Origin of the sequence: Candidatus Mycolicibacterium alkanivorans (assembly GCF_022760805.1) — a bacterium.
GTDB classification, from domain to species: Bacteria; Actinomycetota; Actinomycetes; order Mycobacteriales; family Mycobacteriaceae; genus Mycobacterium; species Mycobacterium alkanivorans.
In genome coordinates this window covers 2,684,189-2,741,859 of sequence record NZ_JAIVFL010000001.1, presented here as the reverse complement: position 1 = coordinate 2,741,859, position 57,671 = coordinate 2,684,189, and the positions used below count along the sequence as shown (strand labels likewise).

The 57,671-nt window shown below is 65.6% G+C and carries 45 protein-coding genes, 2 pseudogenes and 3 riboswitches (2 of these 50 running past the window's edge); of the genes and pseudogenes, 22 read left to right on the top strand and 25 right to left on the bottom strand.

Annotation, left to right across the window (positions count from 1 at the left end; all coding sequences use genetic code 11):
* The 3 genes from K9U37_RS13520 to K9U37_RS13510 all read right to left on the bottom strand — a co-directional run.
* A protein-coding gene (locus K9U37_RS13520; protein ID WP_243073371.1) for an IS1380 family transposase crosses the window boundary here: on the bottom strand, positions 1–1,163 show its 5' portion. The gene continues 274 nt to the left of window position 1, outside the view; the window shows 1,163 of its 1,437 coding nt (coding positions 1–1,163); it begins with the start codon at positions 1,161–1,163; the stop codon falls past the left edge of the window.
* A 56-nt stretch (positions 1,164–1,219) separates the two neighbouring features.
* Positions 1,220–2,980: a group II intron reverse transcriptase/maturase gene (gene ltrA / locus K9U37_RS13515; RefSeq protein ID WP_243072120.1), complete on the bottom strand. Its 1,761-nt coding sequence runs from the start codon at positions 2,978–2,980 to the stop codon at positions 1,220–1,222.
* Positions 2,981–3,672: 692 nt separating this feature from the next.
* A complete protein-coding gene (locus tag K9U37_RS13510) occupies positions 3,673–4,179 on the bottom strand; it encodes a hypothetical protein (protein WP_243072119.1) in 507 nt (168 codons plus the stop codon).
* 487 nt (positions 4,180–4,666) lie between these two features.
* Between K9U37_RS13510 and K9U37_RS13505 the strand changes: the two genes are divergently transcribed.
* Together K9U37_RS13505 and K9U37_RS13500 are read left to right on the top strand one after the other, a co-directional pair.
* Positions 4,667–4,972: a hypothetical protein gene (locus tag K9U37_RS13505; RefSeq protein WP_243072118.1), complete on the top strand. Its 306-nt coding sequence runs from the start codon at positions 4,667–4,669 to the stop codon at positions 4,970–4,972.
* Positions 4,973–5,552: 580 nt separating this feature from the next.
* A pseudogene (locus K9U37_RS13500) lies at positions 5,553–6,922 on the top strand (ISL3 family transposase).
* Here K9U37_RS13500 and K9U37_RS13495 read toward each other — a convergent pair.
* The gene (locus K9U37_RS13495) at positions 6,828–7,835 is read right to left on the bottom strand and encodes an oxygenase MpaB family protein (protein ID WP_243072117.1); all 1,008 of its coding nucleotides are present in this window, start codon (positions 7,833–7,835) and stop codon (positions 6,828–6,830) included. The pseudogene K9U37_RS13500 and the gene K9U37_RS13495 overlap by 95 nt on opposite strands.
* A gap of 578 nt (positions 7,836–8,413) precedes the next feature.
* A complete protein-coding gene (locus K9U37_RS13490; protein ID WP_243072116.1) occupies positions 8,414–8,662 on the bottom strand; it encodes a hypothetical protein in 249 nt (82 codons plus the stop codon).
* A 151-nt stretch (positions 8,663–8,813) separates the two neighbouring features.
* On the opposite strand from K9U37_RS13490, the gene K9U37_RS13485 reads away from it, so the two are divergent.
* From K9U37_RS13485 to K9U37_RS13470, 4 genes and pseudogenes are all read left to right on the top strand, one after another.
* Entirely contained in the window at positions 8,814–10,073 is a 1,260-nt protein-coding gene (locus tag K9U37_RS13485) for an ISL3 family transposase (protein WP_243072115.1), read from the top strand.
* Positions 10,074–10,083: 10 nt separating this feature from the next.
* A complete protein-coding gene (locus K9U37_RS13480; protein WP_243072114.1) occupies positions 10,084–10,686 on the top strand; it encodes a GntR family transcriptional regulator in 603 nt (200 codons plus the stop codon).
* A gap of 162 nt (positions 10,687–10,848) precedes the next feature.
* Positions 10,849–11,964 carry an MFS transporter gene (locus K9U37_RS13475; RefSeq protein ID WP_243072113.1) on the top strand — a complete coding sequence of 372 codons (1,116 nt, stop codon included), beginning with the start codon at positions 10,849–10,851 and terminating at the stop codon, positions 11,962–11,964.
* Positions 11,961–12,221: pseudogene (locus K9U37_RS13470) on the top strand (ABC transporter substrate-binding protein); the annotation flags it as partial. The gene K9U37_RS13475 and the pseudogene K9U37_RS13470, both read left to right, overlap by 4 nt.
* A 307-nt stretch (positions 12,222–12,528) precedes the next feature.
* Here the strand turns inward: K9U37_RS13470 and K9U37_RS13465 are convergent.
* The 7 genes from K9U37_RS13465 to K9U37_RS13435 all read right to left on the bottom strand — a co-directional run bounded on the left by K9U37_RS13465 (position 12,529) and on the right by K9U37_RS13435 (position 21,270).
* The gene (locus tag K9U37_RS13465) at positions 12,529–13,122 is read right to left on the bottom strand and encodes a hypothetical protein (RefSeq protein ID WP_372489516.1); all 594 of its coding nucleotides are present in this window, start codon (positions 13,120–13,122) and stop codon (positions 12,529–12,531) included.
* Positions 13,119–14,516, bottom strand: coding sequence for an IS1380 family transposase (locus tag K9U37_RS13460; RefSeq protein WP_243069986.1), 1,398 nt, complete (start codon positions 14,514–14,516; stop codon positions 13,119–13,121). Before K9U37_RS13460 ends, K9U37_RS13465 begins: the two co-directional genes overlap by 4 nt.
* 48 nt (positions 14,517–14,564) lie before the next feature.
* Positions 14,565–15,281 carry a hypothetical protein gene (locus K9U37_RS13455; RefSeq protein WP_372489515.1) on the bottom strand — a complete coding sequence of 239 codons (717 nt, stop codon included), beginning with the start codon at positions 15,279–15,281 and terminating at the stop codon, positions 14,565–14,567.
* 232 nt (positions 15,282–15,513) lie between these two features.
* Positions 15,514–17,169 carry a GMC family oxidoreductase gene (locus K9U37_RS13450; protein ID WP_243072112.1) on the bottom strand — a complete coding sequence of 552 codons (1,656 nt, stop codon included), beginning with the start codon at positions 17,167–17,169 and terminating at the stop codon, positions 15,514–15,516.
* Positions 17,166–17,831, bottom strand: a complete 666-nt coding sequence (locus K9U37_RS13445; protein WP_243072111.1) for a gluconate 2-dehydrogenase subunit 3 family protein — start codon at positions 17,829–17,831, stop codon at positions 17,166–17,168. The genes K9U37_RS13450 and K9U37_RS13445 overlap by 4 nt, the downstream gene beginning before the upstream one ends.
* Positions 17,832–17,910: 79 nt before the next feature.
* Positions 17,911–19,371: an aldehyde dehydrogenase family protein gene (locus K9U37_RS13440; RefSeq protein WP_252393994.1), complete on the bottom strand. Its 1,461-nt coding sequence runs from the start codon at positions 19,369–19,371 to the stop codon at positions 17,911–17,913.
* 639 nt (positions 19,372–20,010) lie between these two features.
* Complete coding sequence (locus tag K9U37_RS13435; RefSeq protein WP_243072109.1) at positions 20,011–21,270, bottom strand: ISL3 family transposase; 1,260 nt, start codon at positions 21,268–21,270, stop codon at positions 20,011–20,013.
* 228 nt (positions 21,271–21,498) lie between these two features.
* On the opposite strand from K9U37_RS13435, the gene K9U37_RS13430 reads away from it, so the two are divergent.
* Entirely contained in the window at positions 21,499–22,800 is a 1,302-nt protein-coding gene (locus K9U37_RS13430; RefSeq protein WP_243073370.1) for a GAF domain-containing protein, read from the top strand.
* Positions 22,801–22,843: 43 nt separating this feature from the next.
* Here K9U37_RS13430 and K9U37_RS13425 read toward each other — a convergent pair whose 3' ends face one another.
* The gene (locus tag K9U37_RS13425) at positions 22,844–23,941 is read right to left on the bottom strand and encodes a nicotinate-nucleotide--dimethylbenzimidazole phosphoribosyltransferase (protein WP_243073369.1); all 1,098 of its coding nucleotides are present in this window, start codon (positions 23,939–23,941) and stop codon (positions 22,844–22,846) included.
* Between the two features lie 407 nt (positions 23,942–24,348).
* Positions 24,349–24,485, top strand: a riboswitch (cobalamin riboswitch).
* A gap of 31 nt (positions 24,486–24,516) precedes the next feature.
* On the opposite strand from K9U37_RS13425, the gene cobN reads away from it, so the two are divergent.
* Genes cobN through K9U37_RS13405 form a run of 4 tightly spaced genes read left to right on the top strand, consistent with a single transcriptional unit; the run spans position 24,517 to position 31,193 of the window.
* Positions 24,517–28,128 carry a cobaltochelatase subunit CobN gene (gene cobN, locus K9U37_RS13420; RefSeq protein ID WP_243072108.1) on the top strand — a complete coding sequence of 1,204 codons (3,612 nt, stop codon included), beginning with the start codon at positions 24,517–24,519 and terminating at the stop codon, positions 28,126–28,128.
* 1 nt (position 28,129) lies between these two features.
* Positions 28,130–28,894 (top strand): precorrin-6A synthase (deacetylating), encoded by a 765-nt coding sequence (gene cobF / locus K9U37_RS13415; protein WP_243072107.1) that lies wholly within the window; start codon positions 28,130–28,132, stop codon positions 28,892–28,894.
* Positions 28,894–30,408 carry a cobyric acid synthase gene (locus tag K9U37_RS13410; protein ID WP_243072106.1) on the top strand — a complete coding sequence of 505 codons (1,515 nt, stop codon included), beginning with the start codon at positions 28,894–28,896 and terminating at the stop codon, positions 30,406–30,408. Before cobF ends, K9U37_RS13410 begins: the two co-directional genes overlap by 1 nt.
* Positions 30,408–31,193, top strand: coding sequence for a cobalt-precorrin-6A reductase (locus K9U37_RS13405; RefSeq protein ID WP_243072105.1), 786 nt, complete (start codon positions 30,408–30,410; stop codon positions 31,191–31,193). The genes K9U37_RS13410 and K9U37_RS13405 overlap by 1 nt, the downstream gene beginning before the upstream one ends.
* On the opposite strand, the gene K9U37_RS13400 is transcribed toward K9U37_RS13405, so the two are convergent.
* Positions 31,150–32,076 (bottom strand): cobalamin biosynthesis protein CobD/CbiB, encoded by a 927-nt coding sequence (locus tag K9U37_RS13400; protein WP_308197376.1) that lies wholly within the window; start codon positions 32,074–32,076, stop codon positions 31,150–31,152. The two genes, K9U37_RS13405 and K9U37_RS13400, sit on opposite strands and share 44 nt — an antisense overlap.
* Before the next feature lie 35 nt (positions 32,077–32,111).
* On the opposite strand from K9U37_RS13400, the gene K9U37_RS13395 reads away from it, so the two are divergent.
* Positions 32,112–32,636, top strand: a complete 525-nt coding sequence (locus K9U37_RS13395; RefSeq protein ID WP_243072103.1) for a bifunctional adenosylcobinamide kinase/adenosylcobinamide-phosphate guanylyltransferase — start codon at positions 32,112–32,114, stop codon at positions 32,634–32,636.
* 23 nt (positions 32,637–32,659) lie between these two features.
* Here K9U37_RS13395 and K9U37_RS13390 read toward each other — a convergent pair whose 3' ends face one another.
* The 5 genes from K9U37_RS13390 to K9U37_RS13370 all read right to left on the bottom strand — a co-directional run bounded on the left by K9U37_RS13390 (position 32,660) and on the right by K9U37_RS13370 (position 39,735).
* Positions 32,660–33,445 (bottom strand): adenosylcobinamide-GDP ribazoletransferase, encoded by a 786-nt coding sequence (locus tag K9U37_RS13390; RefSeq protein WP_243072102.1) that lies wholly within the window; start codon positions 33,443–33,445, stop codon positions 32,660–32,662.
* Positions 33,442–34,530, bottom strand: a complete 1,089-nt coding sequence (cobT, locus tag K9U37_RS13385; RefSeq protein ID WP_243072101.1) for a nicotinate-nucleotide--dimethylbenzimidazole phosphoribosyltransferase — start codon at positions 34,528–34,530, stop codon at positions 33,442–33,444. Before cobT ends, K9U37_RS13390 begins: the two co-directional genes overlap by 4 nt.
* Before the next feature lies 1 nt (position 34,531).
* Positions 34,532–34,684, bottom strand: a riboswitch (adenosylcobalamin (AdoCbl) riboswitch).
* Positions 34,668–37,136, bottom strand: a complete 2,469-nt coding sequence (cobBC, locus tag K9U37_RS13380) for a bifunctional hydrogenobyrinic acid a,c-diamide synthase/histidinol phosphate aminotransferase CobBC (RefSeq protein WP_243072100.1) — start codon at positions 37,134–37,136, stop codon at positions 34,668–34,670. (Overlaps the previous riboswitch by 17 nt.)
* On the bottom strand, positions 37,130–37,744 hold the full coding sequence (gene cobO, locus K9U37_RS13375) for a cob(I)yrinic acid a,c-diamide adenosyltransferase (RefSeq protein WP_243072099.1): 615 nt from the start codon (positions 37,742–37,744) through the stop codon (positions 37,130–37,132). The genes cobBC and cobO overlap by 7 nt, the downstream gene beginning before the upstream one ends.
* Positions 37,744–39,735: a VWA domain-containing protein gene (locus K9U37_RS13370; RefSeq protein ID WP_243072098.1), complete on the bottom strand. Its 1,992-nt coding sequence runs from the start codon at positions 39,733–39,735 to the stop codon at positions 37,744–37,746. Before K9U37_RS13370 ends, cobO begins: the two co-directional genes overlap by 1 nt.
* Before the next feature lie 41 nt (positions 39,736–39,776).
* Positions 39,777–39,940, bottom strand: a riboswitch (cobalamin riboswitch).
* Positions 39,941–39,962: 22 nt separating this feature from the next.
* Here K9U37_RS13370 and cbiE point away from each other — a divergent pair.
* Positions 39,963–41,171 (top strand): precorrin-6y C5,15-methyltransferase (decarboxylating) subunit CbiE, encoded by a 1,209-nt coding sequence (gene cbiE / locus K9U37_RS13365; RefSeq protein WP_243072097.1) that lies wholly within the window; start codon positions 39,963–39,965, stop codon positions 41,169–41,171.
* An 18-nt stretch (positions 41,172–41,189) separates the two neighbouring features.
* On the opposite strand, the gene bluB is transcribed toward cbiE, so the two are convergent.
* The 5 genes from bluB to K9U37_RS13340 are packed head-to-tail and all read right to left on the bottom strand — an operon-like array spanning position 41,190 to position 45,790.
* The gene (bluB, locus tag K9U37_RS13360) at positions 41,190–41,855 is read right to left on the bottom strand and encodes a 5,6-dimethylbenzimidazole synthase (protein WP_243072096.1); all 666 of its coding nucleotides are present in this window, start codon (positions 41,853–41,855) and stop codon (positions 41,190–41,192) included.
* On the bottom strand, positions 41,852–42,652 hold the full coding sequence (locus K9U37_RS13355; RefSeq protein ID WP_243072095.1) for a cobalt-precorrin-4/precorrin-4 C(11)-methyltransferase: 801 nt from the start codon (positions 42,650–42,652) through the stop codon (positions 41,852–41,854). Before K9U37_RS13355 ends, bluB begins: the two co-directional genes overlap by 4 nt.
* Positions 42,649–44,175: a precorrin-2 C(20)-methyltransferase gene (locus K9U37_RS13350; RefSeq protein WP_243072094.1), complete on the bottom strand. Its 1,527-nt coding sequence runs from the start codon at positions 44,173–44,175 to the stop codon at positions 42,649–42,651. Before K9U37_RS13350 ends, K9U37_RS13355 begins: the two co-directional genes overlap by 4 nt.
* On the bottom strand, positions 44,172–44,852 hold the full coding sequence (locus K9U37_RS13345) for a precorrin-8X methylmutase (protein ID WP_243072093.1): 681 nt from the start codon (positions 44,850–44,852) through the stop codon (positions 44,172–44,174). Before K9U37_RS13345 ends, K9U37_RS13350 begins: the two co-directional genes overlap by 4 nt.
* On the bottom strand, positions 44,849–45,790 hold the full coding sequence (locus tag K9U37_RS13340) for a ferredoxin-like domain-containing protein (RefSeq protein ID WP_243072092.1): 942 nt from the start codon (positions 45,788–45,790) through the stop codon (positions 44,849–44,851). Before K9U37_RS13340 ends, K9U37_RS13345 begins: the two co-directional genes overlap by 4 nt.
* Positions 45,791–45,997: 207 nt before the next feature.
* On the opposite strand from K9U37_RS13340, the gene K9U37_RS13335 reads away from it, so the two are divergent.
* From K9U37_RS13335 to cobA, 3 genes are read left to right on the top strand one after another with little or no spacing between them, the layout of a single operon-like run.
* Positions 45,998–47,179 carry an acetyl-CoA C-acetyltransferase gene (locus K9U37_RS13335; RefSeq protein ID WP_243072091.1) on the top strand — a complete coding sequence of 394 codons (1,182 nt, stop codon included), beginning with the start codon at positions 45,998–46,000 and terminating at the stop codon, positions 47,177–47,179.
* Positions 47,176–47,760, top strand: a complete 585-nt coding sequence (locus tag K9U37_RS13330; RefSeq protein WP_243072090.1) for a cob(I)yrinic acid a,c-diamide adenosyltransferase — start codon at positions 47,176–47,178, stop codon at positions 47,758–47,760. Before K9U37_RS13335 ends, K9U37_RS13330 begins: the two co-directional genes overlap by 4 nt.
* A 56-nt stretch (positions 47,761–47,816) precedes the next feature.
* Positions 47,817–49,022, top strand: a complete 1,206-nt coding sequence (gene cobA / locus K9U37_RS13325; RefSeq protein WP_243072089.1) for a uroporphyrinogen-III C-methyltransferase — start codon at positions 47,817–47,819, stop codon at positions 49,020–49,022.
* On the opposite strand, the gene K9U37_RS13320 is transcribed toward cobA, so the two are convergent.
* Positions 49,009–50,079, bottom strand: coding sequence for a 3-hydroxyisobutyryl-CoA hydrolase (locus K9U37_RS13320; protein WP_243072088.1), 1,071 nt, complete (start codon positions 50,077–50,079; stop codon positions 49,009–49,011). The two genes, cobA and K9U37_RS13320, sit on opposite strands and share 14 nt — an antisense overlap.
* A 335-nt stretch (positions 50,080–50,414) precedes the next feature.
* On the opposite strand from K9U37_RS13320, the gene K9U37_RS13315 reads away from it, so the two are divergent.
* The 6 genes from K9U37_RS13315 to K9U37_RS13290 form a co-directional block, all read left to right on the top strand.
* Positions 50,415–51,656: an IS110 family RNA-guided transposase gene (locus K9U37_RS13315; RefSeq protein WP_243071834.1), complete on the top strand. Its 1,242-nt coding sequence runs from the start codon at positions 50,415–50,417 to the stop codon at positions 51,654–51,656.
* A 374-nt stretch (positions 51,657–52,030) separates the two neighbouring features.
* A complete protein-coding gene (locus K9U37_RS13310) occupies positions 52,031–53,272 on the top strand; it encodes an IS110 family RNA-guided transposase (RefSeq protein ID WP_243070569.1) in 1,242 nt (413 codons plus the stop codon).
* Positions 53,273–53,524: 252 nt separating this feature from the next.
* Positions 53,525–53,947, top strand: coding sequence for a cobalamin B12-binding domain-containing protein (locus K9U37_RS13305; RefSeq protein ID WP_243072087.1), 423 nt, complete (start codon positions 53,525–53,527; stop codon positions 53,945–53,947).
* Positions 53,947–55,368 (top strand): phenylacetate--CoA ligase family protein, encoded by a 1,422-nt coding sequence (locus K9U37_RS13300; protein WP_243072086.1) that lies wholly within the window; start codon positions 53,947–53,949, stop codon positions 55,366–55,368. The genes K9U37_RS13305 and K9U37_RS13300 overlap by 1 nt, the downstream gene beginning before the upstream one ends.
* The gene (meaB, locus tag K9U37_RS13295) at positions 55,365–56,360 is read left to right on the top strand and encodes a methylmalonyl Co-A mutase-associated GTPase MeaB (RefSeq protein WP_243072085.1); all 996 of its coding nucleotides are present in this window, start codon (positions 55,365–55,367) and stop codon (positions 56,358–56,360) included. Before K9U37_RS13300 ends, meaB begins: the two co-directional genes overlap by 4 nt.
* A protein-coding gene (locus K9U37_RS13290; protein ID WP_243072084.1) for a methylmalonyl-CoA mutase family protein crosses the window boundary here: on the top strand, positions 56,357–57,671 show its 5' portion. The gene runs 404 nt beyond the window's last position; only the first 1,315 of its 1,719 coding nucleotides appear in the window; it begins with the start codon at positions 56,357–56,359; its stop codon lies off the right edge, out of view. Before meaB ends, K9U37_RS13290 begins: the two co-directional genes overlap by 4 nt.

The following is a 57,671-nucleotide window of genomic DNA, read 5'->3' as shown; positions in this document are numbered from 1 at the left end:
CGCAGCCCGGTGGTTTTGGCCTCGCGGATGCGGTCCTCGACGCGGGCGTGTTGGCGATGCCGCAGCTCCAGGCCGGCGAGTTGCCCGTCGACGACGCCGTTGGGTGTGTCGGTGATGAAGGCGGTGACCCGCATCCCGTCGGCGTCGGTGAACCGCAGCTGCGCGCCGGGGTGGGGGCGTTCCCTGCGCAGGATCAGCCGGGTGCCCTCGGGCCAGCTGCTCATCTCGACCAGGCCGGTGGCCTCGGCGACCCAGGCGCCGTCGCGGATCGCGCCGCTGGAGTCGATCGCCGGATACCAGGCCTCGGCGAGGTTGAGGGTGTCGACCGCGTCGCGCACGCGGGCGTCGACGGCGAACCCGAACGAGAACCCCACCCCTTGCCTGCGGCATTCGGCGGCGAACTTGTGCGTGGCACCGGCGGAATCCGACCGCACCAGGATCTTGTGGGCGGTGGGATCGTGCGGGTCGGGTCGGTAGGCGGCCGGCAGCGATTCCAGCGCCCAGCCCAACACGGTGATGTGATCGGCGGCGGTGTTGCTGCCGGCGTTGCCCGCTCGCAGCAGCCCGGCCAGCGCTTCGCCGCCGGCGACCTCGGGGCGGTCCAGGAACGCCAGCAGCGGGTGGTGACCGTAGGTCTTCTTCCAGGTCGCGGCCGCGTTCTCCTTGTTGTCGGAATGGTCGATGGTGATGGTGGCGTCGAGGTCGATGTGCAGCCACCTGCCAGCGGCCGGCGCAGCCCCGGCAGCCCACGCCGCCGCCCGCGCATCGCAGCGCGCCGCCCGGATCGCCGGCAGGTGCGCGGCGTCGATCCGCTCGTCGACCAGCCGCCACATCGTGGTCGTCGAGGCGGCCGGACCGAACACGTGCTCACGGTCCCCGCACAACTGCCCGACCCCGTCGATGCAGGTCGCGCCGTCAGCGACCGCCGCGGCGAGATCGGCGAACACCGCCCCCGGCGGGTAGATCCACGGGCCCCGATAGGTGTCGGCCAACGCCGCGGTGACCCCCGCCGACAGCCCGGACAGATCCGCCAGTTCCCGCAGCATCCCCACCCCGGCGTGAGACACGACGCCATGACCATCCGCGGACACTTTCACTCGGGAAACCGCTGCGCTACTCTTGTCGGGTAGCCCGAGCGCATTGCTGCGCCCGGGCCCCCTCAGAACCGGACGTGCGACTTTCACCGCATCCGGCTCAAGCAAGCCCCGAGGGCGTCTGTCTACTGAATTGGCTGGACCCGCTGCCTATTTCGTTGTTCACGTTGTCGGCAGTGGGCGTGCATGAGGCGGTGCGCGGTCGGATCGTCGCCCTGGGCTGCATCCATCACAACGGCGTTGCTGCGGAGTGCTCGCGTGAGTGTGCTGGTCCACTGGCCCCACTCGTGTGGGCTTTGCGGACCGTGGTCGGCATGCAGCAGGAACGTGTTGCAACCGGGGCAGCGTCCGTGCTGCCGCAGCAGCAGGGACGCGGTGATTCCACCCAGGAGCGAGTACGTTTTGCGGCGCCGATCTGCCCAGTACTGGTCCAGGGCCGGGTCGTCTGGCGACGCGGTTCCCATGACCAGCCGGTGGCGGACGATCTTGGTCCAGACGAACTGGCGCAGGTAGATGCCGCTGTCGCGGTCACCGAAAACCCACCGGTCCTGTCTGGACGGGTTGAACTTACCGAAATACCTGTTGACGACCCAGTGTCTCGGCTTGTTCGGGTGGGAGCGCAGCGCCCACCGGTAGAGATGCTGCCACAGGTGATGATCGAGCGTGGCGAACGCCTCTTTGGAGACCGCGTTCCGGTAGTAGGCGGACCAGCCCCGGATGATCGGGGTGAGCCGCCGGATCACCGCTTCGGCGTTGGCTCCCCGAAGGGAGCGCACTTCTGCAGCGAGTCGCTGCCGGATCCGCTTCATCGCCGCCGGGCTGGGTTTGATGAGCAGCTTGCCGCGGTAGCGGCGGATGTTGAATCCCAGAAAGTCGAAGCCCTGGTCAGCGTGGACGATCTGCGTTTTGTCCTCGTTGAACGCAAGGCCTCGCGGGAGCAGCCACTCACCGAGCCGGCGCCAGACCTGCTCGGCCTGGTCGCTGGTGTGACACATGACGACGAAGTCGTCGGCGTAGCGCACCAGTACCGGCGAGTCCGCCCTGGTCTCGACCCCGTAGGTATCGCGACGCAGATAGCGGACACCGGCGGCTTCTTCCATCCCGTGCAGCGCAATGTTGAGCAGCATCGGGCTGATCACCCCACCTTGTGGGGTTCCCTGCTCGGTCGGGGCGAATCGGCCCCGCTCGACCACACCGGCGGCCAGCCACCCGGCGATCATCGCCCTGCCGGGGAAGGTGCCCAGGTGAGCAAGGAGACGGTCGTGATCGATGCGGTCGAACGCCGCTGACAGGTCGGCGTCGAGGATCCATTGACGCTTGGCCCGCCGGCCTTTGAGCGTCCAGTAGATCGCCTCGATCGCGTCGTGACAGCCACGTCCAGGCCGAAACCCATACGAGCGCGGCTCAAACCGCGCCTCCCACTCGGGTTCCAGCGCGTTGGCGACCCGGGCTTGTTGCACCCGGTCGCGCAGTACCGGAATCCCCAGGGGCCGTTGCTTCCCATTCGCTTTCGGGATGTAGACCCGCTTGACCGGGCGGGCCTGCCAAGGCGTCGTATGTCGGTGTAGATCCACCGCCAACGCCGCCCTGTCCGGTGCGGTCACCGCGACCTCACCGTCAATGCCCGCAGTCTTGCGGCCAGCATTGTGCTGTGTCACCCGCCGCACGCTGTGCAGCGTGTTCGACCGGCTCCGCAGCATCAGCTTCTGCAGGTTGCGAACCCGTTTAAGGTCCCCATCCTGCGACGCCTTGAAGATCCGTCGCCGCAGCCGCCGTACGTCATCCTCGACCGGGCGCCACAAGATCGCGTCCCAGTCCAGGTTGTCGTCTTGCGGTCCGTTCACCAGGTCGGTGTCTAACTTGTCCACAAGTGCAGGCGTTGTCATCGTCGCTTCTCCAAAGGCTCACCTGGCCCACGTCAGCGCCACTTGCAAGGCCCGGGGCAGTACCCGGTATCCGGCCAGTTATCCGGGCCGACCGCTGAAGGAGACGGTATGCACGGCACGGTTTCCTGTTGCCTTTCGGCCACCGGCGTTGGCTTCTTGGGCCATCCTGTTCCCGCCACAGGAGTTCGGTCTTCCTCACGGTCGACTCACCGAGACACTGCCCGGACCGGGGCGGGGTTTCCACGTTCCACATGCGCAAGACTCGGCCGGGGAGGGTGCCGCCTATATCCCGGGAGCGGCGGTGTTCATGCGACCGATCAAGTGCCCTGGGTCGCCGCCTGCCGCTTCCCAGCGGCCAGCTCCTGCACCCCGGTACCGCAATCCATCTATCCGGGGCTCACTTTGACGAGACGTCCTCAGCGGTTCACTCACGTTCACCCGTCCGGCCTTCCCCTCACCCGCAACCCTCGGATGGATCAAGGACCGCTTCGGCTTTCCCCTGAGCTTCGCACCTCACCGTTACCAGCGACGCACGTCAGGGGTGGGGACAGGGCAACGAACACATACCCGGGCTACGTCATCGACAACACCGCCGACCTCCACTCAACGCGCCACTTAACACATGCGACCTCGTGTCGCACCACCTGCGAAGTGCCTTCCAGCCAGGCTAATGGAACCGTTAAGAAGTCCTATTATTCCTTGCAGGACAGGCACTTTCGCGTATCAACACACTCCACCCGGGGCATTGCGCGAAAAATCGAGGCTAGGCCAAGGTTGGCCGCGGCGAAGCCGGCCCACTGTCGGGCGCTGAACACGGTGGCGGTCACCGCGAGCGCGGCCGCACAGATCACCACGACGGCCGCGGCGACCACACTCAGTCGGGCGGCCACAGCCATGCTGATGCGATAGCCGGCGACGCTGAGCCGCCGGTCTCCGGCCGCCGAGTCGATCACGACGAACATGCCGGCCAGGGCAGCCAGCGACCCGACCGCGATTGGGGCCATGGTTCCGGCGTGCACCTCGGGGAACCAGAATGGCTGGTTGGTGCTGATGCCGTTTTCGGTCACCGCCACGATCAGGGTGCGCGCCGGGGTGGTGGCCTTGGCCAGCAGGAGGAACACCGAGGGCACGATGACCAGCAGAACCAGCAGCACAGGGTTGCGCCGAAGATCGACCAGGCCGAGCCGTACCGCGGTCACGAACTGCCCCGAGGGACGAAGTTTGCGGCCAGCGGTAGCCCCGCAATGGGGCGCCCGACCTCGCCAAACGCCATCCCTTCGACGGGACGGGGCCGTGTCAGTTCTCACGCGAAGTGGCGAATTCTCAGGGATCTGGCGAAACGGTGGCGAGTTCTCACCGAAGCGGCGAAAGATGGACGGGTGCTGGAGGCTTTTGAGCTCAACGGGGTTTCGCTTGCCGTAGGTGAGGACGGGTTCGATGCGGTGTTGTGACCGCGTCCGGGGACGGGCGGCGGGTGCCGTGGCGGTGGCTACCACAGGTGGTCGATGAGATTGGGGGACCGGTGCGGGCGTTGCGGTCCCACCACGGTCAACGCAATTTCCCGGGCTGGTATTGGTCTTCGACGTTGGGCCGGCGGGTCGGGTTCGAGTCGTGGGTGGCGCGGGATCATTTGTTGGCGCTGGATTTCGACCCGGACGTGGTGGACATCGTGTCGCAGCGTTTTGGTTGGTCTGGCGAGATGGGCAGGGCAAGCAGCGGCGCCATGCGCCGGACTTCCTGGTGCGGCGAACCACGGGCGGGTGCACGCTGGTACTGGATTCGCGCCCGCGGGAGTCGATCGGGGATCGGGCCGCGTTCGCGGCGATGTCGCAGGCCAGCAGCATGGTCAGCTGGGAGTACGCGCTGTGGGATTGCCTGGATCCGGTGGTGGCGGCCAATCATCGCTGGCTGGGCGGCTATCGGCACCCGCGTTGCTTCGACGAGGCGGTTTTGTCGCGGATCGGCCTACCGCCACGTCGGATGCTGCGGTGACTATGAGCTGGGTTTTCTTGGCCTGCGGGCTGTTGTCGCGTGTCGGTGCCGGGCTCCACGAGCCGCGGCCGCCTGCTACATTCCCCGCTGTGAAGATCCTGTACGTCGCCCTCGCCGCATCCGTGACGCTGACGCTCACAGCCTGCGGCGGAGCACATGACAGCTCAACGGTCCATTGACGGTGCACGAGTGCGGATTCCGGGCAGAGCTCGAGCGGCGAGGCTACGGGCCAGATGCAGTCCAGTGGCGGATCCGTCACTTGAGGGCATTGAACCGCTGGCACTCGCAGTAGTTAACTGGTAACCTGCCGTATCGCTTTGTGGCGAGTAGCACGTTTCCGTCATATCTCTCGCAATATCGGCTCTCGCGACCGTTCTCGGGGTTCGGTCACGAACACTGACCTTCGCTCGCTCGCTCGCTCGCCGTCCGTCCAGTTGATCGGCGAGTTCACTGACTTTGGGCATACCCACCCCTTGATGGCGCTATTGGGGACCGAGGTTTGGCGGCTCTTCCGAGTTAGTGGGGGTCTGGTGTGACCGATTGGGATCGTGTCGGTGACTGATTGGGGGCTCGCGCCCTTGTGAACTGGGTGTTCTCTACGCATCCAGAAGCAAAGGCGCGAGCATGCTCAACGATAATGGTTCCCTGCTGCTTGGACTCGACGGTGTCGTCGTGGATTCGGTGCAGATCGATGACGACCAGGCCCGTACGGTCCATGTTCTGACCGGTCCGAACTGGGTGGGCGTGTGTCCGCAGTGTCGCCGACGGTCATCGCGGTCCAAGGGCTGGGTGAGCACCCGGCCCCGCGATATCAAGGTCGGCCCGGACCGGCCTCAGATCGTGTGGCGGAAGCGGAAATGGTTGTGCACCAATATGTTCTGTGAACGGAAGTACTTCACTGAGTCGGTGCCGGCCGTCCCTCCCAGAGCGCGGGTCACAGTCCGCGCGAAGGCGGAGATGGCGTTGGCGGTCCTCGACGACGACCGCTCCGTCAAGTCGGTCGCCGCGGCCTACGGTACTACCTGGAACGTCTGCCACCAGGCCGTGAAGGCGACCGCGGACCCGGTCCTGGCCGGCGAACCGCCCCCGGTTCAGGTGCTGGGGATCGACGAGACCCGCCGCGGCAAGGCCAAGTGGGAGACCTGCCCGGACACCGGTGTGCGCGCATGGGTGGACCGCTGGGACACCGGACTGGTCGACATCACCGGGACCGGCGGGTTGCTGGTGCAGGTCAACGGGCGTGCAGCGCGGCCGGTGACGGACTGGCTCGACCGGCGTGACCAGGCCTGGAAGGACGGGATCGAGTTCGTCGCGATCGACATGTCGGGCGCCTACGCCAAAGCCGCCCGCCAGGCATTGCCGCGCGCGAAGCTGATCGTGGATCGCTTCCACCTGGTCAAGAAAGCCAACGAGATGGTGGATCGAGTCCGCCGCCGCGTCACCCAGGCATACCGCGGGCGGCGCGGACACAAGAGCGATCCGGAATGGATCAACCGGCGCCGGCTGCTGCGCGCGGCCGAACGACTCACCGACGATCAACGCCGCACCCTGTTCGAGAAGCTGACCTCAGCTGACCCGGGCGGGGACATCGCCGCCGCGTGGATTGCCAAGGAACTCCTTCGAGACGTGTTGGCCTGCAACGACCGTGGTGGACTGTCCTACGAGATCCGCGATGCCCTGTACAGGTTCTACACGTTCTGCGCTGCGTGCTCGGTGCCCGAGATCGGCAAGCTCGCCGAAACAATCTCAGCGTGGCAGGAGCCGATGATCCTGGCCATTCAGACCGGGTTGTCTAACGCTCGCAGTGAGGGCTACAACCGGATCGTGAAACACATCGGGCGCATCGCGTTCGGATTCAGGACACCCGAGAATCAACGCCGCCGAGTACGGTGGGCCTGCACCCGCCAATCACGGCGAGCGCCATCCAGAACCAGGCTCCGCCCCTGTTAAGTCGGAAGAGCCGGTTTGGCAGCGCGCCCGGATCGGGGCGTGCACGTTTGATGTTCTGGTATGCGCGGGGGAAGTACCGAACTCGTTCGGGAAGTAGCGGCCAGGTCCGTTTGACCGTTTCGGCGAACACCTGGAATGCGAGTTGATCGCGCCGGGTCCAGCGCAACCCGAGGATTTCCCGACCGCGTGCGGGCATGAGCGCATTTAGCAGCCACACGTTGAAGCCTGTCACTGGCCGCTGCACCAACGCCCAAACTGGTTCCGGCAGGCCCGGCGGCGGAGGCATTTTGCGGCCCGACGCGCCGATGGCGTAATCGGTGCTGGCGTTGGATTCCAATTCGGTGTCGAGCATCCGTTGCCAGTAGGCGTCAAAGCTGGCGTAGTCGTGGATGCCGGTAGTCGGCGAGTTCGACATCCCGTACCGCTGCCACCAGGTGATGCCTTCGGCGATGAGTTGGTCCTTCTCCTCGCTGGTCAGCGGGGTGCCGAAGTGGTCATTCATCGCGATGATGAGTTCGATGAACGTAGCGTGGGTCCACCAGTACACCTGCGGGTTGAGCGCGTGATAGCGCCGCCCTTTGGGGTCAACGCCTTTGAGGTCCTTGTGGTAGTCGCGCACCGCGATCCCGGTGCCCATCTCGGCAGGGTCATAAATCACACCGAGGATCGGTGGGATGGATCGAAGGAACCGATCCCACCGATCATCGAAGAAATTCGAGTGATCTTGCAGGGCGGCACCGACGGCGTAGTGCATGTTCTGCAAGGTGCCGGACCGCCCGAGGAACAACAGAATGCGGCGGTCGCCCAGCCAGCGCCAGGTCAGTGAATCTGGCCCGATAGGCAGGCCGACCGGGGCGTCGTTGCCAGCGTCCGCGCTTTCGTTGGTCGCCGTGTTGTGGCTGCTCGTCGTCATTGATCACCCACAGGAGCTCACCAATCTCAGTCAGCGCCTCAACGTCGCGCTGGCCAATTACCAGGCCAGCGGCGGGGCAAACGCTGCCCAGGTAGAGGCCTTGTCGAACGATTTGACCACCAAGCGCGCGTCCGTGATGAGCGCCTTCCAGGGTTTCGCCACCGCCGCGCCGCCGACCATCGGCGGGGCGGCTAAACCGCCACCGCCCGCCCCACCCATCGTGCAAGCCGAAATGCTGAACCCACACCCGGCACCCAAGACCGGCGGCGCGGACGAGGGCCTCGACGAGGGCCATGGACACCACGGTGAAGGCGACAACAAGACCGGCGACCCCACCTCGGCGGATCATCCTCCCGTCGGCGGCGCCACGGCCCCGACCAACCCCACCCCGGCAGCACCGCTGGCCGGTGCTGACCCCCAATTCGGCGAGCATGCTCGCCAAATTGGCCGGGATGATCATGGGAGCTGGTACCGGGGCGGTCGGTCAAGTTACCCACGGCCTCGGCGGCGCGTCTCCGCTCTCGGCGCTGTCGAGCCTGTCCTCGCTGCCCGGTATGGGCGGCGGCGGAATGCCGCAGCTAGGCAACCCCCGAGATGCCCGACACCGGCGGCGGCTCGGGCTCACCGTCGGATGACTCAGGCAGCGACTTCGGCAGCGGCGGCACCAGCCCGGCCGGCGGTGCCGGCGACGGCGGGGGAGGAGGCGCACCGATGTCGAGTTCCAGCCCGGCCGTCGGTCCGCCCGCAGGATCCGGTCTGGCCGTCGGTTCCCCCGCTACCGGAGCAGCATCCGCCAGCGCCGGACCTATCGGCTGCGGAATGGGCATGATGCCGCCCATGATGGGCGGCAAAAAATGGCTCTCCTGACGTCGATGTGGATCACCGAGCGTGTGGTATGGGGCAGCGATGGTGAGTGGGGGCGCACGGACGGTGATCTAGGTTCGAAGGCTCTGACCCCAATCGATCCAGGAGCCGTCCGTGCGCGCATCAACCCTACTCAATTCCCTGTTCCATCTGCCCGGTGTGCGGGTCGGCAAGGCTGCCGTGGTGGACGGTGAGCTGCAGGTCACAGTCAGCCTGCGCCGGCGGCGGCTGTGCTGCCCGCAGTGTTCGTTTACCACCCGGCACCGCTATGACACCCGTGAGGTGGACTCATCGTGGCGACATCTGGACATGGGTGGGCGGGTATGCCGGATCGTGTTGCGCCGCAGACGGCTGCGCTGCTGCGAGCATGGTGTGTTGGCCGAAGCGGTGCCGTTCGCGCGTCCTGATTCCCGCCACACCCGCGACTTCGAGGATCTGGTGGCGTGGCTGGTCACCAAGACCGACAAGACCACCGTGAGCACCTTCGCCCGCATCGCCTGGCGCACCGTGGGCGCGATCTGCGAGCGGGTCGCCGCCGACGTGTTAGACCCCGACCGGCTGTGCGGGCTGGTCGACATCGGCGTCGATGAGATCTCCTGGCGCAAACACCACCGGTATTTGACGCTGGTCTCCGACCACGACAGCGGCACCATCGTGTGGGGCAAACCCGGTAAGGACACCGACACCTTGGGCGCATTCTTCGACGAGCTGCCCGACGGCGGCGCATCCCTGGAGGCGGTGTCGATGGACATGGGACCGGCCTACGCCAAAGCCGTGCGCGAGCGGGCACCAGCGGCGGTCATCTGCTTTGATCCCTTCCACGTTGTCAAAGTCGTCACCGATGCGCTTGAGGCGGTGCGCCGCCAGGTCTGGCAGGCCGCCCGTGCGCTGCCCGACCAGCAGATCGCCAAAACCTTCAAAGGGGCGCGCTGGGCGCTGCTGAAAAACCCCGCCGACCTCACCGACATGCAGGCCCAAACCCTACGGGAAATGAAACGCAGCGGTGGAATGCTTTGGCGCGCCTACCAACTCAAAGAAGCGCTGCGCGAAGTCTTCGCCGGCGACCTGGATGCCGGCACTGTCGGCGAGCTCCTCGACCGCTGGTGCGCACGCGCCCAGCGCAGCCGCATCCCCGAGTTCGTCAAAGCCGCACGTACCATCCGCAAACACCGCGCCGGCATCGACGCCGCTATCGACCGCGGACTGTCCAACGGCCGCCATGAAGGGCTCAACACCAAGGTTCGACTGCTCATCCGCCGCGCCTACGGCTTCCACAGCGCCCAGGCCGCGCTAGCACTTGTTCTCCTGGCGTGCGGACCCGTCACCCTCGGACTCCCATACCACACCCAGGGTCATCCACATTCACGTCAATAGAGCCCAAAAAATGATGAAGTCTGCAAAGCCGAGGAGCGGCGCCGCGTCGTCGAACGATCCACGCCCAACGCCGAACCTGTTTTCGGTGAGATGCGGCGCGAGACGCGACGACGTCGCGACCCAGACAAGAAGACGTAAACCGACAGATCGAGGGGAAGCGTTGCACGCAACGCATATCGCAGTTAAGGGAGAGAACACGATGGCCACGCGAGCTGAGAAGTCCTCAGAGATGATCGACAAACTGTTAGACGCTGTCTACCGCTGGGAGGACAAGGTGGCCGCATTGTTCGGCGAGTTGATCGAACTGATCGATCAGCAGCGTCGCAGTGCGGCAGCACAGGATCTCCGTCAGTATTCGGCCGCCGACGACGCGTTTCACCGGCGCATAGTCGAGGCGGCGGGCAACACCATCGCACAGCGGTTCTACGGATCCCTCAGCGATCGTCAGCGGCGCATGATCTCCGATGTGGCACAACGGAATTCCGCCCGTCTGGCGCAACTCACCGACGAACACCAGCAGCTAGCCGCCGCGATCCGCCAACGCGACCCGCAGTCATTCGAAGCCGCCCTGCTGACCCATCTGGAAGCGACGTATCGGGTGGTGCTGGGATGACGATTCGACCCTGGGCCGCAGTGGCCTGTGCTGTGGCCTGCATTGGCTGGGGCGGAAATCAGTTCACGCCCTTACTGATTGTGGCGAGTCCCCGATTTCGAGTCCACCTGATCTGTCCCCGCTGTTTCGAGCCACGATCATGCGAGTTGAGGGATCGAACAGGTGGATGTCGACATGCTGCTCGGGGCGTACGTCCTGGGCCTGGTGCCGGGTCTGCTGGTCGCCTCGGCTCTGTCGGACCGACACGGTCGACGGCGCGTGATGCTGTTCGGTGTCGCGTCCTCGGCAGCAGGCAGCGTCATCCTGGCCGTGGGCGACCTGTGGGGATTCCCGGCCCTGTTCGTCGGCCGCCTGCTCAGCGGCCTCGCCGTCGGCATCGCGATGGCCGTGGGGTCAGCGTGGATCACCGAACTGTCCAAGCCGCCGTTCGACGACGCGTCACCCGGGACGGGAGCGCGGCGGGCGTCGATCTGGTTGACAGTCGGCTTCGGGCTGGGCCCGCTGTTCGCGGGACTGCTGGCGGCATTCGCCCCGCAACCGCTGGTCCTCACCTATGTGCTGCATGCGACGCTGTGCCTGCCCGCGCTGTGGGCACTGCAACCTCGTGCGGTGGAGACCCATGGTGCTGCCGTCGCCAGGACCATGGTGGATCGGTTGCGGGTGCCCGCGGCCGGGCACCGGCGCTTTGTGCGCGTCGTTGTTCCGATGGCGCCGTGGATCTTTGGCTCTGCGGGCATCGCCTACGCCATCGTGCCCGCCCTGGTCGCCGACCAGCTCGGGTCATGGGCGCTGCTGTACACCGCCGGGCTGACGGTCCTGACGCTGTTGTGTGGCGTCCTGGTCCAACCGATCGCCCGACGCCTCGACGACCGGTCCAGCGCACGGGCCGTGGTGATCTCGATGGTGCTGATGACGATGGGGGTCTTCGCCGCCGTGGCGACCGCAATCACCCGCTCCCCCGTCGCCGCACTGCTGGTCGCCATGCTCCTCGGCTGCGCGTACGGCATCGCGATCGTGTCCGGCCTGCTGGAGATTCAACGCATCGCCGATCCCGACGAGCTCGCAGGCATCTCCGGGGTGTACTACTCGCTGGCGTATGTCGGCTTCCTCGTGCCCGCCGTGTTGGCCGGGCTCGCGCACTTCTTCAGCTACCCGGCCATGCTGACCGCGCTGGGGCTGCTGGCGACCGTCTGTGCGATCTGTTGCGCCTTCGGCTGGTCCAAACATCTCCAACCGACTACCTCAGAACCGCCCGCCAATGACCTGATGTCGCGATAGTGTCTGCAAATGAGCACATCTCGGCACAGAACTTCGGCGGGATAGACAGCCTGGTGAAGGCGGCCAAAGCCGAGTCTGCACTGAATGTGACGAACAGATCATCGACACCTTCTCCGATAAGTACGGCATCAAGGTCACCTCCGCCCAGCCCGATGTGAACAGCCAGAACGAGATCAACGCCGCGAATCAGCAGAACGGCAAGAGCACCGCGGCCCGTCGTCTTCGATCTGCGCCAGGCGATCGCGCTGGCCAACACCGATGCGCACTCCGATAGGGTTCGAATCGCTACACCAATCCGCTTAGCCCGTGTCTGAAACCAAGTATGGCGACATCGCCGAACCCGGGGCACATCAAGGCCTCCAGCATTTCCAGGGCGTTTCAGCCCTTTCCATTTCTTCGCGGATGCGTGTTCGGGTGTTCCTCTATCAGAGGCCCTCCGCTGTGTCTGCACTGTTGTGCGACACACTTATTCATCAGCGGTGCTTCATCAGGCCCACGCGCACCCGCCCAGCGGGAGACCGGTGATTCACGAGCTCGCTAGAAGGACTTTGATTCAAAGCATCACTAAAGCGTCGCCACGGTTGGATCGTCCTTCATCAGTCGTCGCAGCCCCAGCGACTCGAAACCCACCACGTAGAGCAGGGTCATCAACACCATCCAATCGACGAATCCCAGCGCGTTACCGTTGATACCTGGTGCGACCGCAGCCTCGTGCAGGATGTGTTCTGCGGCGAACCGGTAGTAAAAGATGAAGCTGACCACGGCCAACGCCAACGTTAGTGCGGTCCGGATGGCGTAGTTCACCGCCATATTGAGGCCTGTCGGTCTGTTGCCAAACGCGTTGGCCCACAGAATCATCCAGAAGACCCAGCAGACACCAATCTGGGCGGGGAACTGGTTGATAGTGATGCCGAGCGCGGCCGTCGTGTCTGAACCCAGGAGGACCTCGACGAGCTGTCTGGCCAGGATATAGAAGATGGTTCCTAGCCTCGATTTTGCGTGCGAATTGGTCGGAGTGCGGTTCGGGGTCGGCTGGGGCTGTTCGGGCGCGGTTTCGGTGGGTGGGTGTGACGGTTTGGCCGGTGTCGCTCGGTGTGGCGGGCTTTCCAGGGCCGGTGGGTCTTTCGGGTCGTGGTGGACGTGTGGTGCGGTGGTCAACCGAAGGCGGTGCGCAGACGCTGCCATGCGGTGGCGATGGCGTGGGCCCAGCGCCATGTGGCGTCGATGCGCAGGTGGGTGCGTCGGGCGGCGCGGGTGATGCGGGCGGCGACGTGCAGGACGCGGTAGCGGAAGGTGTCGATCTCGCAGCCGGCGATGTCGGGCTGGTCGGCGAAGCCGATGAGTTTGGTCCAGGCCACGAGATCGGTTGCGGTGAGGATGATTTCGAGCCAGGCAGCGTTGGCATCGAAGCCGTGGCAGGGCAGGTTGCGCAGCCCGGTGGTTTTGGCCTCGCGGATGCGGTCCTCGACGCGGGCGTGTTGGCGATGCCGCAGCTCCAGGCCGGCGAGTTGCCCGTCGACGACGCCGTTGGGTGTGTCGGTGATGAAGGCGGTGACCCGCATCCCGTCGGCGTCGGTGAACCGCAGCTGCGCGCCGGGGTGGGGGCGTTCCCTGCGCAGGATCAGCCGGGTGCCCTCGGGCCAGCTGCTCATCTCGACCAGGCCGGTGGCCTCGGCGACCCAGGCGCCGTCGCGGATCGCGCCGCTGGAGTCGATCGCCGGATACCAGGCCTCGGCGAGGTTGAGGGTGTCGACCGCGTCGCGCACGCGGGCGTCGACGGCGAACCCGAACGAGAACCCCACCCCTTGCCTGCGGCATTCGGCGGCGAACTTGTGCGTGGCACCGGCGGAATCCGACCGCACCAGGATCTTGTGGGCGGTGGGATCGTGCGGGTCGGGTCGGTAGGCGGCCGGCAGCGATTCCAGCGCCCAGCCCAACACGGTGATGTGATCGGCGGCGGTGTTGCTGCCGGCGTTGCCCGCTCGCAGCAGCCCGGCCAGCGCTTCGCCGCCGGCGACCTCGGGGCGGTCCAGGAACGCCAGCAGCGGGTGGTGACCGTAGGTCTTCTTCCAGGTCGCGGCCGCGTTCTCCTTGTTGTCGGAATGGTCGATGGTGATGGTGGCGTCGAGGTCGATGTGCAGCCACCTGCCAGCGGCCGGCGCAGCCCCGGCAGCCCACGCCGCCGCCCGCGCATCGCAGCGCGCCGCCCGGATCGCCGGCAGGTGCGCGGCGTCGATCCGCTCGTCGACCAGCCGCCACATCGTGGTCGTCGAGGCGGCCGGACCGAACACGTGCTCACGGTCCCCGCACAACTGCCCGACCCCGTCGATGCAGGTCGCGCCGTCAGCGACCGCCGCGGCGAGATCGGCGAACACCGCCCCCGGCGGGTAGATCCACGGGCCCCGATAGGTGTCGGCCAACGCCGCGGTGACCCCCGCCGACAGCCCGGACAGATCCGCCAGTTCCCGCAGCATCCCCACCCCGGCGTGAGACACGACGCCATGACCATCCGCGGACACTTTCACTCGGGAAACCGCTGCGCTACTCTTCACCTGCGAAGTGCCTTCCAGCCAGGCTAATGGAACCGTTAAGAAGTCCTATTATTCCTTGCAGGACAGGCACTTTCGCGTATCAACACACTCCACCCGGGGCATTGCGCGAAAAATCGAGGCTAGCACCAGGTTGCCGATAGTGGAGGTGAGGGCGACCCGACCCGGACTGCCCGCTAGGCGCCATGGCCAGTTATCCAGTGCCTGGCCGGTGAGGATTATCGAGACGATGACGCTGTAGAACCAGCCCATCAGCGTATCGAGAGCCATGACCGGGTGTGAGTCTGCGGCGGTGACCGCGGGCAGCCCAAGGACGAAGTACAGCAGCATGGTGGGTCCGGCGACAGCTGCGATCTCAGCCAGGCCGACGGCTGGTTGCTGCAGGCCGAGTTGTGGCCAGGGCCAGTGCTGCCAATTGAGCACGGCGATCACGAAGGTGCCGAATCCGAACAGGACAAAGAGGGCACCGGTGAAATATCCGAGACCACCGTCCCTGCCAGGCGCGAAGTCGAAATCGATGTTGCCGAGTCCTGCCGAGAGCAGCCACGTCACCACAACCGCGAACACCGCTGTTGCGGTCGTGATCGCCAGGCCACGCCATGGCTGAGCAAGCCGGTTGAACCCCGCGAACTCGGCGTTGAAACCGATGAACACGACGAAGAGGATCGCCCAGAACAGCGTCGCGTTGAACGGCATCGGGTAGAAACTCCACGGGCTTAGCTCAGGGTCGGCGAGTAGGTACCATCCCGCCACCGACAGGGCGAGCACCACCGCGAGGTTGGCCAGGCCGAAGATCACCCAGCGGTGCTGTTGGGGTTTGTGCCGCGCCGAGTCGGTGGCGTGGGAGGGATCGAGTGTTGGTTGTGGTTCGGTCGGCCCCCCTTTCGGCGGAAGCTGGGCTGTTGACATCTGTTGTGCTCCTTGCGAGTTGGCGGATCCGCAGGCCGTCGCTCCTGCTGTCAAGTAGGCGGACTGGCGAGACGGTCTCGACTAGCACTAGCTAGATAGCCGGCGCATCCGCATTGCTGGGAGTGGTGCGTTGTTCGACGATGTCGGTGAAGCGCTGCGCGATGTACTCGCCGGCCCGGACCGCCAGTGCACCGATGGTCGATGTCGGGTTGACCGCGCCGCCAGTGGTGAGCGAACTACCGTCGACGACGAAGAGGTTGGGCACATCCCATGTTTGATGCCACTTGTTCGTCACCGAATCCTGCGGGTTGTTACCCATGCGGCAGGTACCCATGAGATGCCAGGCGGGGGGCGGGTTGAGAACGCCGGTGTCGTTCGTCTCGACCGCGCCCAGTGCTCGGGCGGCGTCGAAGATGCGGTCGATCCCGTAATTGGCGAGCGCGATATCGTTCTGGTGGGGTTCCCAGTTGACGTGTGCGGCGGGCAGCCCGCTGGAGTCCTTGACGTCTGGATTGAGCGTGACGCAGTTCGTCTCCACGGGTAGGTCCTCACCGAACATGAACACCATGAGGTGATTGCCGAAGTGCTCGTTGAAGAACTTGCGGTGGTTTTCTCCCCAGGGGGCGACGTAGCCCGTATGACTTCCCATCGCGGTGTAGGCCGAGCCGAAGCTGCGGGCCACCTGCATGCCGAAGCCGTTGACGAACCCTCGCTCGACGTCGGTATTGTAGAACTCGTGTGAATACAGGGGCGCACCGAACGCGCCCTTGTAGCCCTCCATCGGCTTGTCGAACCAGGCGTCGCAGAACGCGAAGATGTGGTGCATCAAGTACTTGCCCACCATTCCGTTGCTGTTGGCCAACCCGTCGGGGTGGCCCTTCTGCGCGCTCATCAACAGCAAGCGGGGGGAGCCGATACCACTGGCGGCAACAACGACGATCTTCGCGTTGATCTCGTGTCGGGTACCGGTACGAGTATCGATGTAAGTCGCGCCCGTCGCCTTGCCATTCTTCGCGTGGATCTGCTCGACGCGGGCATGGGTCCGCAGGTCGGCGCCTAAGGCGATCGCGAATGGCCAATGTGTGTGCGTCGGAGTGCTCAGTGATCCGGTCGGGCTGCCCGAGAGCTCATTGCCCGCGGCGATGTCAGCTTCACGGTTCTCGCGTGGTCGCGTGATGATGGCGTTATCGGACGGCCACCAGTGCCAGCCGAGGCCGCCCAATGCGGAGGCGAAGTTGCGGCCCAGCTTTCCTGGCTTCACCGGCGGATCCCGGTCTACCCCAGTGCGATCCGGGTACGACGGGTCACCGATCATGCCGGAGATGCCGTAGATCGCGTCGTTCTTGTCGTAATAGGGTGCGAGATCCTCGTAACTAATGGGCCAGTCGATGGTGCCCTCGAGCCCGTGTTCGGTGCCCTTGCGAAAGTCGACCGGCTTATAGCGCGGCCAGTGACCGGCATAGTGCATCGTGCTGCCGCCAACGTTGTTCATCAGATACGGCGTGGTGAAACCGGTGACCGGATAGTCCTCTGGAAGTCCACGGACGTTCGGGTCGTAGGCCCACCCTCGCTGCTTCTCGATCTCCCATTCTCGGTGGTAGTGGGGATGTTCTGTAGGGGTGACCCACGGGCCCTGCTCGAGGCATGTCACCTTGTAGCCGGCTTGGACGAGTTCGAGCGTCAGGCCCGCGCCGCCAGGTCCAGCGCCGATCACTAGGACATCGGTTTCGTCGGTCGTCGAAGTCACTTCGCGTTCTCCTTCACTTGTTGCGTGTGCGGCCATGTCAGTTTGCTGAGGTCGACCCGGACGACGTCTTCGGTCGTCACGTATCCAGAACCTTGGCCAGCCGAAGCCAACGCCGCCTCGTCCCAGTCTTCGATGCAGTCCAGATAGCCGTAGGGCAATGGTGGCCCGTGGTAATCACGGCCCGCGGGTATCTCGTGTTGAATCGCCGTGGTGACCTCGGCGGCGGAGTAGTAGCCGTAGTAGACCAGGCTTCGGAGTTGGGTGAAAAGCTCCTCCTGATCTTTTTCCAGCCGCTCCACCTCGTTCGCGCGAGACTTGGTCCCAGCCGCAAGGAAGCCCTCACCGAGGCTCGCCAGCGCAGCCTTCAAGACGTCTTCCTCCAAATATGGAAAGTGTTTGGCGCGGAAACCAGTTGGGGTCGTATAACGGCTAAAGAAGTCGGCGATGCCGACCTCGCTGGCTGCAGGAAAGCCGTTGCCGGGCGGCACGATCGTGTCGGCCAGCGCGGCGATGACCTTCGTCTCCGTTTCGCTGAACACGATTGGAGTGGCCAGGCCACCCAGTCGTGGTCGACCGGATTCGAAGTGTGGCTGATCCGGGCGATCGGTTCCTAGCGCAGGGGCTCCGAAGGGAGCGGGTGTCTGGTCGTCGTCGTTGCTCATCGTGTCTCCTTCGTGGGTGTGTAGGCATCGCGGGCCGATGCGGTTGTTGTTGCCGGCCCGAAATGGTTGTGATGGCTAGTTACAGGGGTGCTCCGGCCCAATTGCTGGCTTTTGCTGGGGACCTGTCAAGGTTGATCCCGATGTGTTTGACCTGGGTGTAGCCGTGGACTGCTTCGAGGCCCTCTTCGCGGCCGGTGCCGGATTGCTTGTGGCCCCCGTGGGGAGTCATCGGCAGCTCGCCGAACCAGTCGTTGATCATCACCGAGCCCACTTGGAGGCGCTTGGCCGTATCGAGTGCGGAGGTGATGTCTTGGCACCACAAAACCGCGAACAGGCCGTAGTCGGAGTCATTGATCGTCGCGATCAGATCCTCCACCGAGGACCAGCGCATGACGGCGGTGACAGGGCCGAAGATCTCCTCGCGGGCGATCCGCGCATCCTTGGGTACGTCGACGAAAACCGTTGGTTCCACGAAGAACCCAGCGCTCGCTGCGTGCTCGGGTTGGCCGCCACCATAGAGCAGCGTGGCCTCCTGCTTGCCGATTTCGATGTACTCCCGGACCCGGTCGAAATGCTTCTGTGAGGCCAACGGACCCATTTGGGTGTTGTCGTCGAAGGGGTCGCCGATCACGGCTGTGCGCAGTCGCGCGACGAGCATCTCCAGGAACTGGTCGGCGATGTCTTCGTGCAGAAAGAGCCGGCTGCCCGCCACACATACCTGTCCCGCGCGCGAGCAGAAGCCTTGGACGGCAACTTCAACGGCATCTTCGAGTGGGGCATCCGGGAACACCACCAACGGGCTCTTGCCTCCGAGTTCAAGGTTCACCTGGGCGATGTGCTGGCCGCCGAGGCGAGCGATCTCGCGTCCGGTTTCGGTGGAACCGGTGAACGTGATTCCCCGGACCTCGGGGTGGGCGGCCAGAGCCGCTCCCGCTTCGGCTCCGTACCCGGTGACCACGTTAAAGACCCCGTCGGGGAACCCAGCTTCCTGTACCAGCTCGGCGAACTTGAGCGCTGAAAGCGAAGTGTCCTCGGCCGGCTTGACCACGCACGTGTTACCGAGGGCCAGTGCGGGCGCAACCGAGCGGACCAGAATCAGCAGCGGATAGTTCCAGGGAATGATGTGAGCCGTCACGCCCAGCGGCTCAAGCAGCGTGAAGCTGATCTTGTTCCCCGGGACCGCGATGGTGCGTCCGCCGACCTTATCTGCTGCCCCAGCCCAGTACTCAAGCCACAACGGCATCGCATCAACCAGCTCGCGTGCCTTCCCGAGATAGTGCCCCGAATCAATGGATTCGATTCTCGCCAGCTCATCCGCATTCTCAGACACGAGCGCGCCGAGCCGACGCAGCAGACCGGCCCGCGTGATGGCGTCGCTGAACTGCCATTCGATGGCGGCGTCGGCTGCCGCCTGAACCGCGTGGTCAACATCGACGGAGTCACCGCGAGGCACGTCAGCGATGTGTCGGCCAGTGCTTGGGTCTGTCGTCGGGAAAGTGGCACCGCTCCGCGCGGGTACCGAGGCCCCGTTGATGTGCATGAACGCTGACGCAACGGTGCGCGCCTCGTTGTCGACCGTGATGGATAGGGTCATGACTTGTCTCCTTATGGGGGCGCTTCAGGCATGTCGGCAGATACGAGTCGGCAGGTCGGAATGCCTGCTGCGGCTGTCGGCCGCCATTTGTGACGAGGGGCTCAATTGCGGATGTGTGTAACACAGCACACATCTCCCCGGCGAAAGTGCACAAGAGTTACATTGCGTTACATGTAGCCAGGTCCCAGCCCCTCTGCGCGTTGACTACAGGCTGCTCAGGTGGAATGAGCAACTGCCCGACCTTGCGGGATTGGGGCATGATGATCGGTGGCCCGGCGCCGAGTTGAATGCAAAGAACCCCGACGACAGCAAGGGCGATGTCGCCGAGCATCCGTCGTGAACGCGGTTCGCGGAACAGGTAATTGGAGGCGATCGCGGTGGGCGCGACGCCCGAGGCGGTCCTCTTCGCGTAACTGAGTCTCTATGTGACTGGGCCCAGTGCTGCTGACAGCATCGGTGTTGTCGGCGATGTTGCGGAGGGCTGGACTAAGGAGCAACTCGGAGATAATGACCGCCGCGAGAGGATTAGATTCGGGTCAAACACCAGCAGAGCATTGACCGCACAGCGACAAGTGATTATGGGCTCTATTGACGTGAATGTGGATGACCCTGGGTGTGGTATGGGAGTTCGAGGGTGACGGGTCCGCACGCCAGGAGGATGAGCGCTAGCGCGGCCTGGGCGCTGTGGAAGCCGTAGGCGCGTCGGATGAGAAGTCGAACCTTGGTGTTGAGCCCTTCATGGCGGCCGTTGGACAGTCCGCGATCGATAGCGGCGTCGATGCCGGCGCGGTGTTTGCGGATGGTACGTGCGGCTTTGATGAACTCGGGGATGCGGCTGCGCTGGGCGCGTGCGCACCAGCGGTCGAGGAGCTCGCCGACAGTGCCGGCATCCAGGTCGCCGGCGAAGACTTCGCGCAGCGCTTCTTTGAGTTGGTAGGCGCGCCAAAGCATTCCACCGCTGCGTTTCATTTCCCGTAGGGTTTGGGCCTGCATGTCGGTGAGGTCGGCGGGGTTTTTCAGCAGCGCCCAGCGCGCCCCCTTGAAGGTTTTGGCGATCTGCTGGTCGGGCAGCGCACGGGCGGCCTGCCAGACCTGGCGGCGCACCGCCTCAAGCGCATCGGTGACGACTTTGACAACGTGGAAGGGATCAAAGCAGATGACCGCCGCTGGTGCCCGCTCGCGCACGGCTTTGGCGTAGGCCGGTCCCATGTCCATCGACACCGCCTCGATGGATGCGCCGCCGTCGGGCAGCTCGTCGAAGAACGCGCCCAAGGTGTCGGTGTCCTTACCGGGTTTGCCCCACACGATGGTGCCGCTGTCGTGGTCGGAGACCAGCGTCAAATACCGGTGGTGTGTGCGCCAGGAGATCTCATCGACGCCGATGTCGACCAGCCCGCGCAGCCGGTCGGGGTCTAACACGTCGGCGGCGACCCGCTCGCAGATCGCGCCCACGGTGCGCCAGGCGATGCGGGCGAAGGTGCTCACGGTGGTCTTGTCGGTCTTGGTGACCAGCCACGCCACCAGATCCTCGAAGTCGAGGGTGTGGCGGGAATCAGGACGCGCGAACGGCACCGCTTCGGCCAACACACCATGCTCGCAGCAGCGCAGCCGTCTGCGGCGCAACACGATCCGGCATACCCGCCCACCCATGTCCAGATGTCGCCACGATGAGTCCACCTCACGGGTGTCATAGCGGTGCCGGGTGGTAAACGAACACTGCGGGCAGCACAGCCGCCGCCGGCGCAGGCTGACTGTCACCTGCAGCTCACCGTCCACCACGGCAGCCTTGCCGACCCGCACACCGGGCAGGTCGAACAGGGAATTGAGTAGGGTTGATGCGCGCACGGACGGCTCCTGGATCGATTGGGGTCAGAGCCTTCGAACCTAGATCACCGTCCGTGCGCCCCACTCACCATCGCTGCCCCATACCACACGCTCGGTGATCCACATCGACGTCAGGAGAGCCTGATTATGGTCCTACCACAGCTATGACTGGCGTCGAACCGCAACTCAACGAGGGAGACCCGTGGCGCAAGATCTCTCACGACGACGAGGTTGAAGAAGAGGTTGGAAATGCGTGGCACCGCTCACCCCGAGCCGGCCGTGGCGCCCGGTGAAGATCCCCGCAAATATGCGAGGCTGATGTCGGCGGTCTACGACGCAACGATGGCAGGAAAACTTGCGCCGACCCGCCCGCGGCGGGTCATATGGGATTCCTGGCAACGGTTGATAACTAAGGGTCTGCGGCCTGACCGTCGGACCCCGCCCGTGGCGGGCGCCAGCACCGTGGAGACTCTACGCCAGGATTCTGGGCTGATATCTGTCGTCGACGAGGTGTCGGGATGTCTGAGTTCGCTTATCTCCGGTGGCGACAGCATCTTTGCCCTCGCAGATGCCGAGGGTCGGGTGCTGTGGCGATCTGGTTCAACAAAGGTTCTCCTCAACGCAGACAAACTTGGATTTGTCGAGGGTGCGCACTGGGCGGAAAACACCGTGGGCACCAACGCACTTGGCACCGCATTGGTGTCCCAGCGCGCGGTACAAGTGTTCTGTGCTGAGCACTACAACCGCAGCCAGCATCCGTGGACGTGTGCAGGCGCGCCGATCCGTGATCCGAGCACGGGGCGGGTAATGGGGGTGATCGACGTGACCGGGCCGGCGGCCACCGTCCATCCGACTACCTTGGCACTCATTGACACTGTGGCGCGGTTGGCTGAATCTCGTTTGCGTGAACGGCGGGATCAATCCTTAAACCGACTCCGCGCTGTCGCGGCACCCATCTTGGCCCGAATTGGCTCGCCTGCCCTCGCGGTTGATACCGACGGCTGGGTAGCTGCGGTGGGCGCGGTACCGGTGCAAAGTCGGATCCTGCTACCACCGGACGTTACCCCCGGCCACCTGTGGGTGCCGTCGCTTGGAATGTGCGATGTCGAGACGCTGCCGGGCGGCTGGCTGGTCCGGCCGGTCATCGAAGAGACGGAGCCTGCGATAGCGCAGGTGACGCTTGATCTGCATGACAGCGCGGCACCGGTTTTGGAGATGGTCGGTCAGTTCGGCAGCTGGCGGCATGACATCTCGCTACGACATGCGGAGATCCTGTTAATCCTGGCGGTACGCACGCAAGGTCGATCGGCGCCTGAGCTGGCCGCCGACCTCCACGGTGATCCCAGCCGTGTCGGCGCCGTGCGGGTTGAGATGTCGCGTCTGCGAAAGCAATTCGCGGGCATTGTGGTAGGCCGACCGTATCGTTTCGCCAGCTCCGCAGTCGTCGAGGTCCGATATCCCGACGATAGGTCGGAGCTGTTGGCGCCGTCGGTGGCTCCCGCGGTTCGTGCGATGCGTGTTACGCACGCCACCACTGCGACGACTTACTAGCGATCGGACAGCAATCCTTACGTGCTGACGAGTCGGCTCCAGGTCAGTCGAGCGTGAGATCACTGGGTAGTGCGGTCTGGATGAGCATTGCAGCAGCGCTACGTAGCAGTGGCACCGCAGCCACTGCGCCAGACCCTTCGCCGAACGGGAGCGTGCGGTTGATGAGGGGAGTCAGCCCAAGCTGGGTCAATGCCAACGCTTGCGCCGGATCATTGGCGGAACGGTGACCGGCGGTAAACCATGCGGCCGCCCCGGCGGCGATAGCATCGGCGATGAGCGCACTGGCGGTCGCTGGCAACCCGCCGATTAGCGCCGGGATGCCGCAGCGGGCCGCAGTGAGAAGATACCCGGTGGAGGCGGCCAGATCGGCGCTGCCAAGGGCAGCAAGGGCAGTCATCGGGTCTCCTACCCGGTCACCGGCACGGGATAGCGCAGACGCAATCACGGCAGTCGTGCGTTGCAGCGCGGAGTCGTCGATGCCGCCTCCGCGGCCAACGACGGAGCTTGCGGGCAACCCGAGTGTGGCGGCCACCGATGCGGCTGCGGAGGTGAGGTTTTCGCCGCCGAGTTCGCCGCTGATTAGTAGCTGGGCACCGGCGGCAATCTCCTCATGTGCCACTGCGGCGCCAGCAGCCAGGGCTGTGTGAACTTCACACTGAGAAAGCGCGTCCTCGACGTCGATGGCACCGCTGCGGCGGCGAACTTTGTACGCCTGCAACGCGGCCCGGGATTCCTCCGCCAGGTCGTCGAAATCGTCGTCTACGGCGAGATCTAGCACTCGAACCGTCACGCCGTGCGCGGCTGCCAGAGAATTGACGCCACGCAGTTCCGCGAGTGCCGCGCGGACCTTTTCCCCAGTGGGTTCCGAGAGGGATTCTGACTCGCCGCCGCCGGTGACGCCGTGATCTCCGGCGAAGATGACCAGCCGTACGTTGATGAGCTGTCGGGGCAGGACCTGGTTCTGCGTCGCGGCGAGCCAGACCGCGAGGTCACCCAGTGTGGCGGCAGCCGCGCCCGGCGGCATGACGACCGAGTGGTCGACCAGCCGTTCGGCGGCCGCGGCGGCGACTTCTACGCTGGGCGGGTCGATCGGTACACGCAGCGCAGTTACGTCGAACGATGGTGGCTTGGTGTAGCTCATCGCGCCCCTGCTGTACGCAGATTCAGGGGCAGCGCATAGGCGCCGAATCGGCGCGCGAACGGCGTAGATGCGAGATATGAGCGGTGAGAAAAGGCGCATGTCATCGCGATCTCCTGTAAGGAAAGATGGATCCCCGACGCTATGGATAGATGATGAGCCCAACGTCGAGGGCCTACCCTCGCAGAGGTTAGCGCAGCCGCACCCGTGCCGGGGCGCTCCTAGAGACCCTCGGGGTGCGGGAAATCCGTTGAAGGCACGCGCGGCTGCCACACCGTCAGTGCGGTCATCAAGCGCGGCGCGATTGAACGGCGACTTATCGAAGTATGCCAGCTTGACCCGCCGATGGGTGTCGCCGCTGATCACAGCGGGCGCGGCTGGAAACCTTGCAGATATGCCGATGTTGCGACTGCTCTACGATGGCGGGGTAGGTCTCGTGGCGTAGGAACCCGGTGTAAACCCGGGGCGGTTCCGCCACTGTGAGGGTCGCGCCACACCAAGTGATCGCTACCTCTAGCCAGATACTGGCCACGGGACATCCGAATCGAGGGGCGAGAACCCCTAGTAGGAGGCCCAGGATGACCAGTGCGTCTCAAGCGCGTCGTATCGCGTTGCTATCCACGTCGGATACCGACCTGCTCTCTGCTCGTGCTAGCAGGGCCGCCTTCAACCTTGGCAACCCGGTGCGCCAGGACCTCAGCCCGGTGATATCCGGCTCCGACATCGTTGTGCTCCGTGTCCTCGGGTCATCGGCGGAGATCGAGCCGCAGCTCAACGAGCTCCGTGCCAGTAGGCTGCCGCTTGTGGTGCTCGGTGGTGAGCGGCAACCGAGCGCGGAGCTGATGGAGTGCTCCACGCTGCCCATTGGCGTCGCGGCGCAGGCGCACGCCTACCTCGTTGAGGGTGGCCCGGTGAATCTGGCTCAGTTACATGCGTTTCTCTGTGACACAGTGCTTCTCACTGGCGAAGGATTTGATGAGCCGGTCGCCATCCCGGAGTGGGGATACGGGAAGCGGCCCGGCGGGGCCGCCGCGCTGGAGGACGTGTCGGATTCAGCCCGAGACAAGGTGCGCGTCGGGGTGCTGTACTACCGGGCGCATGAGATCAGTGGCAACGCCGGATTCGCGCACGCCCTGGTAGAGGCGATTGACGCCACCGGCGCGGGGGTGGGCGTGCCGATCTTCGCGTCATCTCTGCGCAGCGCTCCCCAGGAGGTGTATGACGCCCTGGGATCGTTGGATGCGTTGGTGGTCAGTGTGCTCGCTGCCGGCGGTTCCAAGCCGTCGGGAGTTAGCGCGGGCGGTGAGGACGGGTCGTGGGACATCGAGCGCATCGCCGCGCTCAACATCCCCACGCTGCAGGGCCTGTGCCTGACTTCTTCGCGAGCGGAGTGGGTGGCCGGCACCGACGGTGTGACGCCGCTGGATTCGGCCACCCAGATCGCGATACCGGAGTTCGACGGCCGCATCATCACCGCGCCGTTCTCCTTCAAGGAGATCGACGCCGACGGCCTGCCCCACTACGTCGCCGACCCGGAACGCTGTGCGCGAGTCGCCGGTATCGCGGTCAAACATGCTGTGCTGCGCCATGTTCCGAATAAGGATAAAAAGCTGGCACTGGTTCTGTCGGCGTACCCTACCAAGCATTCCCGGGTGGGAAATGCGGTTGGCCTCGACACTCCGGTCTCGACCGTGCGGCTGTTGCGACGCCTTGCCGAGGCGGGCTACGACATCGGCGACGGGTTTGGTGTGCTGGACATCGAGGACGAGACCGAAGCCGGGGACCGGCTGATCCACACGCTGATCGCCGCGGGCGGGCAGGACGAGCAGTGGCTGACCAGTGCGCAGCTCACCGATGCCCAAGTGACGATTACCGCCGAGCAGTACGGTGCGTGGACCGCCGATCTCCCCGCGGCCTTGCGCGACTCGATGGTCGACGCCTGGGGCCCGGCGCCGGGTCAGTTGTTCGTCAACGATGCCGGCGAAATCGTCGTTGCCGCACTGCGAACGGGCAACATCGTGCTGATGATCCAGCCGCCGCGTGGTTTCGGCGAGAACCCCATCGCCATCTATCACGACCCCGACTTGCCGCCGAGCCACCATTACCTCGCGGCGTACCGCTGGCTGGAGGAGGGTTTCGGCGCGCATGCGGTGGTGCATCTCGGCAAGCACGGCTCGATGGAATGGTTACCCGGCAAGAACGCTGCGCTGTCAGCGGAATGCGCCACCGACGCGGCCATCGGCAACCTGCCGCTGATCTATCCGTTCCTCGTCAACGATCCCGGCGAAGGCGCACAAGCCAAACGGCGCGCACATGCCACCATCGTCGACCACCTCATCCCGCCGATGGCGCGTGCGGAAAGCTACGGCGACATCGCGCGGCTGGAACAACTTTTGGACGAGTACGGCAATATCGCCTCGATGGATCCGGCGAAGCTGCCGGCCATCCGCGGTGAGATCTGGAACCTGATGCATGCCGCGGAACTACACCGCGATCTCGGTCTCGAAGACCGACCGGACGATGAGGAATTCGACGACTTCATCCTCCACGTCGACGGCTGGCTCTGTGAGATCAAGGACGCCCAGATTCGCGATGGACTGCACGTGTTGGGCGGCGCTCCGGTAGGTCCGCCTCGGGTCAACCTGGTACTGGCAATCCTGCGTGCCTCGCAGGTATGGGGCGGCCGGGATCAGGCGGTGCCCGGCCTGCGTGCGGCACTGGGGCTGAAGGAAGGCGCCGGGACAAGGGCTGTCGATGAGATCGAAGGCCGAGCCCGTGCGCTGATCGAAGCGATGGAGGCCGGCGGGTGGAACGTCGCGGCGATCGCCACCTTGCACGACGATCCGAACGTGCAGGCGGTACTGAGGTTCGCGGCCACGGAGGTAGTCCCGCGGCTGGCCGGTACTGCCGAGGAGCTGGATGCGGTAATGCGCGCACTGGCAGGCGGTTTCATCCGCCCTGGGCCTTCGGGTTCGCCGCTGCGCGGATTGGTCAACGTCCTGCCGACCGGCCGCAACTTCTACACGGTCGACCCGCGGGCGGTACCGTCGCGGCTGGCGTGGCAGACCGGCCAGGCGATGGCGGATTCGCTGATCCAGCGCTACCTCGACGACACCGGCAGCTATCCAGAGTCGGTCGGCCTGTCGGTGTGGGGTACCAGCGCCATGCGGACCTCCGGTGACGACATCGCCGAGGTGCTGGCGCTGCTGGGCGTGCGCCCCGAATGGGATGAGGCATCCCGGCGGGTGTCTCGGCTCTCGGTGATCTCCTTGAACGAACTGGGGCGGCCGCGGATTGATGTCACGGTGCGTATCTCCGGGTTCTTCCGTGACGCGTTCCCACACGTCGTCGCAATGCTCGACGACGCCGTCCGGATGGTCGCGAAACTGGGCGAGACCGACGAGCAGAACTTCGTCGCCGCGCATGCGCGCGCGGATCTGGCCGAGCACGGCGACGAACGTCGGGCCACGATACGGGTTTTCGGCTCCAAACCGGGCTCCTACGGGGCAGGCATTCTTCAAGTTGTGGAGGCCGGCACGTGGCGCGACGACAAAGACCTCGCCGAGGTCTACACCGCCTGGGGCGGGTTCGCCTACGGGCGGGGTTTGGACGGGGTGGCGGCTGCCGATGACATGCGCACCAACTACAGACGAATCAAGGTGGCGGCCAAGAACATTGATACGCGCGAGCACGACATCGCCGACAGCGACGACTATTTTCAATATCACGGCGGCATGGTGGCGACGGTACGTGCGTTGACCGGGTCCGACCCGAAGGCCTATGTGGGGGATTCGACGACCCCGGACGCGGTCCGCACCCGGACGCTGTCCGAGGAGACCGCCCGGGTCTTCCGGTCCCGGGTGGTCAATCCGCGGTGGATCGCGGCGATGCGCCGACACGGCTACAAAGGGGCATTCGAGCTCGCTGCGACCGTCGACTATCTGTTCGGGTTCGACGCAACAGCCGGGGTGGTCCACGACTGGATGTACGAGAAGCTCGCGCAGGAATATGTCCTCGACCCCACCACCCGCGAATTTCTCGACACCTCGAATCCCTGGGCACTGCAGGGGATCGTCGAACGGCTGCAAGAGGCTGCGGACCGTGGGCTGTGGGCCGACCCGTCGCCCGAAACGCTCGCGGCGCTGCGGCAGGCCTATCTTGATGTCGAAGGCGATCTGGAGGACCGCTGACATGGCTGCGCCGTTAAAGGTTCTAATTCTCGGTGTCGGGATGGGACCGCAGCACGTAACGCCGGAAGTGGCCGCCGCGCTGCGGTCGGTTGACTATGTTCTTGCCGCAGAGAAAGGCGCAGAGGACGGTCTGCTCGCCTTGCGGCGCGACATCGTGAACGCGCACGCCGGGCCCGACGGTCCGGTCGAGATCGTCTCGGTGCCTGATCCCGAACGCGACCGTTCGACGGGTCTGACCGGTGCCGGCTACCAGGCCGCGGTCGCCGACTGGCACAAGGCCCGGGCCGCGGAATACGCCACCATCATGAGCGAGCGCAGTGGAACCGCGGCGTTTCTGGTCTGGGGGGACCCCTCGTTGTACGACTCGACCATTCGGATCGTCGAGAAGGTGCGCCAACTAGGGGTGTCGCTGGACTTCGACGTGCTGCCGGGGATCAGTGCGCCGCAACTGCTGGCCGCGCGGCATCGCATCGTCCTGCACGACGTCGGACGGCCGGTGACGGTGACCACCGGCCGCCGACTGCAGGATGCGGTAGCGACTGGGCTGGACAACATCGTCGCCATGCTCAACCCGCCCCCGGATCGGCTCGACCTGTCCGGGCTCGATGATTGGACGATCTGGTGGGGCGCCAATCTGGGCGCTCCGGGCGAACAACTCGTCGCCGGCCGGCTCGGCGACGTGATGGGCGCCATCGCCGATGCGCGCGCCGCGGCCAAAGCTGACGCCGGCTGGGTGATGGACATCTTCGTGGTGAGGAGGGGCTGATGGCGGGAATTCTGATCGCCGGCACGACGAGCGACGCCGGCAAGAGTGTGGTCACCACCGGGCTCTGCCGGGCGCTGGCGCGGCGCGGCATCAAGGTGGCGCCCTTCAAAGCGCAGAACATGTCCAACAACTCCATGGTCTGCGCTCCGGTGCGCAGGAGCGAAGCGACCCGGAGAATCGATGATGGTCCCGCCTGCGAAGGCGTGGAAATCGGACGGGCGCAGTGGGTGCAGTCACTGGCGGCGCAGGTCACCCCTGAGGCCACCATGAATCCGGTGTTACTCAAGCCGGGCAGTGACAGCCGCAGTCACGTGGTGCTGATGGGCCGGCCATGGGGAGAGGTGTCCTCAGCGGACTGGCTGGAAGGCCGGCGTGCGCTGGCGGCGGCCGCGTATGACGCCTTCGACGATCTCGCCTCGCGTTTCGATGTCGTGGTGGCCGAAGGAGCCGGCAGCCCGGCTGAAATCAACTTGCGCGCAGGCGATTACGTCAACCTCGGGCTGGCACGGCATGCCGATCTACCCACGGTGGCTGTCGGCGACATCGACCGGGGCGGTGTCTTCGCTGCATTCCTGGGCACCGTCGCGTTGCTGTCACCGGAGGACCAGGCGCTGATGGCCGGCTTCATCGTGAACAAATTTCGGGGTGATCTCGCGCTTCTGGAACCCGGTCTGCGGGACCTTGAGCGGCTCACCGGCCGGCGGGTTTACGGCACCTTGCCATGGCATCCCGATCTCTGGCTGGACTCCGAAGATGCCCTGCATTTGGCGGCTCGACGGTCGGCGGGCGACAGGGTTCGACGGGTCGCAGTCCTGCGGCTGCCGCGGATCAGCAATTTCACCGACGTGGATGCGCTCGGTCTCGAACCCGACCTGGACGTGGTGTTCGTCTCGGACCCGCGCGGGCTCGGGGACGCCGATCTGGTGGTGCTGCCGGGTACCCGCGCCACGATCGCCGACCTCGCGTGGCTGCGGTCGCGGGGACTTGATCGTGCGGTGGCAGCGCACGTCGCCGCTGGTAAACCCGTGCTCGGCATCTGCGGCGGCTTCCAGATGCTGGGTCGGGTCATCCGCGATCCGGTCGGAGTCGAGGGGGCCGTCGCCGAGGTCGAAGGGCTGGGGCTGCTCGATGTCGAAACCACCTTCGCGGCGTCGAAGGTGTTGCGACTGCCGCACGGTACCGGGCTTGGCGTTCCGGCGTCGGGATACGAGATCCACCATGGGCGTATCGCGTGCGGGGCCGGCGCGGAAGACTTCCTCGGCGGTGCGCGGGCCGGGCAGGTCTTCGGCACCATGTGGCATGGCGCCCTGGAGGGAGACCAGCTCCGTGGGGCCTTCCTTCGCGAGACTCTCGGTGTGCCCGTCTCCGGGGTGAGCTTCCCCGCCGCTCGCGAACGCCGGCTCGATCTTCTCGGTCAGCTCATCGAGGAGCATGTCGATGTCGATGCGCTGCTATCCCTCGTGGGCGAGGGAAGCCCGGCGGAGTTGCCCTTCCTTGCACCCGGAGCCCCCTGATGCCGATCCGGGTGCTCCTGCTCGGCGGTACTGCCGAGGCAAGGGCATTGGCTGCCCGCCTCGTCGCCGACGGCGTCGACGTGACGTGTTCCCTGGCGGGTCGCGTCGCGGATCCGCAGCTTCCGGTGGGCCCGGTGCGGATCGGGGGATTCGGGGGCGTCGAGGGGTTGCGGTCCGCGCTCAACGACTTCGACGTGGTGGTCGACGCGACACATCCATTCGCAGCGACGATCTCGGCGAACGCCGTCGCCGCCTGCACCACTGAGCAGATGGGCCGTCCGTTGTTGCGGTTGCAACGGCCGGGCTGGTCCGATCGATCGCGACCCTGGTGGCATTGGGTGGATACGCACCAGCAAGCCGCCCTGGCAACGAGCCAGCTCGGACAACGCCCGCTGCTCACCGTCGGTCGACAACAGCTCGCGCATTTCGTCCCGGCCCTGACCACACATTCGGTGCTCGCCCGGGTGGTGGACCAGCCGGAAACCGAGCTGCCCGCGAGCTGGCAGGTGCTGACCAGCCGCGGCCCGTACACCCTCGACGGTGAGCTGAACCTCTTCGCCGAACATCGGGCAGATGTCCTTGTTACCAAAGATTCTGGTGGGCAACACACCTGGCCGAAAATGCTCGCCGCAGAGCAGAACGGGATACCGGTGGTCATCGTGCGCCGCCCGAAAGGTCGGGCCGACGTGCCCGTGGTCTCCGATGTGGAGCTCGCGCTGGCCTGGGTGCGCGCTGCCGCGGTCAGCGCCCCCGGCCGCGCAGTAGACACACGGAGGCGGCAGTAAACACGGCGCCCCAGGTGACGCGGCGGGCAAGGCTAGTGGTCTGGATTATGTCGTCGGGCACGGGGCCGCGGCCCTGGCCCATCAGCGCGCGATCCTCGATTCTGTTGCCGTAGTACGTGTTGGTCCCGCCCAGCTCAAGCCCGAGAGCGCCGGCAAAGCTGGCCTCGATCACCCCGGCGTTGGGACTCGGATGATGCCGAGCGTCATGCCGCCACGCAGTGATCGTCGCCCGCCGATCCGGTCCGACGGCAACGGTGAGCATTCCGCTCAACCGAGCACCGGGTAGGCCCATGACATCGTCGAAACGAGCTGCAGCCCAACCAAATCGCTCGTACCTCGCGTTGTGGTGGCCGATCATGGCGTCGAGGGTGTTGGCGGTGCGGTGCGCAACCAGTCCAGGGACACCTGCGATGGCGCCCCACAGGTAGGAGGAGACGACGGCGTCGCTGGTGTTCTCAGCGACTGACTCGATGACCGCGCGGGCGATTTCGTCTGGGGTCAAGGCGGTGGTGTCGCGGCCGACGAGGTTCCGTAGTCGCCGCCTGGCATCGTCGAGATCGCCCGCAGCCAGGAGGCGGTGGACGGCGGCTGCTTCGCGTTCCAGGGAGCGCCCGCCGAGCACCGCCCACGTGACCGCCGCAGTGAGCAGTAGGCGAGCCAACGGGTGACGCGCGAAACGCTCGGCGGCGGTGGCGCCGGCCGTGGCCCCGCCGACGAGGGCGAGGACGTACGCCGCTCCGCAAGCGCGGCTGTCGGCGTACATCTGCCTCTCGAGCAGCAAGGCCGTCCTGCCGAACCCGGCGACGGGATGCCATCGGCGAGGGTCACCGAACAGGCGGTCGGCGATATGGCCCAGTAGCAGTCCGCCCGCCCGGGGAACCATCGGGTTCATAGTTCGGGACTCCTTAAGATGTCAAGGTGCGGATCATGGTCACGGGGGGCGTTCGTTCCGGCAAGTCGAAGCACACCGAAGGGTTGTTCGACGATGCCGCAGTGATCTCCTACCTCGCACCGGGGCGACCCGCTGACGGTCAGGATCCCGAGTGGGATGCTCGCGTGGCGCGTCATCGATCACGCCGTCCTGCGCATTGGGTCACCGTGGAGACCGCTGCCCTCGATGATGCCTGCCGGGCAGCGTCGGGATCGGTGCTTATCGATTGCCTCCGAACCTGGCTTACTGCAGCGATGGATACCGGTCAGCTGTGGGAGGCCACGACAGAGGAGGCGTACGCAGCGATGTCGCTGCGCATCGACTCCCTGTGTCACGCTCTTGCCGATCGGCCGGTGGCCGTGGTGGTGACCAATGAGGTCGGTCTCGGTGTCGTCCCATCGCACCGCTCGGGAGTGATGTTTCGCGACTTGCTCGGAACGGTGAATCAGCGGGTCGCTGCTGTCTGCGACGAGGTGCACCTGGTGATCGCCGGTCGCGTTCTGAAGCTGTGAAATAAGCTGTGGGAACGAGCTATTCATGAGAGGTCTACCAGCAGTGCGGTCAATGTCAGCTCGACGGCAGCACCGAAAATGTCCCCGGTGACCCCTCCTAGACGTCGGTGAGTGCGTCGCAGCAGCAGCGCCAGGACGACTAGGGCGATCGCCGCGGCGAGCGTGCCGCGCCACCACGCGACGTGCGCGAAGCGGCATGCTGCGGTGAGGGCGCCCGGGGCGAATAGCCGCACGAGTGCGGTGCCAAACCATGGCACGGTGCCGGCGTACGCAGCGCCGAGCCCGTGATGCCGAGCCGGCGGCATGCCACGGGTGCAACACACAGCCAACGCGCTGCGAGACACGATCACGGCAAGCCCGGCAAGGATCGCACCGCCCGGCGTGGCCGCGAGTGCAGCCACGGCGGCCGTTTGCAGACCGATGACCACGATGAGTGCAACTGCACCGGCAGGCCCAGCGGTGCCGCCCGTCATGACCTGAAGGCTGCGTGCGCGGTCGTAGGAGGCGGTCAGACCGTCCTCTGTGTCTGACCGCCCGTCAAGGTGAAGGCATCTGCTGCCCAGCGCCAAGGCACCGACCGCGAGCAACCCGGTGACGAGCGCGGGCAGGGCGAGCGCATGTCCGGCAATTGCGAGTACGGTCACCGCCACGCCGAGCGGTACGGCGGCGATGGGCGCGATGAGCATCGCGGTGCGGGTCGTGTTGTGGTCCCCCCGCAGCGGCGGTGCTACGGGGACAACGGTGAGAGTGCCGACGGCAAGCCGCCAGCTGTCCCGCAGGTCGGATGCTGTGGGGACGATTGGCGTCACCCCGGCATAAGGTCGCTGAGCAGCGCCGTGTGGGCGAGAACAGCGACGGCGCCGCGCAATACGGGTACCGCGGCGACGGCGCCCGAACCTTCGCCGAGGCGCATGTTGAGGTCCAGGATCGGCGTTAAACCAAGCTTGTCGAGGGCCAGGCTCTGCGCCGGTTCGGTGGAACGGTGACCCGCGGCATACCACGCTGCTGCGCCAGGGGCGATGCGATCGGCTGTTAGCGCGCATGCCACTGCCATCAGACCGTCCAGCAGGGCCGGGACCCCGAGTCGGGCGGCGGTGAGAAGGTATCCGGTCGATGCGGCCAGATCGGCGCTGCCGAGCGCAGCCAGAGTCTCGATCGGATCGGCGGTGCGGTCACCGACGCGCGTTAGCGCTGCGTCGATGACAGTTGTCTTGTGTTGCAGCGCGGCATCGTTGATGCCACTTCCACGACCTACCACCTCGCTCGCGGGTAACCCTAGCGCGGCGGCCACTAGAGCTGCCGCGCTAGTGGTGTTTCCGATGCCGAGGTCACCGCTGATCAGTAACTGCGCGCCGGCCTCGATTTCCTGGCGCGCCACGGTCGCTCCGGCGGCCAGCGCCGTGTGCGCTTCGTGTTCGGTCAGCGCATCGTCGAGATGAATGGCTCCGCTGCAACGGCGAATCTTGTATGCCTGCAAAGCAGTACGAGCCTTCGCAGGCAGATCGTCGAAGTCGTCATCTACCCCGAGATCCAGTACACGAACGGCAACGCCATAGGCGGCGGCGAGCGCACTCACCCCGAGCTGTCCGCTGATGGCGGCCCGCACTGTGGCCGCGGTAATCGCCGACGGAAAGGCTGACACGCCGTGGGCGGCGACGCCATGGTCACCGGCGAAAATGACCAGCCGCACATTGTCGAGCTGACGAGGCGGCACCCGTTGCTGTGTCGTGGCGATCCACACCGCGACATTACCCAAGTTGCCCAGCGCGCCAGGCGGGGTGGCCAAGTTGGCCAGTCGCTCGGCCGCTGCGGCGTTGACCGTCGGCGACGGGGGTGCGATGGGGGCCCACAAAGCACTCTTATCGACTGCGGGGATGGAGTGAAACGTTGCCATGGATTCTCCTGCAGGGAAGGGCTGCGTCCCTGAATCAAAGGATTGATGAACAGCCTGAGGGTCTGACTTCACCCCGGCACCGGGGTGTCACAGTAGCGCGACTGTTCCGGATTCACACCGGCTTCCTGAGGCCTGATTCAGCTTAGGGTATCGACGGATTGCGGGGCCAGTAAAGGCAACGTGGTGGGTGCGCGCGAGGACACTCCGAGAACGTCATCCAAGGCTGCGAACAACTGTTCCGCGGTCGCTGCGTTGCGCGCGGCGATTCGCACCCACGCATCGCCAAGGCCGGGAAACGTGTCGGCGCGCCGGACAGCGATCCCCTTATTGCGCAGGGAACCGTGTACTCCTGCTCCGACGCGGGCCAGGACAAAGGGCGCCCTGCCGGTCACAACGGGGATGCCGCGGCTTGCGAGACCCTCGGTGAGGTTCGTGCGCCACTGCGCTAATTCGGTTGCACGTCTTCGGCTTTCGACGCAAGCGCGGTCATCGGAACATGACAGCATGGCGGCGATGGCCGACGTAGAGACCGACCAGGGAACTTGATGGCGTGCAGCGTCGGCGATCAGCGTGGGATCGCCTAGCAGGTAGCCGGCCCGGACGCCGGGTATTGACCAGTGCTTGGTGAGGCTTCGGGTCACCAGTAACCCCGCGGACCGGTCGCCCGCCAGTGTTTCTGGTTGTCCGGGTATCGCGTCCAGGAAGGCTTCGTCGACGAGGACGACTCTGCCGGGGCGTAGAAGTTGGCGAATTGTGTTGGCCGGGTGCAGAACTCCGGTCGGGTTGGTGGGATTGCCCACGATGACGAGGTCGGCGTCCTCGGGCACTGCATCGGGATGGAGTAGGAAGCCGTCTTCGGGATGACACAACACCGTGAAGACGGTGTGTCCGGCATCCAGCAACGCCGCATGCGGTTCGGTGAACTGGGGGTGGATGACCGCGGGGCGGCGCCATCGGCGAAGGCTCGCGACGAGAGAGAATGCCTCCGATGCCCCTGCGGTCGGTAACACCTCGTTTGCCGGGCGGCCGTGAAGGGTAGCCAGTACGGCCCGGGCTTCGGTGGCATCGGGGTAAGCGGCTGCGTCGTCGACCGCACGGTGGAGCGCTGCGTCGAGCCAGGTGGGCCTTGGTCCCGCGTACACATTGACGGCGAAGTCGAGCAGGCTCGACCCGGTCTCGGAGTCCCCGTGATGGCGCAGCATGTCGCGCGTCGCGGGACAGCTTGTCGACACCGCTCGGTGGTGTACGGCGTCTGCGAAGCGTTGGGCCAGTTGTGGGTGGCCCGCCCAGTGGACATGCAGGTAGGACGCGTGCAGGGTGCGGCTGGCGAATCCGTCGGGTCCCGAGGCGAGATCCCATGCTGCAGCGAAATCATCGCTACCGGTTGAGGACTCGCCAGAAGTCGGTGTGACGAGGGTTCGGTGGAACTCGTGTCCGGTGACCTGTTCGCCTCGTTTGGCCAGTACTGAGTCAACCGGTGCAGTAGCGGTGCGATAGCCCAGGGTCAGCCGGGGTGTCATCGCGGCCCGGGCGGAAACCACTCCTACGGCGGGTGTCTCGTCGAGGGTCTGGCATAGATAGGTCAGACCCGCGCATTCGGCGACCGTGGGTACGCCTGACTCGATTGCGGCTCGCAGGTCTCTGATCAACGAGGTATTGCTCGCCAGCTCGGCGGCGTGGACTTCGGGGAATCCACCGCCGAGATAGATTCCCGTCGTGCCCTGTGGCAGAACGGTGTCAGTCAGCGGATCGAAATCGACGACGTCGCAGCCCGCGGCGCGCAGCAGTTCCTCGGTTTCGGCGTAGCGGAAGGTGAAAGCCAGGCCACCGGCGATCGCCACCACCGGGCGGCCCTGCGAGGGCGCGGTGATCTCGGCGGCTGCGGCCCATGCTGCTCCCTCGAGAGGCGTCGCGCGACTGCCGATGTCGAGTACGGCGTCGAGATCGACGTGGTCTTCGATGATCTGGGCTAATCGGGCCAGCGTCGCCGCGGATTCGGCCCGTTCTGCGGCGGGCACCAGGCCGAGATGGCGTGACGGCATGTCGACACCGGCGTCGCGGGGAAGGACGCCCAGAACGGCAATGCCGATACTGTTTAGGGCGCTGCGAACTTCCTCGGCGTGCCGTGCTGATCGGGACTTGTTCAGGATGACCCCGGTGATGTGCACGGTCGGGTCGAAGGCGGCGAGTCCGGCGACGGTCGCGGCGTGCGTCCGGGAGGCGTGTGAGATGTCGACGACGAGGACGACGGGTGAGGCGGTGAGGGCCGCCACGTGGGCGGTGGATGACTCGCCGGGTGTGCCCAGGCGGCCGTCGAAAAGCCCCATGACTCCTTCGATGACGGCGATGTCGGCGGCTGCGGCGCCGTGCAGCAACAGCGGGACGATCCGCTGTTCGCCGACCATGAACGGGTCAAGGTTGCGGCCGGGTCGTCCGGTGGCCATCGCGTGATACCCGGGGTCGATGTAATCGGGGCCGACCTTGTGACCGGATACCGCAAGCCCTCGGGCGACCAGGGCGGCCATGAGACCGGTTGCGACAGTGGTCTTGCCGTGCCCGGACGCTGGTGCCGCGATGACCAGGCGCGGGAGCGGGGTGGCTACCATTCGATTCCCCGCTGGCCCTTCTGGCCTGCGTCCATCGGATGCTTGACGTTGCCCATCTCGGTGACAAGATCAGCGATTTCGGCCAGTTTCGGATCGACCCTGCGACCGGTGACGACGACGTGTTGGCGGCCGGGGCGGTTCGCCAGGGTGTCAACCACATCGTCGACGTCGATCCAGCCCCAATTCAGGGGATAGGTGAATTCGTCCAGGACATAGAGATCGTGGCTTTCTTCGGAAATCCTGCGCTTGATCTCCAGCCAGCCTTCTGCGGCAGCGGCGGCGTGGTCAGACTCGCTCCCTTCCTTGCGGCTCCACGACCAGCCCGCACCCATCTTGTGCCATTCGACTGGTCCGCCTTCGCCGGTGTCGGCATGGAGGGCACCGAGGCGTTCCAGCACGGTCTGCTCGCCGATGCGCCACTTCGCGGATTTGACGAACTGGAACACACCGATGCGAAAGCCTTGGTTCCAGCCGCGCATCGCGAGACCGAACGCGGCGGTGGACTTTCCTTTGCCGTCGCCGGTGTGCACGATCAGCAGCGGTCGGTTACGGCGCTGGCGCGTGGTGAGCAGGTCGTCTGGAATCGTCAACGGTTGTCCCTGAGGCATCAGGCGGCTCCTTCTCTCGTGGCGTCACGGACGATGTCGGTGAGCGCTTGGGCGTTCACGTCAGCCAGCCAAACGTGATTGGCTGCCATATGCTCGGCGAGGCTGCGTGCCAACCCCATCCGCATCCGCCCGCTCTCGCAGTCGACGACGACGCAGCTGATGCCTTGAGCAGCAAGATAATTCGCTGCCTGTCGCGATCGACCGACAGCATCAGCGCCAGCGGTGGCTCGGCCGTCGGTGACCACCACCAGCAAAGGTCGGTGGCCTGGGTCTTTGAGGTGTTCGCGGCGGACTACCTCGGCGGTCGCCAGCAGCCCCTCTGCCAGGGGAGTGCGACCTCCCGCAGGCAGGTCATCGAGTCGCCGGGCGGCGATGTCGACCGAGCGGGTCGGGGGCAACGCGACTTCGGCGCCACTGTCTCGGAACGTCACCAGACCAACCCGGTCCCGCCGGCGGTAGGCGTCGAGCAACAGTGACAGGATCGCCGTCTTGACCTGCTGCATTCGCTGCCGAGCTGCCATCGAGCCGGAGGTGTCGACGACGAACAGGATGAGATTTGCCTCGCGTCCCTCGCGTACCGCTCGGCGCAGGTCACTCGCCTGCAGGATGAGCCGTCCGCGGGTGCGCCCACGAGCCGACTGGAACGGCGCCGCTGTGCGAACCGTCTCGAGCAGGTGGATGCCGGTGGCTGCGGCGGCCGAAGGTGTTGCGCCGATGCGGTGTCCGGTCGTGGTTCGCGCGCGGCTGCGGCGCCCGGCCTGGCCAGCGCCGAGACCGTCGACGGTGAAGAGCCTGGCCTTGTATGGCTCACCGGCACCGACGGGTGCCGGTTGATGTGCCACGGATTCACTGCCGCTCGGGCCAGGATCAGAGGACGGCGCCTCACCCTGCTCGGCGGAAGTGCCGTCCCCGCCCCCAGGGCCATCCGGGTTCGGGTCCGGTTCGGGGTCGGTGTGGCCAGTGTTGGGCGGCAGCAATTCATCGAGCTCGCTGTCGCTCAGACCCGGTGCATCGAACGGGTTGCGTCGGCGTCGATGGGGCAGCGCCAGACGGGCAGCCACCCGGAGGTCGTCGGCGGTGATGGCCTCGCGACCCTGCCATGCCGCGTGAGCGGCAGCGGTTCGGGCGGTGACGATGTCGCCGCGCATACCGTCGACTCCGAAAGCTGAACACACCTCGGCGACTGTGTGCAACACCTCCGACGTGACCTCGACGGAGGCCATTCGGCTCTGCGACTCTTCGATACGGCTGCGCAGCCGCTGTTCGGCCTCGGCATAGTGACCGCGGAAACCTTCGGGGTCGGCGTCAAAGAGCAGCCGCCGCCGCACCACCTCGGCCCGCTGGGCAGGTTCCCGCGGCGCAGCGACCTCCACGGTGAGACCGAAGCGGTCCAGCAGTTGCGGCCGCAGTTCACCCTCTTCAGGATTCATCGTGCCGACAATCACGAACTTGGCCGCGTGCGTGACGGAGATGCCGTCCCGCTCGACAGTAAGTTGGCCCATGGCGGCGGCATCAAGCAGAAGATCGACCAGGTGATCGTGCAGCAGGTTGACCTCGTCGACATAGAGGATGCCGCGGTGCGCTTTGGCCAACAGTCCGGGCTCGAAGTGCACGGCCCCCTCGGCGAGAGCCCGTTCGAGGTGGATGGAGCCGGCGACCCGATCCTCGGTGGCGCCGACCGGTAATTCAACGAGCCGCACCGCACGAGTTTCGACAGCGACATCCGCCTCGAATGGGCCGTCCGGCGAGAGCGGCTGCGGCTCAGCTGGATCGGTGGAGAAACGGTCACCGGCAATCACATTGATGGGCGGCAGTATTTGGGTCAACGCTCGCACTAGAGTTGACTTGGCGGTGCCTTTCTCGCCGCGCACCAGCACACCGCCGATGCTGGGGGCGATCACATTGAGCACCAACGCCAGGGCCATATCGTCGAGCCCGTCGGCGGCGTCGGGATTAGCGCCGAGAACGGCAGTGAAGGGGTACAACTGCATTAGGGGAGGCTCCGCTCATCATGGTGACCCGGGACGGGTGCGCGCGAGGCCGGTCTTCGGACTGACCGAGTCCGGCTCCCGTGCCAGCAGGAGCGGCTTGGATCACCGCAGCGGGCCTGTGCCGGACTCTCACCGGACTTCCCAGATTCTCCCCGAGCGGCTTCCGCGCCGTTTCCGACACGGGGGCACACGGGGCACCTCGCGTCTGTCACGCTAGCATCGCCGCCGTGCTGGTCCCCGATGTGCGTCTCACCGTGGTAGGTATCGGGGCGGACGGCTGGGCCGGGCTGCCAGAAGGTGCCCAGTCGGCTATCTGCGCCGCCGAAGTCATCCTGGGGGCCCCACGGCAGCTCGGCCTGCTTCCCGAGGTGGCAGACCAACAGCGAGTCGTGTGGCCCACCCCGCTTCGCACCCAAGTGCCTGCCTTGCTGGCAGCTCACCGCGGCCGCCGACTGGTCGCGGTGGCCTCCGGCGATCCCATGGTCAGCGGGATCGGCAGCATGCTGATCGACCTGCTCGGCGCGGGCCGGGTCAGGGTGACTCCGCACGTGTCCTCGGTGGCATTGGCCCGCGCGCGGATGGGCTGGTCGGCGGAGTCGACCGCAGTGGTCAGCGTCGTTGGACGCGATACGCATACGGTGCTGCGAGAGTTGGCGCCGGGTCGTCGGGTCCTGGTGCTGTCCGCTGACGAACAAAGGCCGGCCGAAGTCGCCGATCTGTTGGTTCCTCGCGGTTACGGGTCGAGCCGGATGGTGGTGCTGGGCAACCTCGGCAGCCCTTCGGAAACGCGGTTGGAGACGACAGCAGGTGAGTTCGCCGGGGTGGTGCCCCGATTGAATGTGGTCGCGGTGGAACTGCTCGGGCCATTGGGGACTGGCTGGGCCACCGGATTGCCTGACGACATGTTTGAACACGATGGCCAGCTCACGAAGCGGGATCTGCGAGCGGCGGCGCTGGCCCGCTTGATGCCCGCGCCTGGCCAGCTCCTCTGGGATGTGGGAGCGGGCGCGGGCTCCGTCGGAATCGAGTGGATGCGCGCACATCCGACGTGTCGCGCGGTGGCTGTCGAGGCGGACGGTGTCCGCGCCGCTCGAATCGGCTGCAATGCAAGAACTCTCGGCGTTCCGGGCGTGGAGATCGTCCACGGCAGCGCACCTGAGGCTCTGAACGGCCTGCCGGCCCCCGACGCCGTGTTCATCGGTGGCGGCGGCACCCGTGCGGGGGTACTCGACGCTTGCCTGCAGGCGTTGCGGCCCGGTGGGCGGCTCGTCGTGCACGGAGTGACGGTAGAGACTGAGGTCCTGCTCGGACAGGCCTATCGGGACCGTGGCGGGGAGCTCACCCGGATCCACATCGAGCGTGCCGCACCGGTGGGCTCGTTCACCGGGTGGACGCCGGCGCGGGCCGTCACGCAGTGGGCGTTCACCCGGCTCTGAGATCATCGAAATCCTTTGTCACCGCGCGGTGTAGCGCTCTTCGTGCACGACGGCCTGCAGGGGACAACGTCCGCGCCAGCCGTGATGCTCGAGGTCGGGGACGTCGGGCAGGCCGGCCACCTGGCCAACACATAACCACGCGACGGGACGCACGTGCGGGGGCATTGCCACCAGTGAGCGCAAGAACTCCTCGCGGTAGAACGACACCCACCCGACACCGAGCCCTTCGGCGGTGGCGGCGAGCCACAGATTCTGAATTGCGCAGATCACCGAGTACAGCCCGGCGTCGGCGATGGCGTGTCTTCCCAGAACCTGCGGGCCGCCGCGGGTGGGGTCATAGCCGACAACGATGCCAAGACCTGATTCGCTGATGCCCTCGATCTTGATTCGGGAAAAGGTTTCGGCCCGTTCACTGTTGAGCGAGGTGGCAAAGATGTCGCGCTCTGCGGCGACATGGTCGCGAAAAGCCGCCAGAGTCCCGGGCGATCGGACGAGGATGAAATCCCAGGGCTGGGACATCCCTACCGACGGCGCCGCGTGAGCGGCCGACAGCACCCGGTCGAGTACGTCGGCGGTCACTGGGTCACCACTGAACTCCCGGCGGGTGTCACGCCGCCGGTAGATCACGTCGTAGAGGTTGCGCAGGGCAGAGGGGGGAACAGCGGTCCTCATCGGCGTCGTCATCCCCGCTCACCTGTCTGCTGTGCTGAGCGGTCGCGGCAGGGGTCGTAGAGATGACTGTCGCCCCCGCAGGGGTCCGGGCGATCGGCGAGGGCGCGGCCCACGAGAATGACTGCGGCCTGGCGCAGCCCGGCCGCCTCGACCTGATCGGCGATATCGACCACCGTGCCGCGCAGGACAAGTTCTTGTGGCTGAGAAGCGCGGTACACCACCACAACAGGGCAGTCCGGTCCGTGCGACGACGTGAGCTCGGCCATGATCAGGCGGATACGGGTGATGGCCAGATGAAGCACCAAGGTCGCTCGGGTCGCCGCGAACGCCGCCAATGACTCAGATTCTGGCATCGGGGTCGACCGTTGCTGGGTGCGCGTGAGTACTACCGACTGGGTGACCAACGGGACGGTCAGTTCCCGGCCGACCCGGGCCGCCGCCGCAGCATAGGCTGGAACGCCTGGTGTGACCGACCACGGCACGCCGGCCGCGTCGAGTCGTCGGGTCTGCTCGAACACCGCGCTGTAGAGCGTCGGATCGCCGGAGACCAGGCGCACCACCCGCAGGCCCGCCTGCTGTGCCGCCACGATCCGGGCGATGATGGCGTCGAGGTTCAAATCCTGAGTATCGATCAAATCGCCGGCCCGAGAGCAGATGTCGAGTATCGCCGCGTCAAGGTAGCTGCCGGGATACAGCACCACATCAGCTTCGCTGAGCAATCGCGCGGCACGCAGGGTAAGCAGATCCGCCGCACCGGGTCCAGCACCGACGAACTGCACAGCACTCACCGGTTTCATCGGTCCGGTCATTTCACCCACCGCGGCGTCCACACTTGGCCCGTCGCAGTCACGCGAGTGGTGGAAGCACCCACGAGCAGGAGACATTTCATGTCGATGGTGTCGGTATCGAGGCCGCCGAGGGTGGTGATCTGCAGCGATTCCTGTGCGCGGCCGACATCGCGTCCGATCACGACGACGGTGTCGCTACGGCGATGTTCCAGCAGCACTTTTCGGGCGATCGCGATTTGGTCGGGACGCGATCGAGAGGCTGGGTTGTAGATGGCGAGCACCAGGTCGGCGTCGGCGATCGCCCGCAGCCGAGTTTCGATTATCGACCACGGTTTGAGTCGGTCAGAAAGGCTGACCACGGCGAAGTCGGCGCCGATCGGCGCTCCTGCGCGCGCTGCGACGGCCTGGACCGCGGAGACCCCGGGCAACACTGTGATGGGGACGTGGGCGTACCGGGCGTCCTCGGCGGCTTCGAAAACTGCTGCGGCCATGCCGAATACACCAGCGTCACCGCCGGAGACCACCGCTACTTTCTTGCCGCGGCTGGCCAGGTCCAGGGCGAAGCGGGCGCGGTCGACTTCAACGGTGTTGCCGGAGGCGTGGCGCTGTAGTCCGACCCGCTGCGGGACGCGGGCGATGTAGGGCCCGTATCCGACGACATGATCGACCTCGGCGAGTGTTGCCGCCGCCTCCGGGGTTAGCCAGCCGTCCGGTCCGGGTCCGAGACCGACCACCACGAGCTCAGCGGCCACACCGATAGCTGGGGGCACTGTCGCCGGGCTCTGTTCAGCGGGCGTTCGTGAGCGCTGCCCGTTGAGGGAGTCGCCGTTGACGACGATCAGGGACAGGTAGGGCACGGAGGTCTCGTCGACGTCGGCCACGGGCAGCCAGCGTTGTTGTTCGTGGCTGGCCCGCTCCACATACAGCGCGTGCCCGAGCCGGCCTGACGCGGCCAGCGCCCGCCGGACGGCGGGAAAGGTGCGACCGAGCTTCATAACGATGGCGCCGTCGGTATCGGCCAGGCGGCGGGCCAGTTCGGCTTCCGGAAGGGTTCCCGGTAGCACCGTGAGCACATCAGTCTGTCGCACCAACGGTGTGGCGGTGGCGGCGGTCGCGGCGACGAATGCAGGTAGGCCAGGGATGATTTCGGTCACGTAGCGAGTGCTTAACCGGTCATGCATATACATATAAGAGCCGTAGAAGAGGGGATCACCTTCGGCCAGGAGCGCGACCGTCCGACCTGCGTCGAGGTGGACGGCCATCCGGGCAGCAGAGTGCTCATAAAACTCAGCGAGCGCACCAGCGTACCCGCCGGGATGATCGGTACTGCCGGTAGTGACCGGGTAGCGCAGCTCTTCTTCGATCGCGTCGGCGGTGATGAGGTCGGCCGCGATGCGGCGGGCGTAGGACTGCTTGTTGACCCCGGCGTGATAGGCGATGACGTCGGCTTCAGCGATGATCCTGGCGGCCTTGAGGGTGATCAACTCGGGGTCTCCCGGTCCCAGTCCGACGCCGTAGAACCGCCCGCGGGTGCTGTTGCTCATTCCGCCTCCGAGGCCAACGCATTGAGCGCCGAGGAGGTGATTGCCGACCCGCCGCGGCGCCCGCGGATGGTCACGTAAGGGATGTCGATGCCATGGTCGTCGGCGAAGGAAGTGAGGGCGTCCTTGGACTCTTGCGCTCCGATGAATCCGACTGGGCAACCGATGATCGCGGCGGGCCGGGGCGCGCCGTCGAGGATCATCTCCAGCAGGTGAAACAGCGCGGTGGGGGCGTTGCCGATCGCGATGACCGCTCCGAGCAGGAACGGCTCCCACAACGAGACGGCGGCCGCGGTGCGGGTGGTGCCCCAGGCGCGGGCGAGGCCGGGCACTTGCGCGTCGTGTAAGAAGCAGTGCACGTCATTGCCGGCGGGCAAACGTCCCGCCGTGACACCGGTGGCGACCATGGTGGCGTCGCACAGAATGGGCGCGCCCGCTCGCAGCGCGGTCGCGCTGGCGCGCACCAAATCGGGATGGATGACCAGGTCCTTGGTCAGCGCCGGTTCCCCGGTGCCGTGCACCATGCGAACCGCTAATTTCTCGGCCTCGATCGGAATTGCGGACAGGTCGGCTTCGCGACGGATCATCGCGAACGACTCGACATAGATGGCCGGGCCGTCGTCAATGTACTCATAGCGTTTGGTGGGACGCGCGATTGCGTGGGTCTGCGGACCAGTCATTGAGCTGCCTCCTCGATGTGCGGGACGAAGATTCCATGCCACGGGGTCACGATGACCTCGGCGCCGGCCTCGCTTCCAGTGCTGGGAATGATCGTGGCGAGTAGCGTTCGCGCCAACTCAGGGGTGAGGACGCCGTCACGCACCGACACGTGTTCGCCGCCGGACACTGCGCCGTAAGCCAGCGGTGGGGTCGGCACCGGAACGCGGGGGTCGGCCACGATCGGCTGGCGTAAGGGAGCGACCAGTTCGCGCAGGTGCCATGGCGCTGAGGTGGCTGGTCCGCGGGCGTTGACGAAGGCGGCCGCCAATCCTGCCAGGTGCAGAGCCGCTTCATCGAGCCGAACGACCTCGCCCCAATGGTCGCCAATCCGCAGTTGCACATCGGTCTCGGTCAGGACGACGAGACCCAAATCTGTGCCGCGACGGCCGGTTCCGGTCAGTCTGTCAAGCATATCGCCGCGGCCATCATCCAGCGTGAACAGGAAACGGCCCGGCAGCAGCGCCAGTGCCGGATCGGCGCGCAACGCCGCATCCAGGCACGACGCCACAGAACGCAGGTTCGCGCGCCCACCGGCAATGCCGGACTGGGGTGAGACCAGGATGTTGCGCACCAGCTCGTGAGTGGTGGAGGGTATGAGGCCGGTGGCCGCCAGGGCGGTCACGACTGCAGGGGGCAGTGTGCCGTTAATTTCCGGTAGACCACGGATTTGCAGGTTTGCCCGCGTCGTGAGATATAGGTGCCCGTCGGCGTGCTGCTGGCTGATGTCCATCAGCCTGCCGAGCACCTCAACAGGCAGCCGGCCGCCCACCAACCGCAAGCGCACCATAAGCCCGTCGTCGGCGACCCACGGTCTCGACACGCCTGGACACAGATCGCGGCGGGTGCGTCCCAAGATCTGCTCGGCCGCCTCGGGGTCTCGTTGCAAACGAGGTGACATCTGTGGGGGACCGTATGGTGCAGCATCGCGTAATAAGCGAGTTGTGTCCGTCGCCATTTTTCTCCCACTCTGTTGCGCAGATCACCTCACTGTACATATGGTAGAACCACGCTGTGGTCAACCACAGATGTTACTACCTTGGTTAACACCAGCTCATGCGCCCTCTGGTCGACGAGATCGGGCGTGTCTACTAAACGAGAGGTGGCCATGACGACCTCAGTCATCGTGTCCGGAGCGCGCACACCGATTGGCAAGCTGATGGGTTCACTGAAGGACTTCTCCGGTTCCAATCTCGGCGGGATCGCCATCAAGGCGGCGTTGGAGAAGGCCAAGGTGCCGGCGTCGCTGGTGGACTACGTGATCATGGGCCAGGTGCTGACCGCAGGTGCGGGCCAGATGCCGGCCCGGCAGTCGGCCATCGCCGCAGGCATCGGCTGGGACGTGCCCTCGCTAACGATCAACAAGATGTGCCTGTCCGGTATCGACGCCATCGCCCTGGCCGACCAGCTGATTCGCGCCGGCGAGTTCGAGGTCGTGGTCGCCGGTGGGCAGGAATCGATGAGCAAGGCGCCGCATCTGCTGCTGGACAGCCGGGCCGGTTACAAGTACGGCGACGTCACCGTCCGCGATCACCTGGCCTACGACGGCCTGTACGACGTCTTCACTGATCAGCCCATGGGCGCGCTCACTGAGCAGCGCAACGATACCGACAAGTTCACCAGGGCAGAGCAGGACGAGCTCGCCGCGGCGTCGCACCAGAAGGCGGCGGCGGCGTGGAAAGACGGCGTCTTCGCCGACGAGGTGGTGCCGGTCAGCATCCCGCAGCGCAAGGGCGACCCCATCGAATTCGCCCAGGATGAGGGCATCCGCGCCAACACCACCGCCGAATCGCTGAGCGGCCTGAAGCCGGCCTTCCGCAAGGACGGCACCATCACCGCCGGATCCGCGTCGCAGATCTCCGACGGGGCGTGCGCCGTCGTCGTCATGAACAAGGCCAAGGCAGAAGATCTGGGCCTGGACTGGCTGGTCGAGATCGGCGCGCACGGTGCGGTCGCCGGTCCGGATTCCACGCTGCAGAGCCAGCCGGCCAACGCGATCAAGAAAGCCGTTGCGCGCGAGGGCATCTCGCTCGACCAACTGGATGTCATCGAGATCAACGAGGCCTTCGCCGCAGTGTCGTTGGCATCGACGAAGGAACTGGGCATCGATCCGGAGAAAGTCAACGTCCACGGCGGTGCGATCGCCGTCGGGCACCCCATCGGGATGTCAGGAGCGCGGATCGCGCTGCACGTCGCGCTCGAGCTCAAGCGGCGCGGCTCTGGCTACGGCATCGCCGCGCTGTGCGGCGCGGGTGGCCAGGGTGACGCCCTGATCCTGCGGGGGGCATGACAACGATGGTGAACCTGACCCGCATCTACACCCGCACGGGAGATAGCGGCACGACGCGTCTGGGCGACTTGAGTGAGACATCCAAACTCGACCCGCGGCTCGAGGCGTACGCCACGGTCGACGAGACGAACGCGCATATCGGTGTCGCGCTGTCCATCCCGGAGATCGATGACGCAGTCGGCGCGGTGCTGCTGCACATCCAGAACGACCTTTTCGACGTAGGCGCTGATCTGAGCACACCGGTGGTGCCCGATCCGAAACATCCGCCACTGCGGGTCACTCAGGACTACGTTGACCGATTGGAGAAGTGGTGCGATGAGTTCAACGAACAACTGGAGCCATTGCGGTCATTCATCCTCAATGGCGGCTCCCCGGCGGCGGCGCATCTGCATGTTGCGCGCACCGTCGCCCGTCGCGCGGAAAGGGCAGCCTGGCGGGCGCACGCTGAGTATGCCGACACGATGAACACGCTGACGATCACTTACCTAAATCGACTGTCTGACCTGCTGTTCATCTTCGCCCGCTACAGCAATCGCGAACATGGCGACGTGCTATGGGTACCCGGCGGAGCTCGGTACTGAGACGTCTGGCGATGACCATGACCGAACAACGAGCCCACGGCGGCCAGGAGAATCACATGTCCGACGTACGCACCGGCGTCGGCGCTGCCGAATTGTCCTTCGAACCCAGCTCCCGGCAGAACTACTGGGCGAGGGTTGACCTGGCCGGGCGCGCCGTGGTCGTTTTCGGGGGCGGTGGAGCAGCGCTACGTCACGTCGGTGCTTTGCTGCATGCGGCGGCGTCGGTCACCGTGATCAGCCGCGAGGCTGAAGCGACAGTCGACGATCTGGCCGGGCGCGGTCTGCTCACCTGGGAGCAGCGTGAGTTCGACGAAGGTGACCTTGAGCATGTGTGGTTGGCCATCGCGGCCACCGAAGTCGCCACCGTGGACGGCAGGATCGCCCGCGCGTGCGAGCAACGGCGTCTGTGGTGTATCCGGGAATCCGGCGGCGAGCACCACGTCTCCGGTGTGGGCCGGGTGACCTTGGTCGGGGGTGGTCCAGGCGATCCAGGCCTAATGACCATTGCGGGGCTCGACGCGTTGCGCGCCGCGGATGTCGTCGTCGCTGACCGGTTGGCGCCGTTATCGGTCCTCGCCGGGCTGGGGCCCGCTGTCAAGATCATCGATGTCGGCAAGGTGCCGTTCGGCAAAGCAACGCCGCAGGAGCGGATTAATCGAATCCTCATCGAGCATGCCCAAGCGGGTAACGCGGTCGTGCGGTTCAAAGGCGGCGACAGCTTTCTGTTCGGCCGCGGCGGGGAGGAACTGATCGCCTGTGTCGCCGCGGGTGTTCCGGTGTCGGTGATACCGGGGGTGACCTCAGCGTTCGCCGTCCCGGCCTGTGCCGGGATACCGGTGACCCACCGGGGAGTCACCCAGGGCGTCACAGTGGTGTCCGGCCATGTGCCGCCCGATGACCCGGCCAGCACCGTTGACTATGAGGCGCTGGCTCGGTGCGGGACCACCCTAGTGTTCTTGATGGCGGTGTCGACCCTGCCTGCCATTGCCGAGGCACTCCTTGGGTATGGGATGGCACCGGAGACCGCGGCGGTCACCATTGCCGACGGCACGCTAGCCCAGCAGCGCACCGTCCGCGGCACACTCTCTACTATCGCCAAAGATGTCGCTGTCGCAGGCCTCATGCCACCAGCGATCACCGTCATCGGAAGTGTGGCGGATTTCGACCCCGCTGCGATGCCACACCGAACATCGCCGGACGATCCGTCTACCGCAGCGATGATCCGTCCGGTGGGTGCGAACTCGGACATCACCAGTCGCTGAGATGCAGGGCCGTCCCGATCGGCTCGAAGAATCGGTCAATGTCGGCTGCCGTGACCTCGGCGAGGGCGGCTGGTTGCCAGTGCGGCGTGCGGTCCTTGTCAACAACGCGCGCCCGGATGCCCTCTCGAAGATCCGGGTGCCGCGAACAATGCTGGCCGACCCGCAAATCCTGCTCCAGGCACTGCCCCAAGGTTGCCATTGACGTCGCCCTGCGCAGCGCCTCGAACGTGACACACAGGGCCGTCGGTGATCCGGTGGTCAACGCCGTGACCGCGGCATCTGCCACGGCATAGGCATCGGGTGCGTCGGTGTTGGCTGCGTCGGCCAACGCCAGGATTTCTGGAACGGAGTGCGCACCAAAGATCTTGTCGATGGCGTCGCGGTGCGCCGCGACCCACGACGGGACCGGCTGATGGTCGAACCCGGCCAGTGCCTCTGCTGGAGGCAGGCGATGCAGCCGGTCGATCAGCGTGTCGATCTGATCATCGGGCAGGTAGTGATCGGCGAGCCCCATATAGAGCGCGTCGCCAGCACTGAGGTGTACAGCGGTGAGCGCAGCAAAGACTCCGGTATGCCCTGGCGCTCGTGAATACAGCCACAGACCCCCGATATCGGGTGACAAACCGATAAGTACCTCGGGCATACCCATCCGGGTCGAGTCGGTGACCACCCGATACGCGGCATGTGACGCCAAGCCCACCCCACCCCCCAGGCTCAGCCCGTGTGCGATCGACACCACCGGCTTGGGACAGGTGGAAATCAAGTGGTCCAGGCGGTATTCCTCGGACCAAAAGGCCGCAAGCTGATCTAGCCGGCCTGAGGTGATCATGTGGTGGACGCGTTTGATGTCGCCGCCCGCGCAGAATCCGCGGTGCCCTTCCCCCCGGATCAGGACCGTCTCGACGGCCGGGTCCGCCACTGCGCTCCGCAGCGCCGTGGTGATGGCGGCGATGTCCTCTGGCCCGATCGCATTGATCGACGCTGGTTTGCGCAACGTAATCATGCCCAATCGCCCCTGGCGCTGCAGCGAGGGCTCCCCGAATGCCTGCGAAATCATGCGTGTCCTAACTGGTTTGCACTTTTCTGGCTAGCTTTTGAGGGGCTGCGCCCCGCCGTGGTGGGCGAAAATTTGCTGCTCGTCCGCCGGTCGGGTACGGGGTTGTCTCAGCGGTGGCCCGGGTTGATGCTGATGGAGTGTTTCGGTCGACCCCGGTCGCTCTATGTTGCCATGTGAGCCCGCAGGCTAGCTTGGGGTGGAGGGCACATCTTGTCCACGGGAACCGTGGAATGTTGCCGTCGAGCACGAGTGTCAGATTCCTGTTTCACTCCCGCCCTCCCCGAAACACCCTCCACAACAAGGAATTACGGTACATCAGATTGAGGTGATGGGTGATGGATGTGATGCACCCGCGGTGCGCGGGGATCGACTGCTCGAAGAAGGACGCCAAGGTCTGCATCCGGGTGCAAGGCCACGGCCGGCGGGCCACCGCAGCGACGGTGACGACCTGGGGCGCGACGACCAGCCAGATCCTGGCGCTACGTGAGCACCTGGTGGCAGCCAAGGTCAGCTGCGTAGTGATCGAGTCCACCAGCGACTATTGGAAACCGTTCTACTACCTGCTCGACGACGAACTCGACGTGGTGCTGGTCAACGCCGCCTCGGTGCGAGGCCTACCCGGCCGCAAAACCGACGTCTCCGATGCCGCGTGGCTGGCCGATCTGGGCGCCCACGGGCTGGTGAAGGCGTCGTTCGTGCCTCCGGCGCCGATCCGGGCGTTGCGCGATCTGACCCGCGCCCGCACCGTGATCACCCGCGAACGCACCCGCGAGGTGCAGCGACTGGAGAAACTGCTCGAAGACGCCGGCATCAAACTGTCCTCGGTGGCCACCGACATCACCGGCGTCTCGGGCCGGGCGATGCTCGAAGCGCTGATCGCGGGCCAGCGTGACCCCGCTGCCCTGGCCGATCTGGCCCGGCGCCGGCTGCGCTCGAAGATCCCGGCCTTGACCGAAGCGCTGACCGGACGCTTCAACGACCACCACGCGTTCATGGCGCGACTGTTTCTGGACCGCATCGACGCCCACACCGCCGACATCGGTCGACTCGATGAGCGCATCGAGGCGGCGATGGAACCTTTTCTCCCGGCCCGGGACCTGCTGATGAGCATCCCGGGATTCTCCCGGATCGTCGCTGAAGTGTTCATCGCCGAAACCGGCGGCGACATGAGCGTGTTCCCCACCGCCGGGCATCTGGCATCCTGGGCGGGAGTCTCGCCCGGTTCCAACGAGTCCGCCGGACGGGTCAAATCCACCAAAACCCGGCCCGGCAACCGCTACCTCAAGGGCGTCCTCGGAATCGCCGCGCTGTCCGCAGCCCGCTCCAAGAACACCTACTTGTCCGCCAAATACAAGCGCATCGCCACCCGACGCGGCCCGATGCGCGCCATCGTCGCCATCGAACACGCCATGATCACCGCCGCCCACAACATGCTCACCAACGGCGACTTCTACCGCGACCCCGGCGCGAACTACTACACCGCCCACCAGCCCGCCCGAACCAAATCCCGGGCAATCAACCAACTCGAATCCCTCGGCTACCGAGTCACACTGGAACCACTCACCCAGTCTGCATAACCCGCCAAACAAGCAGGGTCACCCGTTGTGGTCACCCAATTTTCGTGTCAGCAATTCAGGGGCGCTGCGCTGGCCCCTCCGTGGGGACGGAAAATGGTGGCGACCTCACCTGTGCCGATGGTCGACGCCGACTCTGGCGTGATACCGCGTGAAGGGTGCAGGCTTTCCAGGTGTGTGTTGCGGCCAACCCCGATCAGCCTGTGGTGCCGGTGAGCCTGCGTGTCAGCATGGTGGTGGAGGGCATGATCGTCATCCGCGGGGACCGTGGAGTGTTGCCTTCGAGCACGAGTGAGAGATTTCTGTTTTACCCCCGCCCTCCCCGTAACCCACACGCCTGCAATGAAACTGCAATGGGAATGCTGAGGTGATCGGCGATGGAAGTGATACATCCGCGGTGCGCGGGAATAGATATCTCAAAGAGGGACGCCAAAGTCTGCGTCCGGGTCCAAGGCTCTGGGAGCACACCGACATCGGCCACGGTGACGACGTGGGGTGCGATGTCGGGTCAGATCCTGGCGTTGCGTGAGCACCTGCTCGACCAAAGGGTCAACTGTGTGGTGATGGAAGCGACGGGCGATTATTGGAAGCCGTACTTCTACCTCCTCGAAGACACCCTGACGGTGATGCTGGTCAACGCCCACGACGCCCGCAACATGCCGGGCCGCAAGACCGATGTCTCCGATGCTGCCTGGCTGGCCGATTTGGGTGCGCACGGGTTGCTACGCGGATCGCTGGTGCCGCCCCAACCAATCCGGGAACTACGCGATCTCACCCGCGCCCGCACCACCCTGACCCGCGACCGCGCACGGCAGGTGCAGCGCATCGAGAAAGTCCTCGAGGACGCCGGCATCAAACTGTCCTCGGTCGCCACCGACATCATGGGAGTCTCGGGCAGGGCGATGCTGGAGGCCCTCATCGCGGGCCAGTCGGGGCCGGCGGCGATGGCAGATCTGGCCCAACGCCGGATGCGCTCGAAGATCCCGACCCTCACCGAGGCGCTGACCGGCCGGTTCACCCCCCACCACGGATACTTGATCAGGATGCACCTGAATCTGATCGACCAGTACGGGCAGGCGTTAGCCGACCTCGATGACAGGATCGGCGTGGCGGTGACACCTTTAGCGGCGGCCCGGGAACTGCTGACGAGCATCCCGGGCGTCTCAAGGATCGTCGCTGAGGTGCTGCTCGCCGAGACCGGCGCCGACATGAGCGTATTTGCCACCGCCGGGCATCTGGCGTCGTGGGCGGGCACCGCACCCGGATCCAACGAGTCCGCGGGCAAGGTGAAGTCGACCAAAACCCGGCACGGAAACCGGTATTTGAAAGGGGCCCTCGGGACTGCCGCGCTAGCCGCGTCCCGCTCGAAGGGAACCTACCTCTCAGCCAAATACCGGCGTATCGCCGCCCGTCGAGGTCCGATGAAAGCACTTGTTGCACTCGAACATTCCATCCTCGTGGCGGTGTGGAACATGCTCACCAACGGCGAGTTCTACCGTGATCCCGGCGCCGACTACTTCACCCGCCGTATCCCAGCCAAAACCAAGGCACACGCGATCAGTCAGCTCGAATCCCTCGGCTACCGAGTCAGCCTCCAACCCCTCACCAACACCGCATAACAACAACGCGCCAACCTCGATCACCCCACCCGCCACAGCTGGCGAGTCACCCACGCACGCCTCACCAGCTGTGGTCACGTGAATTTTCGTGAGAGAGAGAGAGATACTGCCCGAGGCCGCCTGATCGTCGCACGCGACGACCGCCGGGCTGCTGTGGGCGCGATCAAAATCAGCCCTCGGGTGTTGCACACATCACGTTACCGCGTCTATGGTAGAACCACAGTTTGGTCGTCCCACAGAATAGGCAAATTCATGAACCAACCGTCGGTGCTGCCCATCCGAGTGATGCTGGCGAAGATCGGACTCGACGGACACGACCGTGGTGTCAAGGTCGTCGCCCGCACCCTGCGAGACGCCGGCATGGAGGTGATCTACACCGGCCTGCATCGCAGCCCGGCTCAGGTCGTCGAAGCCGCCAGCCAGGAGGACGTCGACGTGCTCGGCGTGAGTCTGCTGTCGGGCGCCCACATGCCGATCTTCACCAAGATCTTCGAGATTCTCGATCAGATGGACGAGCGCCCGCGCTTTGCGATCGTGGCCGGCGGCGTGATGCCCGATGAGGATGAGATCGAACTGCAGAAGATGGGCGTCGCCGCGGTCCTCGGCCAAGACACCACCCCGGAGAAAATCGTCGAGGTCATCAAGGCGGCCGCCGCGGTGGAGGCGAGCTCCTGATGGCACAGATGGAGTCTTGGAGCTGGCCGCCGTCCTATGATGCGGGGTACCGGCCACCGGCCGGGCAACAACACTGGTTTCCGGTCCGCGAGACGATGGACCCCGAGCAGCGCGACGAGGCGATCCTTGGACGCATACAGCAGCTGATGGCTTACGCCTGGGAACACGCACCGTTCTACCGCCGCAAGTGGTCCGAGGCCGGTCTGGAACCCGGCGACATCACGTCACTGGAGGCGTTTGAGCAAGTTCCGGTGATCTACAAAGATGAACTGCGCACCGACCAGGCCGCCCACCAACCGTACGGCAGCTATCTCTGCGTTGATCCCGTCGAGGTCACCCACATCAAGGGCACGTCGGGAACCACCGGGCGTCCGACCGCGTTCGGGATCTGCCAGCGTGACTGGGTCGCCATCGCGAACGCGCATGCCCGCATCATGTGGGGCATGGGGATCCGGCCCGAGGACGTCGTGCTGATCGGTTCCCCGCTGACACAGTATTGGGGCTCGTGGGGTGCCTACAGCGGCGCGGAACGCCTGGGCGCCGCAGTGTTCCCGTTCGGTGCCGGTGTGCAGGGGCAGAGTCTGCGGACGCTGCAGTGGATGCGCCAGATGCGTGCGACGGTGTTCTACGGCACGCCCTCTTACGCGCTGCGTCTGGCCGAGGTTGCTCGCGATAACGACATTGATCCGCGCGCTCTGGGCCTGCGCAAGATGTTCTTCTCGGGCGAACCAGGGGCGAGCGTCCCGGCGATCCGGCAGCGGATCATCGATGCGTTCGACGTCGAGGTCTACGACTCCGGCAGTATGGGTGAAGTCGCGCCGTGGATGTCGCTTGGCGCCGCGTCGAACGAGCCGGGCGTGTTCACCTGGCAGGATTTGGTGTACACCGAGGTGTGTGACCCCACGTCGATGACGCGCGTGCCTTACGGTTCCGAGGGCACACCCGTCTACACGACGCTCGAGCGCACCTCACAGCCGATGATCCGACTGCTGTCCAACGACCTCACCCGGTGGGAAGCGCCCGACTCCTCCCGCGGCCGCACATACCCATTTCTGCCCAAGGGCATCTACGGCCGCATCGACGACATGTTCCAAATCCGCGGCGAGAACGTGCAGCCCAACGCGATCGACGACGTGGTGATGAGCGCCGAGGGATACGGCGGCGAACACCGCATCGTCATCTCCCGAACCGGCACGATGGACGAACTGCTCGTCCAGGTCGAATTTGATGCCGCGAAAACAACTGTCGCAGAGGATGTCTGGGTCAAGCGGGTCAGCGAGGACCTTCGTACAGTCCTCGGAGTGGGAGCGAAAGTCGTGACGGTACAGCCCGCCACGTTCGAACGCACCGATTTCAAGGCCCGCCGCGTCATCGACGATCGCCACCTCTTCGACTCCCTGGGGCAGGGGAGTTCGTCATGAGTCAGGTCGCGACCCCCTCACCGGTCGTGGCCATGGCCGATCGCATCCGGGCGGGCTCGCAGGTCTCCCTGGCCCGCGGTCTGACCCTGGTCGAAAGCCGTGCCGAGGCAGCATCGGAACTGCTGGCGGAAATCTGGAAGGACAGCGGACAGGCCCACGTCGTCGGTATCACCGGTCCGGCAGGCAGCGGAAAAAGCACACTGGTGACCGCGATGGCACGCGAATACGTCGCCCGGGGCTCGCGGGTGGCAATCCTGGCGGTCGACCCCTCCAGTGCCTACTCCGGGGGCGCGATCCTGGGCGACCGCATCCGCATGACCGAACATGCAGGAAACAAAGACATCTTCATCCGGTCGATGGCATCGCGGGGCGCCACCGGCGGGCTCTCGCGGGCCGTGCTCGACGGCATCGTCTTGCTCGACGCCGCGGGCTTTGATGTCGTCATCCTCGAAACGGTCGGTGTCGGGCAAGCCGAAGTCGACGTCATCAGCGTGGCCCACACGGTGCTCGTCGTCAGCGTCCCCGGTCTCGGTGATGACATTCAGGCGATCAAAGCTGGACTGATCGAGATCGCCGACATCCACGTGGTCAACAAGGCGGACCGCCCGGGCGCCGACCTGACGGTCAAACAGCTGCGGGAGTCGCTGCGACTGGCTCACGGGCTGGCCGGCAAGTGGGACGTACCGATCCTCAAGACCACCGCCTCTGACGGCGATGGCGTCCCTGAGCTGCTGGACAAGACCGCTGAGCACCGCCACTGGATGACCGACAACGGTGCCATGCGTGACGTCGAACGCCGCAACGCGGCAACCCGAATCCGTTGGGCAGCAGAAACACTGATCGCTGCGACACTGCGATCGGGACATCGCGAATTCGACGCAGCCGTCGACGCGCTCATCGCCCGCACGGACGAACCGCGCCAAGCCGCCGCCCGGCTGCTGACCGCCATGGCCGTAGACCCAACCGACATCAATGGAAAAGGACAATCATGACCGCCGATGACCACTCGACCCCAGAGGAACTGCGCCTCGCCACCGACGCACTGCGTAAGCGCGCCCAGGCGGAACTCGAGCAGTGGGAGAGCCACGAGCTCGCCGAGTTCGTCGCCCGCGCTCCCGAGTCCAGAGAGAGCTACCTGACCGGGGTCGGAATGCCCGTCAAGCGGGTCTACGGCCCGCAGGATCTTCCCGAAAGCTATGACGAGATCGGTCTCCCGGGTCAATTTCCCTACACCCGCGGTCCGTACCCGACGATGTACCGCGGCCGTAAGTGGACGATGCGTCAGATCGCGGGCTTCGGACAGGCCGAGGAAACCAACAAGCGCTTCCAGTACCTCATCGCCCAGGGCCAGACCGGTCTGTCGGTGGACTTCGACATGCCGACGCTGATGGGTCTGGACAGCGATGACGAGATGAGCCTTGGCGAGGTCGGCCGCGAGGGAGTGGCGATCGACGTCCTGCCTGACATGGCAGCTCTGTTCGACGGTATCGACCTGGAGAACATCTCGGTGTCGATGACCATCAACCCGTCGGCGTGGATCCTGCTGGCGATGTACGTCGCGGTCGCGGAAGACCGCGGCATGGACCTCAACAAGCTGTCCGGGACCATCCAGAACGACATCCTCAAAGAGTATGTCGCGCAGAAGGAATGGGTCTTCCCCGTGCGCCCAAGCATGCGCATCGTCCGCGATTGCATCGCCTACGGAGCCGAGAACATGGCCCGCTACAACCCGGTCAACATCAGCGGGTATCACATCAGCGAGGCCGGCGGAAACGCTCTGCAAGAGGTCGCCTTCACGATGGCCATCACCAAGGCCTACGTCGAGGATGTCATCAAGGCCGGTATCGACGTCGACACTTTCGCCTCGCGGCTGTCGTTCTTCTTTGTCTCCCAGGCCGACTTGTTCGAAGAGGTCGCCAAGTTCCGGGCCGTTCGCCGGTATTACGCGAAGATGATGAAGGAGCACTTCGGGGCCAAGAAGGCGAACTCGATGCGGCTGCGCTTCCACGCCCAGACCGCCGCCGCCACGCTGACCAAGCCCCAACCCATGGTGAACATCGTCCGCACCGCACTGCAGGCCCTCTCGGCGGTCCTCGGTGGCGCCCAGTCGATCCACACCAACGGACTCGACGAGGCCTACACGATTCCCAGCGAGATGGCGATGAAGCTCGCCCTACGGACCCAGCAGATCATCGCCGACGAGACGAACGTCCCCAATGTGATCGACCCGCTGGGCGGTTCGTACTACGTGGAAGCCCTGACCGACGAGATCGAAAAAGGCATCCAGGAATACATGGACAAGG

Bases quoted from the DNA above. Each gene is read 5' to 3' on its own strand.
- ltrA (WP_243072120.1), bottom strand. From the start codon at position 2,980: ATGACAACGCCTGCACTTGTGGACAAGTTAGACACCGACCTGGTGAAC.
- K9U37_RS13495 (WP_243072117.1), bottom strand. From the start codon at position 7,835: ATGACGACGAGCAGCCACAACACGGCGACCAACGAAAGCGCGGACGCT.
- K9U37_RS13490 (WP_243072116.1), bottom strand. From the start codon at position 8,662: ATGCCCATTCCGCAGCCGATAGGTCCGGCGCTGGCGGATGCTGCTCCG.
- K9U37_RS13480 (WP_243072114.1), top strand. From the start codon at position 10,084: ATGATGAAGTCTGCAAAGCCGAGGAGCGGCGCCGCGTCGTCGAACGAT.
- K9U37_RS13445 (WP_243072111.1), bottom strand. From the start codon at position 17,831: ATGAGCAACGACGACGACCAGACACCCGCTCCCTTCGGAGCCCCTGCG.
- K9U37_RS13440 (WP_252393994.1), bottom strand. From the start codon at position 19,371: ATGCACATCAACGGGGCCTCGGTACCCGCGCGGAGCGGTGCCACTTTC.
- K9U37_RS13430 (WP_243073370.1), top strand. From the start codon at position 21,499: ATGCGTGGCACCGCTCACCCCGAGCCGGCCGTGGCGCCCGGTGAAGAT.
- K9U37_RS13425 (WP_243073369.1), bottom strand. From the start codon at position 23,941: ATGAGCTACACCAAGCCACCATCGTTCGACGTAACTGCGCTGCGTGTA.
- cobN (WP_243072108.1), top strand. From the start codon at position 24,517: ATGACCAGTGCGTCTCAAGCGCGTCGTATCGCGTTGCTATCCACGTCG.
- cobF (WP_243072107.1), top strand. From the start codon at position 28,130: ATGGCTGCGCCGTTAAAGGTTCTAATTCTCGGTGTCGGGATGGGACCG.
- K9U37_RS13410 (WP_243072106.1), top strand. From the start codon at position 28,894: ATGGCGGGAATTCTGATCGCCGGCACGACGAGCGACGCCGGCAAGAGT.
- K9U37_RS13405 (WP_243072105.1), top strand. From the start codon at position 30,408: ATGCCGATCCGGGTGCTCCTGCTCGGCGGTACTGCCGAGGCAAGGGCA.
- K9U37_RS13400 (WP_308197376.1), bottom strand. From the start codon at position 32,076: ATGGTTCCCCGGGCGGGCGGACTGCTACTGGGCCATATCGCCGACCGC.
- cobT (WP_243072101.1), bottom strand. From the start codon at position 34,530: ATGGCAACGTTTCACTCCATCCCCGCAGTCGATAAGAGTGCTTTGTGG.
- cobBC (WP_243072100.1), bottom strand. From the start codon at position 37,136: ATGGTAGCCACCCCGCTCCCGCGCCTGGTCATCGCGGCACCAGCGTCC.
- cobO (WP_243072099.1), bottom strand. From the start codon at position 37,744: ATGCCTCAGGGACAACCGTTGACGATTCCAGACGACCTGCTCACCACG.
- K9U37_RS13370 (WP_243072098.1), bottom strand. From the start codon at position 39,735: ATGCAGTTGTACCCCTTCACTGCCGTTCTCGGCGCTAATCCCGACGCC.
- bluB (WP_243072096.1), bottom strand. From the start codon at position 41,855: ATGACGACGCCGATGAGGACCGCTGTTCCCCCCTCTGCCCTGCGCAAC.
- K9U37_RS13355 (WP_243072095.1), bottom strand. From the start codon at position 42,652: ATGACCGGACCGATGAAACCGGTGAGTGCTGTGCAGTTCGTCGGTGCT.
- K9U37_RS13350 (WP_243072094.1), bottom strand. From the start codon at position 44,175: ATGAGCAACAGCACCCGCGGGCGGTTCTACGGCGTCGGACTGGGACCG.
- K9U37_RS13345 (WP_243072093.1), bottom strand. From the start codon at position 44,852: ATGACTGGTCCGCAGACCCACGCAATCGCGCGTCCCACCAAACGCTAT.
- K9U37_RS13340 (WP_243072092.1), bottom strand. From the start codon at position 45,790: ATGTCACCTCGTTTGCAACGAGACCCCGAGGCGGCCGAGCAGATCTTG.
- K9U37_RS13335 (WP_243072091.1), top strand. From the start codon at position 45,998: ATGACGACCTCAGTCATCGTGTCCGGAGCGCGCACACCGATTGGCAAG.
- K9U37_RS13330 (WP_243072090.1), top strand. From the start codon at position 47,176: ATGACAACGATGGTGAACCTGACCCGCATCTACACCCGCACGGGAGAT.
- cobA (WP_243072089.1), top strand. From the start codon at position 47,817: ATGTCCGACGTACGCACCGGCGTCGGCGCTGCCGAATTGTCCTTCGAA.
- K9U37_RS13320 (WP_243072088.1), bottom strand. From the start codon at position 50,079: ATGATTTCGCAGGCATTCGGGGAGCCCTCGCTGCAGCGCCAGGGGCGA.
- K9U37_RS13315 (WP_243071834.1), top strand. From the start codon at position 50,415: ATGGATGTGATGCACCCGCGGTGCGCGGGGATCGACTGCTCGAAGAAG.
- K9U37_RS13310 (WP_243070569.1), top strand. From the start codon at position 52,031: ATGGAAGTGATACATCCGCGGTGCGCGGGAATAGATATCTCAAAGAGG.
- K9U37_RS13305 (WP_243072087.1), top strand. From the start codon at position 53,525: ATGAACCAACCGTCGGTGCTGCCCATCCGAGTGATGCTGGCGAAGATC.
- K9U37_RS13300 (WP_243072086.1), top strand. From the start codon at position 53,947: ATGGCACAGATGGAGTCTTGGAGCTGGCCGCCGTCCTATGATGCGGGG.
- meaB (WP_243072085.1), top strand. From the start codon at position 55,365: ATGAGTCAGGTCGCGACCCCCTCACCGGTCGTGGCCATGGCCGATCGC.